This window comes from Rhodococcus sp. IC4_135 (genome assembly GCF_011602025.1).
In the GTDB taxonomy this organism is placed as follows: Bacteria; Actinomycetota; Actinomycetes; order Mycobacteriales; family Mycobacteriaceae; genus Rhodococcus_F; species Rhodococcus_F baikonurensis.
Genome location: NZ_JAAOLG010000030.1, coordinates 1 through 52513 on the forward strand (window position 1 = coordinate 1; position 52513 = coordinate 52513).

Here is a 52513-nt window from a genome sequence, read left to right on the forward strand (position 1 = left end):
GCGAAGACGGCAGCGCCCGCCGCGAAGGCCGCCCCGGCCAAGCCCGCAGCAACAAAGCCCGCGGCCGCTCCCGCAAAGCCCGCCCCCGCCGGCGGAGCTGAGGAAACCAAGGTTCTGCGCGGCGCCGCAGCCGCGGTCGTCAAGAACATGTCGCTCTCGCTCGAGATCCCGACGGCAACCAGCGTGCGTGCCATCCCCGCGAAGCTGATGTTCGACAACCGCATCGTCATCAACAACCACCTCGCACGTACTCGCGGCGGTAAGATCTCGTTCACCCATCTCCTGGGTTACGCGATCGTCCAAGCGGTCAACGCGTTCCCCAACATGAACCGGCACTTCGCCGAAATCGACGGCAAGCCGAACGCGGTCACACCCGAGCACACCAATCTCGGACTCGCGATCGACCTTCCCGGTAAGGACGGCAACCGCTCACTGGTGGTTGCCGCCATCCGGAACACCGAGTCGATGAACTTCGTCCAGTTCCACGCGGCATACGAGGACATCGTCCGCCGCGCTCGTGAGGGCAAGCTCACCGGTGAAGACTTCACCGGCGTCACCATCTCGCTGACCAACCCGGGCGGCATCGGTACGGTTCACTCCGTTCCGCGCCTGATGAAGGGCCAGGGCGCCATCATCGGTGCCGGCGCGATGGAATACCCCGCCGAGTTCCAGGGCGCCAGCGACGAGAAGCTGGCCGAGATGGGCGTCGGCAAGCTGATGACCCTCACCTCGACCTACGACCACCGCATCATCCAGGGTGCCGAGTCGGGCGATTTCCTGCGCACGATCCACAACCTGCTGATCAGTGACGAGTTCTACGACGAGATCTTCCACGCGCTCGGCAACCCGTACGAGCCGGTGCGTTGGCGCAAGGACGTGCCGGAAGGCGCCGTCGACAAGAACACCCGCGTTCTCGAACTGATCGCTGCCTACCGCGACCGCGGCCACCTCATGGCCGACACGGACCCGTTGCAGTTCGTCAAGGACAAGTTCCACAGCCACCCCGACCTCGACGTCATCAGCCACGGCCTGACGCTGTGGGATCTGGACCGCGAGTTCAAGGTCGGCGGCTTCCACGGCCAAGAGAAGATGAAGCTGCGCGACGTGTTGAGCGTGCTGCGCGACGCGTACTGCCGCCACGTCGGTGTCGAGTACACGCACATCCTCGAGACGGATCAGCGTCAGTGGATCCAGGACCGCGTGGAGGGCCATCACGCCAAGCCTTCGGTCGCTCAGCAGAAGTACATCCTGAGCAAGCTCAACGCCGCCGAGGCTTTCGAGACGTTCCTGCAGACCAAGTACGTCGGCCAGAAGCGCTTCTCGCTCGAGGGCGCCGAAGCCGTCATCCCGATGATGGACGCCGTGATCGACCAGGCCGCCGAGCACCAGCTCGACGAGGTCGTCATCGGCATGCCGCACCGTGGTCGACTCAACGTGCTGGCCAACATCGTCGGCAAGCCCTACTCCAAGATCTTCACGGAGTTCGAGGGCAACATGAACCCGGCGGCCGCTCACGGCTCCGGTGACGTGAAGTACCACTTGGGTGCCAGCGGCACGTACATCCAGATGTTCGGTGACAACGACATCGCTGTATCGCTGACCGCCAACCCGTCGCATCTCGAGGCCGTCGACCCGGTTCTCGAAGGCCTGGTTCGCGCCAAGCAGGACATCCTCGACAAGGGTGAAGAAGGCTTCACCGTCCTGCCGCTCATGCTGCACGGTGACGCTGCATTCGCCGGTCAGGGTGTTGTCGCCGAGACGCTCAACCTCTCGCTGCTTCGCGGTTACCGCACCGGTGGCACCGTGCACATCGTCGTGAACAACCAGGTCGGCTTCACCACCGCTCCGGAACATTCACGCTCGTCCGAGTACTGCACCGACGTCGCGAAGATGATCGCCGCACCGGTCTTCCACGTCAACGGCGACGACCCCGAGGCGTGCGTCTGGGTTGCTCAACTGGCCGTCGACTTCCGTGAGAAGTTCGGCAAGGACGTTGTCATCGACCTCATCTGCTACCGCCGTCGCGGTCACAACGAGGGCGACGACCCTTCGATGACCCAGCCGGCCATGTACGACGTCATCGACACCAAGCGCAGCGTTCGTAAGAGCTACACCGAGTCCCTCATCGGTCGCGGTGACATCTCGCTCAAGGAAGCCGAAGACGCACTTCGCGACTACCAGGGGCAGCTCGAGCGGGTCTTCAACGAGGTCCGTGAACTCGAGAAGTTCCAGCCCGAACCGTCCGAGTCCGTCGAACTCGACCAGACTCCCCCGGCTCGCCTGACCACGGCTGTGGCTCCCGAGGTTCTCGAGCGCATCGGTGATGCGTTCGTCAACGTCCCCGACGGTTTCACCGTGCACCCGCGCGTCAAGCCGGTTGCCGAGAAGCGTCGTGAGATGGCTCGTGACGGGCATGTCGACTGGGCGTTCGCCGAGTTGCTCGCTTTCGGTTCGCTGGCCGAGCAGGGTGCCTTGATCCGCCTCGCGGGTCAGGACTCCAAGCGCGGAACGTTCACCCAGCGTCACTCGGTTCTCATCGACCGCAAGACCGGCAACGAGTACAGCCCGATCGCCAAGATCGCAGCCGACGCCGAAAACGGCGGCAAGTTCATGGTCTACGACTCCGCACTCACCGAGTACGCGGGTCTGGGCTTCGAGTACGGCTACTCGGTCGGTAACCCCGACGCTCTGGTCCTGTGGGAAGCGCAGTTCGGTGACTTCGTCAACGGCGCGCAGACCATCATCGACGAGTTCATCTCTTCGGGCGAGGCCAAGTGGGGTCAGCTCTCCGACGTCGTGCTGCTCCTGCCGCACGGTCACGAGGGTCAGGGTCCGGACCACACCTCCGGTCGCATCGAGCGTTTCCTTCAGCTGTGCGCCGAAGGCTCGATGACCGTTGCGGTTCCGTCCACCCCGGCAAGCTACTTCCACTTGCTGCGTCGCCATCACCTCGACGGCATCCGCCGTCCGCTGGTGGTCTTCACGCCCAAGTCGATGCTGCGTAACAAGGCTGCAGTCAGCAACGTCGAGGACTTCACGACGGGCAAGTTCCGTTCGGTCTTCGAGGAGCCGGCATACGAGAGCGGCGAAAGCGCTCGCGAATCGGTCAAGCGGGTTCTGCTGGTCAGCGGCAAGCTGTACTGGGAGCTCCTGGCGAAGAAGCACAAGGACGAGCGTGACGACATCGCCATCGTGCGCATGGAGCAGCTCTACCCGGTGCCGAAGCGTCGCCTCAAGGAGACCCTGGACCGTTACCCGAATGCGGATCAGTTCCGTTGGGTCCAGGAAGAGCCCGCCAACCAGGGCGCGTGGCCGTTCCTCGGACTGGCACTGCCGGAGCTTCTGCCGGAGACCTTGACCGGCATCAAGCGCATCTCGCGTCGTCCGATGTCCGCTCCCTCTTCGGGATCGAGCAAGGTGCACGCGGTGGAGCAGCAGGAGATTCTGGACGAGGCGTTCCTGCCGACCAACTGAGCAGTGGCGTTCCTGCCGACCAATTGATCAGTGGCGTTCCTCGAGGCCGGGCCCCACATTCCGCAAGGAGTGTGGGGCCCGGCCTTTCTGCGTTCACGTCAATTCGATTGCAGCAGACCCAGATCCGGCCCGGCGTCGAAGCCGACGGCAGCCAGCGCCAACGCAGGCAACGACTGAACCGTCAGGTCGATCAGTTCCTCGCGGGTGATGGCCGGCGCACGGAGCCAACTGATGGTGGCTTCCTCGACGAACGCGATCCAACCGCGAACGGCCAGCTCCACCTGAGGCGTTCGAGTCAGGCCGATCTTCGGGAGCTGATCGAGGGTTCTCTTGGCCATGATGTCGCGGGTCTGCTCGAACACCTCACGCATCTGCGGATCTCCACTGGCGGTCCCTCGGAGCAGTGAGACGTAAGTATTGCGGTTCTCGGTCACGTAGTCGACGTACGACGCCAGCACCGAGCGGAGGGTGAGCATCGGGTCGTCCGATTCACTCGGTTCGGTGCGTTGGAGCATCTGTTCACTGCTGTGCCGGACGATGGCCAGGTGGAACTCGCTTTTCGACGCGAAGTAGTGGAACAGAAGCCCCCGCGAGACACCGGCCTGATCGGCGATGTCCTCGACGGAAATCTGTTCGAGCGGCCGTTCGGCCAGCATGCGCGCGCCGAGGTCGATGAGTTGCGCTCGGCGTTGCGCAGGGTCGAGTCGCGTTCGCTTCACTGCGTCCATGCCAATAGACTACTGAATATTCGTCAATAAGCTATTGACCGTGACTCAATAAAGGCATATCGTTCCCTACATGAGTCTTCCAGTTACAGATACCTCAGCACCTGCCGCGGATACTCGCCACGTCGGCACACTGATCATCGGCAGTGGTTTCGCCGGTCTCGGTGCGGCGATCAAACTGGCACAGGCCGGCATCACCGACTACGTCGTTCTCGAGCGCGGCAACGACGTCGGCGGAACCTGGCGTGACAACAGCTACCCGGGCGCCGCGTGTGACGTGCCGTCGCATTTGTACTCGTACTCTTTCGCACTCAATCCGGAGTGGACGCGCTCCTTCTCCACTCAGCCCGAGATCTACAAGTACATCCAGTCGGTGGCCAACCGCCACAAGGTGCTCGACAAGCACATCTTCGACTGCGACGTTCTCTCCGCCCGGTGGGACGAGGCGTCTGCTCGGTGGCACATCAGCACCAACAAGGGTGAATTCGTCGCAAAGATCGTCGTCTCGGCCGTCGGCGCACTGTGTGAGCCTTCACTTCCGGACATCAAGGGCATCGACGGATTCAAGGGCGAGATCTTCCACTCCTCGCGCTGGAACCACGACGCGGATCTGACCGGCAAGCGCGTGGCCGTCATCGGAACCGGCGCCTCCGCCATCCAGATCGTGCCGGCCATCGGCAAGAAGGTCTCGCATCTCGACGTGTACCAGCGCACGGCGCCGTGGATCCTGCCCCGCGCAGACCGCGAGTACACCAAGATCGAGCACCTCGCGTTCAAGTACCTTCCCGGCTTCCAGAAACTGTGCCGTACCGGCATCTACTGGATGCGAGAGACGCAGGTCGTAGGCCTGGCCAAGGCGCCGGTGTTCATGAAGCCGCTGCAGTTCGCCGCCGAGCGTCACCTGAAGGCTCAGATCAAGGACAAGGATCTTCGCAAGAAGGTCATGCCCAACTTCCAGATCGGCTGCAAGCGCATGCTGATCTCGAACAACTACTTCCCCACTCTCGCCCAGGACAATGTCGATCTGGTGACCGAAGGCATCGAGGAGGTCACCGCCAACGGGATCGTCTCGAAGACCGGCACCACGCGTGAGATCGATGCCATCGTCGTGGCGACCGGTTTCCACGTCACCGACTCCCCCACCTTCGCGGGAATCTTCGGCAAGGACGGGCGCTCGCTCGCCGAGGTCTTCGAAGTGACCGGCATGCAGGGGTACAAGGGCGCGGCAGTTGCCAACTTCCCCAACATGTTCTTCCTCGTCGGACCCAACACCGGCCTCGGACATTCGTCGATGGTCTTCATGATCGAGTCGCAGATCAATTACCTGGTCGACGCGATCGCCACCATCGACAAGTACGACATCGGCACCATCGAGGTGCGCAAGGACAAGCAGGACAAGTACAACAAGGACCTGCAGGCAGCTATGTCCAAGAGCGTCTGGAACAACGGCGGTTGCGCCAGCTGGTACATGGACAAGCACGGAAACAACACCACCCTGTGGCCGGGTTTCACCTTCCAGTTCCGCAATGCCACCAAGCATTTCGACCTCGCGGCATACCGCAGCGTCGCCACCTCGGATCTCGGCGCCGTCGGCACCGCGACCACTTCACAGATCGACCTCGACGACGAGAAGGCAGTAGCACAATGAGTGATTTTGCAGGCAAGGTCGTAGTCATCACCGGAGCAGGATCGGGCATCGGTCGCGCTCTCGCACTGAACCTGGCCGGCCAGGGCGCCAAGTTGGCGATCTCCGACGTGGACACCGTCGGTCTGGCCGAGACAACGCGTCTGGTGGAAGCCATCGGCGCCGAGGTGAAGTCGGACCATCTCGACGTCACCCAACGCGAAGCGGTTCTCGAGTACGCCGACGCAGTCGTCGCCCATTTCGGCAAGGTCAACCAGATCTACAACAACGCCGGAATCGCGTACCACGGCACCTTCGAGAAGTCCGAGTTCAAGGACTTCGAACGCGTCATGGACGTCGACTTCTGGGGAGTTGTCAACGGCACCAAGGCATTCCTCCCCCACGTCATCGCCTCCGGCGACGGGCACATCGTGAACGTGTCGAGCCTCTTCGGCCTGCTGTCGATGCCCGGTCAGAGCGCGTACAACTCGGCCAAGTTCGCCGTTCGCGGCTTCACCGAGTCGCTTCGCCAGGAAATGCTGATCGCCAAGCATCCGGTGAAGGTGACCTGTGTGCACCCGGGCGGAATCAAGACGGCCATCGCACGCAACGCCACCGCAGGACCGGGCGAAGATCTTGCCGTCTTCTCCGAGTTCTTCGACCGCAAGCTCGCGCGCACCACTCCGGAGGACGCGGCCAAGACGATCGTCAACGGTGTTCGCAAGAGCAAGCCGCGAGTTCTCATCGGGATGGACGCAATCGCACTCGATGCCTGGGTTCGCCTCGTAGGATCGGGCTACCAGCGCATCGTCGCGATCGTCGCCGGTCGAATGATGCCCAAGTCCAGCTGAGTTCGTTTACAGCGCAGTTCGTATACAAAGTCAGGAGCCCTGCCGGTGAGCACGTTCACCCTTCCGCTGCCCGTGGTCGCGTTCTTGTTGAAGCCGTACTTCCGTCTGGCTTTCAACTCGAGACTGCCGTATCGGATTCAACGTCTGCTGCTCGAGGCCGGGGCACCACTACAGCAGGTCCCAGCGGGCGCCGTCGTGCGCCCGCTGGAGCTGGCTTGCCGACCGGCGGAGAAGATCACCGTCGGCGCAACCGAGCGACCCACTGCAGTTCTCTACCTGCACGGCGGGGCATACACGCTGGGTTCGCTGGCCACACACCGTTCTCTCGCAGCGCATCTCGCACGTGAGTCGTCCAGTGCGGTCTTCACGCTGGACTACCGACTTGCGCCGGAGAACCCGTATCCCGCCGCGCTCGACGACGCGGTCTCTGCTTTCATGCAGTTGGTCACCGAGTTCGACTATTCGGAGGACCGCGTTGCCATCGCCGGCGATTCGGCCGGTGGCGGTTTGGCCGCCGCGACCGCCCTGCGTCTGATCGAGCGCCACGGCGTGACCCCCGGCGCGCTTGCGTTGATCTCGCCGTGGGTCGATCCGGGCGATCGGGGTGCCACCAAAAAGGCCGACCTCGTCGTCAACACCGCGTGGTCCTTCGATGCCGCCGACGCTTACCTTGCCGGCGGCGATCGCACCGATCCCGGCTACGCACCGATGCACGGCAAGCTCGACGGGTTGCCACCCACCAGGATTCACGTCGGGTCGGAGGAAGTTCTCTACCCGCAGATCATGACCTTCACCGACAAACTCGCCGCTGCCGGCGTCGACGTGTCCCTGGTCGAGTACGCACGACTGTGGCACGTGGCTCACGCCCAGGCGTCACTGGTCAAGGAAGCAGCAGACGCCGTTGCCGACCTCGGCCATTTCATCGCCTCGAAACTGATTCGCGCCAAGGATGATTCGAGTTCAGCGGTGGGATCGAGCGCTCACTGACGGGTGGCCGACTCCGTCTATGTCACTGACGGGTGTCCCACCAGGTGCGGGCGACCTCCGAGGCTGACGCGTTGCCGGCCCGCACCTGCTCGATCATCGTGGCGAGGTCGGTGGTGGACAGTTCACCGGCGACGACGCTGAGCGCCTTGACAGCCGAATCTCCCAGTGCACCCGTTCGGAAAAGCGGAACGACGTTCTGCGCAGCCAGAACGTGATTCGAATCAGCGAGCACTGTGACGGCATCGGATTGTGCCAGTGCTGACAGCGTCGTGGTTCCGAATACTTGTGCACCGGGCACGTCGACCGGAGTTACCAGATCGACCCCGGCGAAGACACACTCGGCACCCTCGGCCAACTGTTCCACTGCCCCGTCCTCGACGAATCTCGCGGAGACGAGGGGCGTTGCCGCGGCACACGAAGGGGCAAAGGCCTCTATCGTCTTCGCTCCCAACGACTGTGCGTATGCGGTGTCGAGTGCAACGACCGCACGGTCTTCGGCCATCGCATAGTCGGAGACCGAAAGACCCTCCGGCAGAGAGCGACTCAAGGCTTCGAAGACGTCGTCGGCCTTGCGGGCCGGGGATGACGGGTCGTAGTGATCGAGCAGCGCACCGGTGAACTCGGGTACCAGCGTGACTCGCGCTGCGTCCAGAGCCTCGAGTGATTGGTTTCGGCCACCACCCACCGATTCGACGCGAGCCGACAGACCGGACGAGGAGAGCACCGTCGAATACACTTCGGCCAACACCGAACTCTCCACTGATGCGTCAGCAGCCACCACGATCTGCTCGCGAGACTCCGCTCCGGCGCCCTCTACCACCGAATCACCGTTTGCGCATCCGCTGAGAATCGGCAGGACCATCAGTGCTGCAACAACAGTCGAATACTTCGTGCGTGTGCTCTTCACCGAAATCCTCACATCCAATCCCATGGATCGAAAACCGTGCCATGTCGGTACCTATCGTTACACTTGTCGGGCGATGCGCGGTAACCAGTCCTGACGCTGCCACTCGGTGGCGGCGCCGTCGAAGTCACCCAGGTGGCTTCGCCACAAGGGATGGTCACCGACGCCCGAAACACGGGACGCCCGAAAAACCGGAAGGACGCTCATGCGCACCTCACGATTTCGTTCCAACCGTTGGCTCGTAGCCGCGGCAACTGTCGTCTCTCTCACTGCACTGACAGCGTGCGGTAGCAGTGACGGTGACTCCAACAGCGATCCCAACGCGGTCGTCGTCGGCTCCGCCAACTTCACCGAATCCGAGACGATCGCCAACATCTACGCCGAAGCACTGCGTGTCAACGGGTTCGATGTCTCCACGTCGTTCAACGTCGGCAGCCGTGAGGCGTACATTCCGGCGCTCAAGGACGGGTCGATCAGCGTAATTCCGGATTACACGGGAAATCTCCTGCAGTACTTGGATCCCGACAGCACGGCCACCAGCTCCGCTGACGTCCTCGCCGCCCTTCCCGCAGCTCTCGGGTCGGAATTGGCAATTGCGACGCCTGCATCCGCCGAGGACAAGGACGCCGTCGTCGTCACGAAAGAAACCGCCGACAAGTGGAACCTGAAGACGATTGCCGATCTGGCTCCGCATTCCGCCGAAGTCAAGTTCGGTGCTCCGGCCGAGTTCCAGGAACGTCCAGCCGGATTGCCCGGTTTGAAGTCCAATTACGGGCTCGACATCTCGGCTGCCAACTTCGTTCCGATCGCCGACGGCGGTGGACCGGCAACCGTGAAGGCGCTCTCGTCCGGTGACATCACCGCAGCAAACATCTTCACGACGTCGGCCTCCATCCCGGCGAACAACTTCGTGGTTCTCGAAGACCCGAAGAACAATTTCCCGGCTCAGAACGTGGTGCCGGTGCTGCGTGCCTCGAAGTCTTCCGACAAGCTGAAGACGGTCCTCGATGCGGTGTCCGCCAAGCTCACCACCGAAGAATTGTTGGCTCTCAACGTCCAGGTGTCCGGCGACACCAAGACGGAGCCGGCAGCGGCGGCCAAGGCGTGGGTGACGGCGCAGGGCCTCGACAAGCCGGTCTCGTAGTCACGTGATCACCTTCGAGGGTGTCACCAAGCAGTACCCGGACGGCACCACCGCCGTCGACCGTCTCGATCTCACCATCGAGGCCGAGTCGTTCACGGTGTTCGTGGGGCCGTCCGGGTGCGGCAAGACGACGTCGATGCGCATGATCAACCGGATGATCACACCGACGTCGGGCAAGATCTTCGTCGACGGTCGTGACATCGCCCAGACCGACGCGGTGAAGCTGCGTCTCGGCATCGGGTACGTCATTCAGAATGCCGGCCTACTTCCCCACCGCACCGTGATCGACAACGTCGCAACGGTTCCGGTGCTGCGTGGTGAGTCCCGCCGCGCCGCACGTAAAGCCGCGTTGGGTGTTCTCGAACGAGTCGGTCTGGACATTTCACTTGCCACTCGCTATCCCGGGCAACTCTCGGGTGGGCAACAGCAACGGGTGGGAGTAGCCCGTGCGCTGGCAGCCGATCCGCCGATCCTGTTGATGGACGAGCCCTTCAGCGCCGTCGATCCCGTGGTGCGTGAGGATTTGCAGACCGAAATGCTCCGTCTGCAAAGCGAACTGAAGAAGACGATCGTCTTTGTCACCCACGACATCGACGAGGCAGTCAAACTCGGTGATCACATTGCCGTCTTCGGTCCCGGCGGACGGCTTCAGCAGGTGGCGGCGCCTCGCGACGTGTTGGCCGCACCGGCAACGGATTTTGTCGCCGGATTCGTCGGACGCGATCGCGGCTATCGGGGATTGTCGTTCCGTGCTGCCGACGAGGTTCCGCTTCACCCGGTCCGTACGGCCGTCGAGAACGAATTGAAGGCTCTGCGTCTCGAATTGGGCGAGTGGGTTCTCGTGGTCACGGACAACGGAAGTCCACAGGGATGGATCGACGTGACCGGCGTCGAAGGTCTGCGCTCGGGACGCACTCTTGCGCAGTCGACGTCGGCCGGAGGTTCGTTGTTCTCCCCCGGCGGCGATCTCCGCCAAGCACTCGATGCGGCAATCTCTTCCCCTTCCGGTATCGGTGTTGCCGTCGACGCAGAGGGCGCGGTGATCGGCGGGATCCTCGGTTCCGAAGTCGTGGCGAAATTGGCAGATCAGCGTCGACGCGAGGACGAGGAACGCAACCGAGTCGCCTTCACCGAGGGATTCGGGGCGTAGCGGCATGCGCTGGCTCATCGACAATTTCTCGACGGTCGTGGATTACTCGAAGACCCATCTGTATCTGGCGCTGCTCCCCTTGCTGATCGGTCTCCTGATTGCCGTTCCGGTCGGTACGGCGATCCGCAACGTCAGGTGGCTGCGCCGAATCACGTTGACCCTGGCGAGCATCGCGTTCACGATTCCGTCGCTCGCGCTGTTCGTCACGATTCCTCAGTTGTTCGGCCTCAAGACCCTTGATCCGCTCAACGTGGTGATCGCACTCAGTGTGTATGCGACGGCACTGCTCATCCGGGCTGTGCCCGAAGCACTCGACTCGGTGCCGGACAACGTCATCGACGCCTCCACCGCCGTCGGATTCACGCCACTACGACGCGCCCTGACGGTCGAGTTGCCGTTGGCGCTGCCGGTCATGATCGCGAACATCAGAGTTATTGCCGTTACCAATATTTCGCTGGTGTCGGTCGGATCACTGATCGGAATCGGCGGGCTGGGAGTTCTGTTCAAACAGGGCTACGACCGCGACTACCCGGACCAGATCGTTGCCGGCATCATCGCGATCGTCGTGCTGGCACTGGCGCTCGATCTGATCCTGTATCTGATCGGCCGATTCCTGACCCCGTGGACCAGGACCTCGACCTCGAACTCGTCGAAGGTTCCCGCCGTCCTGTCAGCCGAGGGGGAACCCGTATGAGCATCTTCACCGGAGCCTGGGACTTCATCGTCGATCCCGGAAATTGGAGCGGCGACACCGGAATCGGCACACGCATTCTCCAGCACCTGTGGTACAGCGTTCTGGCCGTGGCACTTTCGGCCGTGATCGCGGTGCCCATCGGATTGCTCATCGGCCATCTACGTCGCGGTGAGATCGTGGTCGTCAGTCTGGTCAACGCACTGCGGTCGTTGCCCACACTCGGCCTGCTGACGTTCCTCGTTCTTCTCATGGGACTCGGGGTGATGCCGCCGATTCTCGCGCTCGTGATCCTCGGCATTCCCCCACTCCTCGCCGGCACGTACGCCGGAATCGCCAGCGTCGACCGTGGCGTCGTCGAGGCCGCGCGGGCGATGGGTATGACCGAACTCCAAGTACTCTTCCGCGTCGAGATACCGAATGCGCTGCCATTGATTCTCGGCGGACTCCGCAACGCAACGCTTCAGGTGATTGCCACAGCGACGGTCGCTGCCTACGTCAACCTCGGCGGTCTCGGCCGGTACATCTTCGACGGTCTCGCTCTCTACAAGTACGACCGAGTTGTCGTCGGCGCAATCCTGGTCGCGGTGGTGGCTCTCGTCGTGGACGGCCTACTGGCACTGGTGGTCTGGGCATCGGTTCCCGGCACCGGCAGGCTGCGTCGAACACCCGACCTCGCTCGTCTGTAGCGCGAGAATCCCACGAAAAAGCCCCGATCGGAACCTTGTGTGCGGGTTCCGATCGGGGCTTTCGTAGTCCCTCTTAGCTGGTCACGCCCTCAGCATGCGCTGCGGCCGCGACGGCTTCCGCTACTGCGGGTGCCACGCGAGGGTCGAGTGGGCTGGGGACGATTTTGTCCGCTGCCAACTCGTCGCCGACCACCGACAGGATTGCCTCGGCGGCAGCGAGCTTCATACCTTCGGTGATGCGACGGGCGCCGGCGTCGAGCGCGCCCTTGAACACACCGGGGAAGGCGAGAACATTGTTGATCTGGTTCGGGAAATCACTGCGCCCCGTAGCCACGATCGCCGCGTACTTCGACGCGGTCTCGGGGTGAATCTCCGGGTCCGGGTTGGAAAGCGCGAACACGATCGACTCGGGAGCCATCGAAGCGATGAGCTCCTCGGGGATCTTGCCCGCCGAGACACCCAGGAACACGTCAGCACCTTCGAGTGCCTCGATGGCACCACCGTGCAGGTCGCGGGGATTGGTGCGGGCTGCGAGTTCTGCCTTCACGTCGTTGAGGTCGCTGCGCTCACCCGAGATGATGCCCTTCGAGTCCAGCACGATGACGTCGCTGATTCCGGCGGCGAGCAGGATGTTCGCGCAGGCAACACCCGCAGCGCCGGCGCCGGAGATGACGACCTTGAGTGTGGTGATGTCGCGGCTCTGGACCTTGACAGCGCCCTTGAGGGCAGCGAGGACCACGATGGCGGTTCCGTGCTGATCGTCGTGCATGACGGGGCAGTCGAGGGCTTCGATGACGCGCTTCTCGATCTCGAAGCAGCGCGGTGCCGAGATGTCCTCGAGGTTGACCGCGCCGAAGCTCGGGCGCAGACGGATGAGCGTCTCGACGATCTCGTCGGGATCCTTGGTGTCGAGAACCAGCGGAATGGAGTTCAGTCCGGCGAAGTTCTTGAACAGTGCCGACTTGCCCTCCATGACGGGCAGCGATGCGCGAGGGCCGATGTCGCCGAGCCCGAGAACCGCGGTGCCGTCGCTGACCACGACGACGAGTCGGTTGGTCCACGTGTATCGATCGGCGAGGGTTTCGTCTGCAGCGATGGCGCGGCTCACCTGAGCAACACCCGGCGTGTAGGCGATCGAGAGGGCCCGCTGCGTATCGAGCGGTGCTGTGGTCTCGACCGAGAGCTTGCCACCGACGTGAGCGGCAAAGATTTCTTCGTCGGTCAACTCGACCTTGGGTACGTTGATGGCTTCAGTCACGAGGGACACGATGACACTCCTGATTAGTCCAGCCTCAAGCGGGGCTGGGTTACTGGGAAGTAATCCTTCGGACCGCTGCGAAACCACGTTCACAACGGTCAGAGATCATTTCTTCCGCGAACGACTACTGAGAAGAAGAGCATTCGGCGTGCGCGAGAAAGTGGGCCGCAATACATCCGAAGCGTCATGGTGTGGGGCGGGTGAGCCCTGGCGTATCCATGCAATCTAGGTTTCGGGAGAAATTCTGACGAAACCTGCACTTCGGGGCCGGGCTGTGGCGCCGCCTCGAAGTAACTCCAGTTTGCCACCAGAGTCGGATCACAATCAAATCCTCCAAGCGGTCGGATTCCTCACCACACTCAAACCTGAGCCGTCAACCCCACCGTGTCATCCCCACCCAGTCATCCCCACCACTGCGTCACCAACAACAGCCCCGCCACCACGAGCACGACCACCGATCCGGCAACCGCCGCGATACCCCGCCTGCGGTCGCACCAGATCTGCGCTGCCAAAGCAACCACCGAGGCCGCAATGTGCGCGGCGATCGACGTTGTTCCCGGTCCCGGGAATCCGCGGTTGCCGCCCAGATAAGCCGAACCGATGATCACGAGTGTCAAGACCACGATTCCGGCCGCCACGGTGCCACTCAGGGCGCGTAGAGCGCGGACCAGCAGCCATTGCCGTTTGTCGGCGGGATAGTCGTAGTCGTCTTCGTACTGATAATCCTGATAATCCTGGTACTGGTAGTCGTCCTCGTACCTGTCGTTCCGGTCGTACCTGTCGTCGTATGTCATCTCTTACGCTCCCGCGACGAATCCGCGGACTGATTCCGCAATGAGTTGAACCGCGATGGCGGCGAGCAATAGACCGGCGATGCGCGCCAGCAGACTGATGCCACCCTCGCCCAGTATCCGGATCAGTGCCGTCGAGAAGCGCAGGACCACGAACAGCACGAGGTGGATGGACAAAATCGCCAACGCGATCGCCAGATACGACGCCGCTTCACCGTCGGCCTGGGCGACAAAGACGATGACGGCCGCAATCGCACCGGGACCAGCCATCATCGGCGTCCCCAAGGGAACGAGTGCGACGTTGACGTCGTCGGCTCCCTGCGGACGGTTCGAGGCCTTTCCGGTCAGCAGTTCGAGTGCGATGAGAAGCAGGAGTAGTCCGCCGGCGCCTTGCAATGCCGGAATACCGATGTGGAGGTAGTTGAGAATCGCCTGACCGCCGACGGCGAAGACCGAGATGACCGCAAGGGAGACGGCGGGGGCCTGCCATGCCGCTCGATTGCGATCTTCACGGCTCTTGCGGCCGACCAGTGACAGGAACACCGGGATGACTCCGGGCGGGTCCATGATCACGAACAGCGTGATGAACACGGTGAGGTAGAGCGTGGTGTCGAGCATCAGCGCCCAAGTACCTCCACGCCGGTGGCAGCCGAGACGAGTTTGTCGAACTCCGCCTCGTCCGTGAGCTCGTCGCCGAGTCCGATCGTCTTGTTCTCCCCGTGGTAGTCCGAGGATCCGGTGACTGCCAGACCGAGGTCGACGGCCAGGCGGCGCAGGACGTCGCGATCGTCGCTGCGATGGTCCGGGTGATCGACTTCGAGACCCCCGAGACCCAGCTCGGCCAGATCACGGATGTGGTCGAGCGCAAGCAATCCGCCGCGCGAACGCGCCCGTCCATGCGCAAGGACGGTCACTCCCCCGGCTGCTGCCACCAGTTCGACGGCGTACTCGAGCGGAGTGTCGTACTTGGGAACGTCGTATCGCCCGCGACTGGACAACAGGTCGGAGAAGGCCTCGCTGATGCTCGACACCACTCCCGCTCGCATCAGGGCCGCTGCGACGTGCGGGCGCCCGACAGACGGACCGGCGTCGGCCAGGATCTGATCGGGATCGACGGGCAGACCGTCACGAGCCATCATCGTCGTCATCACCCGGATACGTTCGACGCGTTCGGCGCGCAGTCGCTCACGTTCTTTTGCGAATTCGGGGTGTGTCGGATCGAAAAGGTATGCCAGCAGATGAACAGCCACCGGCCAACCACGTTCACCTCGCCCCTCACACGACATCTCCATCCCGCGAACCAGGCTGACCCCGCTCGGCAAGGCCTGCGCCGCCTCGGCCCAGCCCGAAGTCGTGTCGTGATCGGTGATGGCGACGACGTCGAGTCCGGCGTCGGCTGCGGCGCGCATGAGGGCAGCCGGGGTATCGGTGCCGTCCGATGCGTTGGAGTGGGTGTGAAGGTCTATTCGCACTGTTCCAGTGTGTCAGCAATCGGCAACTTCATCGCGCTCCGGTAGGCGAGCCGGAAGCTGACGTACGATTACGCCGCAGCGGCAGCGCAATTCGATCAGGTGTCGCTGTAGTGCCGTTACTGCATCACAGGTTCACTGCACTACAGACCGAGAAGGAGCGAGCGTGCCAACCATGCCGTCACTGCCGAATTGGTCGAACGGCAAATCGACGCAAGCGGATGCACCCAAGATCCCCGTCCCGGCAGCCCGCGCGATCGTCGACTGCGCGGTCTACGTGGACGGCGTGCGGTTGCCGGGCAAGTACACGCACCGCGCCGCGTTGGCCGAGGTCCGTAGTCGCGACAACGCATTCGTCTGGGTGGGCATGCATGCACCCGACGAAGGCCAGATGCAAGATGTCGCAGCAACTTTCGGACTCCACGAGCTGATGGTCGAGGATGCCGTCCATGCACACGAGCGCCCGAAACTCGAACGCTACGACGACGTCATGTTCCTGGTGCTGCGCACGGTCGTCTACGTACCGCACGAGTCCGTGGCGACGGCGAGCGAGATCGTCGAAACCGGCGAGATCATGGTGTTCGTCGGTCCCGACTTCGTGGTGACCGTCCGGCACGGGGATCACTCCGAACTGGCAAGCGTGCGCAAGTCGCTCGAACAGAATGCCGAGCGTCTCGCCATGGGCCCGTTCGCGGTGTTGCACGCGATCACCGACCACGTCGTCGACAGCTATCTCTCCGTCATTCAGCTGGTCGAACAGGACGTCGACAGCATGGAGGAGTTGGTGTTCAACCCGCGGAACACCGTTGCCGTCGAGCATATCTACCTACTCAAACGCGAAATCGTCGAACTACGACGCTCGGTCACTCCACTCGGATTGCCACTGCTCCAGCTCACTCAGCCCGCGGGCGGCCTCGTCCCGAAGGAGATCCGGCGATACTTCCGCGACGTACGAGATCACCACACGATCGTGGCCGAACGAATCTCGGAATACGACGAGGTGTTGAGTTCTCTGGTCGATGCCGCACTCGCGAAGATCGCGGTGCAGCAGAACACCGACATGCGCAAGATCTCGGCGTGGGTCGCTATCGCCGCCGTGCCAACCGGCGTTGCCGGTATCTACGGAATGAACTTCGAGAACATGCCGGAACTCGGTTACAAGTACGGCTATCAGTCCATCCTGTTCCTCATCGCGTCGGTGTGTGTCGGCTTGTTCTTTCTCTTCCGCCGCAACAACTGGCTGTGAATCGCTCACCCTGACTCCCTGTACTTGCCACCGTCGCAGGCGGACAATGGATATGGGTACGCATTTTCATTCCGTTCCCGAAATCCATTTTGCGACAAGCAAATTCAGATCCAAAGAGAAGTGGAGGAGCAACCATGCCTACAGTCGAGCAATCCGTAGAGATCGCGTTGCCGCCCAAGGACGTCTGGGAGTACATCGCCGTCGCCGAGAACTGGCCCAACTGGGAGAATTCGATGGTCGAGTGCACACAGATCACCGACGGCCCGATGGGTGTGGGAAGCCGTTGGCACGGTGTCTCGAGAATCCTGGGCAAGCGCCTCGAGTGGACATCCGAATTCACCGAGTACGACCCACCGAGATCGTCGAAATCGACGTCCGTCGAAAGTCCGGTCAGCTTCTCGCAGACCACGACCTGCGAAGAAGTCGGTGACGGGACTCGGGTCACCTACCGACTCGACAGCGAAAGCGGACTTGGAGGCGTATTCGGCAAGATGGCCGACCCGATCGTCACGAAAGCATTTTCACGGACGGTTCGGGTGAGTCTCGAGAACCTGGCAGACATACTCGTGCACGCCGAATGATCTGACCGACAAAGCGCCAGGGCAGCCGGAACCACAGGGACAGCCGGAACCCTAGAGCGAGGCGGCCGAACGGTGCGGATCGCGTATGTCGATCCCCGCCTCGGTCCACGCTTCCCTCAGTGCCTCCGCGCCGCGCAGGCGCACCCAGGCGGCTTCGGTACCGGTCAGTGGGACCACGCCGAGGAAGCGAACCGGATCGAACGGCTCCGGCAGCGTCAGGTCGGCGATCCCGCTCTCACCGAGAAGCACGGCCGTGAACGCGGTGTCCTTCCACAGCGGCTCGCCCAGGTCCAGCAGTGCGTCTTCGAGCAGCACGACCCCTTCGACGGACGGCGCCGCAGCCAGCACCGCGAGCGTCCTGGCCACACCTGACGCAACACCCGTGCCACCGCGCAGGGTGAGCACCAACTCGGCGCGAGGACCGCGTGTGGGGTCTGCGACCAGTTCGTTGGGGTCGCCCATCGGATGACGTGAGCACCCCAGCGTGGCGTAGCGAACCAGGCCGTCGGGCGACTCGAAACGCAGCACGTCCAGCGGTTCGACCCCGAGGAACGTCACTGAGGCCGCGGTGGGGTCCGGCCCCTCGATACTGCTGACGAGGTGGGCCCGGACGGAAGATACGACGCTGTCTGACACTCGTCCATCTAAACACCGTGCCCGCGAGGTTCGCAGCGCAGATACCTCGCGGTGGCGGTAGCGTCGTCGAAATGGTCTCCGTTCTCGCTGTCAGCGACGAGACCGTCGAATTCCTGTGGAGCAGTCAGGTTCGTTCACTCGAAGTCGACGTGATCCTCGGCGCAGGCGATCTGCCGTTTGCGTATCTGGAGTACCTGTCCGATCAACTGAATGCGCCCTGCGTGTTCGTTCCCGGGAACCACGACGTCGATCTGTCCGGATATTCGAACAAGAGATCGGGTTGGATGCGGGCCGGGATGCCGGCGCAGTGGCCCGGGCCGACCGGCGCGGTCAACGCCGACGGACGCATCGTTACCGTCGCCGGTCTGCGGATCGCCGGCCTCGGCGGTTCCATCCGATACAACACGGGCCCCAATCAGTGGACCGAGCGCCGGCAGAGTCGACGCGCCCGCTCGCTCACCTGGCGAAATGCCTGGCAATCGCGGCTTCCCGGCGGTCGGGCGGGCGTCGATGTGCTGCTCACACACAGCCCTGCCCGCGGTGTCGGCGACGCCGAGGATCGGCCACATCGTGGGTTCGAATGCTTCACCTCCTTGATCCGCACCCTCGATCCGACAGTCATGATCCACGGACACATCCACCCGCACGGGCGAACACCTCTCGATCTGGAGGTAGGCCGGACTATCGTGCTCAATACCGTCGGCTTCACGCTGATGGAGATTTCCCCAGGTACTCCGCCGACGATCGTGAGGCGCCGACATGGCTCGTGACACCGGATTTCCCACAGCCGACGCGGAAAACGATTTCGCTCGTCAGCGCCGACGTGCCGACGTTGCACGTCTGGTCAGTTGGCTACGACGCGAACCGGACGACGTCAACGCGATTCTGCCGTTCGACGAAGTTGTCGCAGCTCTCGGCAAGGTCGGCGAGAAGTCTCTGGGTCTGCAGGTCGTCACCATCGAATCGATAGTCGGAAGTGTCGACCGCACAGGTGATTTCGACAGGTACTTCCGTCCGACGTCCACTCACTCGCGCGCTCGTTGGGAGCGACTTGCGGTGGCGCAACGACGCGGCGAATCGGTGCCACCTGTTCAGTTGTATCGCGTCGGCTCCATGCACTTCGTGATCGACGGGCACCACCGAGTGTCCATTGCATGTGCGATGCACCAGAAGACTATCGACGCGTACGTCACCGAGATCATCACTCGTATCTCGCCGGAAGGCATCACTCAGCGCGCCGATCTGCTCATCAAGGACCATCGCCGACTCTTCCTCACCCGCGTTCCGCTGCAGGGTTCACAACGCGAAGCCGTCCAGGTCACCGACCCGTGGGAGTACGCCGAACTCAGTGAGTGTGTGGAGGCGTGGGGTTTTCGGCTCATGCAGGAGAAGGGCGAGTTCCTCGGCCGAGACACGGTCGCCCGACGCTGGTTCGGCGAGGAGTTTCTCCCCGTCGTGCGGATGCTGCGGGGCGCCGACATGTTGCCCGAGCACACCGACGCCGAGGCGTACTTGTGGATCGCCCGGGAGCGGTACCGGCTGGTGCGGCGTCACATGTGGAATGACGAGATCGTGGCCGAACTGCGCGATCGGGCACCACGAAAGCACAAGCCCGCTACGTAGCGACAGCGAACCGCACTTCGCGGTTCACGATATTCGGGTGCATGAACTTCAGCAACGAACGCGCTTCTTTCTCGATGGCCGCGAGCGCAGTCTTCGCTTCCTGCGCAAACAGAGTCGCACCCAACTCGACCGTCTCCTTGTCCGGCGTCACCGTCGCGAATCCCACCACCTTTCCGCGCACCAGGATGGCGGGCTTGATGATGCCGTTGACGGTGAAGACACGAGTTCGGTACTGCTCGTCCATGATTCGCGAGCGGTCGGCATGCGAGAGCAGGATGTTGTCGAACGGAGCAAGGATTCTGACCGGCGGTGTTCCGGAGGTCGGTCGTGGCGCGTCCGGTAGATCGAATACCTCGGTCCCATTCTCGTTGACAAAGGTGATCAAGCCGGGGCGTAGCCTCTCGAAGACCTCGGCGAGTCTCGTAAGCCCTGACCACGCTTGCGCATCTTTCACACTCGCGGGCCCGAACGCAGCCAGATAGCGCAGCACCAACGCGTCGGGATCGGGAGATGGACTCACTTCTGTGCCAAGCCAATTCTCCAAGGTCGTCAGTGCCGGCGCTCCGGATCGTCCCCACAGACCTCGCGGTGGGACCTGGACCATCGGCAGAAGCCCTCGAACGCCGTGCGCCAGGCCCTCGGCCGCGTGGCCGGGAAAGCGCTCTGCCAGTATCGGTCTCATCTGCATCTGGGTGAGCGGCCCGTCCGCTACCAGTTCGCGTCCCGCCTGCGCCAGCGCCTCGAGATCCAACCCGGTCAGCGCCGCACGCTGAGTGCTGTTGGTGTGGAGATCGCGTTCCATGATCGTCTGCACCGTGGCCCGGAAGGGACCCGCATCGGCGGCCGAGAGAGCAAAGACCGTACCCCGCATGGCCACCAGCCGCACCACCTGGCGATTCTCGACAAGGGTGGAGAGATCTTCTGCCGCAAAGTTCTTCAGCCGCGCCCACAGTGCCAGGTAGGGCGGATTCGGCGCCTGGGCCTGCAGTCCTGCCAGGTGCTCGATCGCATCCAACGCGCTTACCTCGGCGCGTCGAAGCAGGAACTGCCTCGCCAGAGTCGCCAGGTTGAGCTCGCGATCGGTGATCAGTGCAGCCATCGACAACTCCTCAACGATCACGGTCGGTGGCAGCGGCGATCTGGAACGGTATCTCGACTCGCGCGAGAGTTCCGGACTCTTCACCCGGTCCGACCGAGAACGAGCCACCCGCGGCAACCACACGCAGTTCGTGCGAGAGCAGTCCGATGTGACCGGCGGCTCGTCGTTCGGCAATCCGATCAGCGCTGATCCCCCGGCCGTCGTCCGAAACCATGAGCACCGCACGGTGGTCCAGCCGTGCAAGCTCGATCCGAACATTGTGCGCGCCGGCATGTTTGACGACGTTGCCCAGAAGCTCGCGAGCGGCGCCGAACAGGACGTCGTCCGCGGACGTACGTAGATCGTCGTTCCAGCCTGAAGTGTCGACGTCGACCACCACTCCGCCGCGTCCCTGTGCCGAGCGCGCGAGGTCTCCGATCGCGCGGGCCAGGCCCACGTGAACGAGAACTGTGGGATGCAGTTCCGAGACGGACGATCTCAGCAGCGTTGTTGCTTCACCGAGCGCTTTCCCCGCTCGCGCCAACGCGACGGGCTCCGCACTGCCTGCCAATTCGTCGAGATCCATCCGCGCCGCGAGAACGTACTGGAGCGCCCCGTCGTGCAATTGCTCGGACAGTTCTGTGCGCTCACGCTGCTCCAACCCCATGAGCTCGGCCAGAAGGCTCGTGCGATGCCCGACGAGGTGCCCGATGGTCAACACGCGCGATCGTTGGATCCGGGTCAGTCCGATTGCGCCCGCACCCACCCCGACCAAGGCCATGGTGCTCAACAGGATCGACGGCCACGGCTCGGAATTCGAAGTCATCGTTGCCCAACTGGAAACGAAGAACACACCGATCGTGCAGGCAACGACGCCGACACACACGTCCGTCCGAAGCTGAGTACACGCCAGGACCGGTATGACGAAGAGCCCGTTGCTCAAGATATCGGCGGTCCAACTCTGCTCGGCTGCGAGACCAGTCAGCAATGTCAGAGTTGCGAGAACGGCGAGGTCGACGAACAATCCGAGCCAGATCATGGTCACCGGGCCGGTGCCGCCCTTGCGGATCCACAGCGCCACGGCTGCCGACCAGAGCGCATACGCGCCCAGAATCGCGAAACACCATCCCGCATCGTTCATCGGCGGGACGAAGATCAGTGTCAGGGCGATGAACAGCACCAGAGCGCCGCGCACCGTCAGCTGCAGGTACGCACCGCGGTAGGCGTGTTCGCGCAGTATCCGTTCGAGGTCCGGGCCGCCGGGCAGGTGCTCGGTTCGTACCGAGGATCCGTTCATCTGTCCTCCTGTGCCGCCCATCCCAGTTCCCTGTGAATGAGCTTCGCACACGAGATTTCACAATCAACCCGCAATACCGTGAATGGCACAGCATTCACCGAACCTCGACACCACGCAGGAGTGCTCATGATCTCGACCCGAGCAAGCAAGCGCCGCATCGCCACTCGATTTGCCGTCGCCGGCGCCCTGGCAGCGGCGCCGATCGCCGTGGTGGCCGGGACAGCACAAGCTGCCCCGGCCTCCACCCATCACGAACAGTTCGGCCGGTTGATCCCCCTGCCCGAGCCGGCCGACGTCACACCCGGCCCCGAACAGGTACCGCTCCCCTGGGGCACGACGTATTCGGTCACCTTGCCCGGGTAGAGGTTCACAGCAGCAGATTGGCTCCCGTACCGCCGTCGAACACCGCGATCTTGGCGGGATCGAACCACAGATCGATCGACCTGCCCTGAGCCACCGTGGACTCGGACGAGAGCCTGGCGACCAGCTGGCCGCCACCAGCGACGGCGGTTCCCGAATCGGCGGCGAGTTCCTCGAGTTCACGAGAATTGACGGCGGGGCCGCCGGCGAGGAAATACGCGTACTTGTCGGAACCCATCGATTCCAGCACGTCGACGTCGACGGTGAACGTCCCGCCGTGCGGCTGCTGCGCTGCATCGACCAGCGCCACGTCCTCGAAATGCTCCGGCCTGATTCCGACCACCACGTCCTTCCCCGAGCCGCTGCCCGCGATCTTCGACTGCGCCGCCGCGGGCAGTCGAACTTCGCCGATCGGCGTGCTGACTCCGTCGGCCGTCAACTGTCCGGGGAAGAAGTTCATGGACGGGGATCCGATGAATCCCGCCACGAACAGATTGTTCGGACGATCGTAAAGCTCCTGCGGCGCACCGATCTGTTGCACGATTCCGCCGCGAAGCACGACCACCCGATCGCCGAGTGTCATCGCCTCGGTCTGGTCATGGGTCACGTAGATCGTTGTCGTACCGAGCCGCTGCTGCAGACGGGCGATCTCCGTCCTCATCTGCACACGCAGTTTGGCGTCCAGGTTCGAGAGCGGCTCGTCCATGAGAAACGCCTTGGGGCTGCGCACGATGGCGCGTCCCATCGCGACACGCTGACGCTGACCACCCGACAGGTTCGCCGGTTTGCGATCGAGATGCTGGGTGAGGTCGAGCACCCGCGCCGCGTCGTCGACCTTGGCGTTGATCTCGTCCTTGGACATCTTCGCCAATGTCAAAGGGAACGCGATGTTCTGGCGCACCGTCATATGCGGATACAGCGCATACGACTGGAACACCATCGCGATGTCGCGGTCCTTGGGGGCGCGTTCGTTGACGCGTTCACCAGCAATCCTCAGCTCGCCGGTCGAAATGTCTTCGAGCCCGGCAATCATGTTGAGCGTCGTGGATTTTCCACAACCGGACGGGCCCACGAGAATGATGAATTCTCCGTCGGCGATGGTGATGTCGACATCACTGACCGCCTTGGCTCCGTCCGGGTACAGCTTGGTCACCTTGTCCAGCACGATCTCGGCCACAGGTTTATCCCTTCACTGCGCCGGAAGTAAGCCCGGCCACGATACGACGTTGGAAGAACAGAACAAAGATGATGATCGGAATGGTGATGACCATGGCGGCCGCGGCGATCGACCCGGTGGGCTCCTCGAATTGTGAAGCGCCGGTGAAGTTCGCGATGGCAGCAGGGGCGGTGATGGAGCGTTCGGTCGACGTCAACGAGATCGCGAACAACAGATCGTTCCAGCAGAAGATGAAAACCAAGATGCCCGCAGTGACGATGCCGGGCGCGGCAAGTGGAGCCACCACCTTCCGGAACGCCTGACCCGGCGTCGCGCCGTCCATCTGCGCCGCCTTCTCGAGTTCCCACGGAATCTCCTTGAAGAACGCCGAGAGCGTGTAGATCGCCAACGGCAACGCAAAGGTGATGTACGGCAGGATGAGCCCGGCCCAGGTGTCGAAGAGTCCGAGTCGTCGTTCGATGTCGAAGAGCGGGCTCACCAACGAAATCTGCGGGAACATCGCGATCAACAGGGCGACACCCACCAACAGTTTCTTGCCCGGAAAATCCAGGCGTGCAATGGCGTACGCCGCCATGGTCCCGATCACCACGGCGATGACCGTCGAGATGAGTCCGATGCCGATGGAGTTGATCAGGGCACTGGTGAAGGCGCTGGTGTCGAAGATTCCTCGGTAGTTGTCCAGCGTCCACTTCTCCGGAATGAACTTGCCGTCCTTGATGGTTCCGGCAGGCTTGAAGGACAGGCTGGCAATCCACAGGACGGGAACCAACGCGTACAACAAGACCAGAAGGTTGACGACGGACCAGCTGATCTTGAGTCTGGGAGTCACGGTCATGTCAGCGTCCTTCCGTATCGGATCCGGGAGCCGAGGCACCGAAGAGTTTGATGAAGACGAAGGCGATCAACGCCACACACACGAAGATCAGCACACTGATCGCCGATCCGATGCCCAGGTTGAATGCCTTGAACAGGTTGTCGTACCCCAGGATCGACACCGATCCGGTGTCGTTCGCTCCCTTCGTCAGCACGTAGATGTTGTCGAAGATGCGGAACGCGTCGAGTGTGCGGAACAGCAGTGCTACGAGGATGGCGGGTTTCATCAGCGGAAGGATGATGCGTACCAAACGAGTCCACGCGCCGGCGCCGTCCACCTGAGCCGCCTTGAGGAGGTCGTCCGGAACCAACGCCAAACCGGCGAGCAGGAGCAGCGCCATGAACGGCGTCGTCTTCCACACCTCGGCAAGGACGATGATCGCGAGCGACGGGATCTGGTCGGTGAGCGGCGCACTGCCGTCGGGCAGGAGATTGGCGAGGTAGCCGGTGCCCGGCGTCCACGCGTAGTACCAGCTGTAGGCCGCGGCGACGGTGACAATGCCGTACGGGATGAGCACAACGGTGCGGACGAGGCCTTTACCCACGATCGTTCTGTGCATCACCAGCGCGATGGTCAGTCCGAGAACGAACTCGATGACGACTGAGACGACGGTGATGGACGTCGTCACCGCGAACGCTTGCCACCAGTATCCGTCGGTCAGCACCGACACGTAGTTGTCGAACCAGACGAACTTTCGTTGATCCGGGAAGCGTAGGTCGTAGCGCTGCAAACTCAGCCAGACGGCGTAGACCACCGGATATGCGGTCACCGCGATCATGAGAATCGCGGCCGGGGCCACCAGCCACAGGCCGAGTCGACGCTCGGCGGCCTTTCCGTCCGACATCTTCGACTTCGCGGAGTGCTTCGGCTCCGGCGAAGGCGTCGCGACTGTTGGTGCAGCTCCCGAATTTTCGCTGTCGATCGTCACGGAATCAGCCCCTCGGAATTGACTGCCTTGCGTACCTGCTCGGCAAGATCGTTCACGGTCGATTCCGGATCGATGTTTCCCACAGGGTTCAGCGTGGCAGTGATGAGCGTCGAAATACTCTGATAGGCAGGAGAAACGGGGCGGACCGAGGCGGTGTCCAGGCTGTCGCGAACCTCACGCCACGCCGGGTACGCCTCCTGGAACGCCGGGTCGTCGTAGAGGCTCTCGAGTGTCGGCGGGACACCACCGGCGACTGCATTGTTGCGCTGATTCTCCTCGTTACGCAGGCAGGTGAGTGCCTCGAAAGCGAGATCCGGATGCTGACTGGTCTTTGCCACCGCGACGTTGAAGCCACCGATCGTGACTTCCGCCGGTTTGCCCTCGATGACCGAAGGATAAGGAGCGGCAAGGAAATTCCGTTCACCGTTTACCGTGAGAACCGTATTTCCGGTGTTCTGGCTGGTGACGTTTCCCTTGTCGTCGATGTAGGGAAGATCGCCTTTTTCGGCGTTCTCCAGGATGCCCGGCAGCACGAACGGCCAGTTGACTTGGAAGGCAGATTTGCCGCTCTCCATACCCAGGCGTGACGACGCTTCGTCCCCCTGCGAGATCGAGGGGTCCGCACCCTTCGCGGTAGCCACACGCTTCATGACGGTCAGCGCCTGCTGGGCAGCATCACCGTGGGCGACTGTCACCGTGGTTCCGTCCGGCCCGACCACCGAACCTCCCGCACTGGCGAGAAGGGTGTTGAACCAGACCATCAGTCCTTCGTACTGCTTGCCCTGCACACCGATCCAGCTGGGGCGCCCCTCCGCGGCCAGTCCTTCGGAGATGTCGATCATCTGATCCCAGGTTTGGGGTGGTTGCCCGTCCGGCATCAAATCCTTGCGATACCAGAGCAATTGGGTGTTGGTGTTCAATGGCGCCGCGTAGAGCTGGTCCTGCCACTTCGCCGACTCCAGCGGCCCCTCGAGAGTCCCGTTGCTCACCTCGGCCGCCACGTCGTCAGGAAGCGGCAATGCCCAACCGGCTTCGGCGAATTCGGCGGTCCACACCACGTCGAGCGTCATCAGGTCGAGTGACTTGTCGTTGCCGGTCAGCCGCCGCGCCAACTGAAGCCGCTGATCGTCGGCACCCTTGGGCAGAGTTTTCTGCTCGACCCGGTACGCGCCGTTCGACGCCGCCGAACAGTTGGCGGCGGCCTCTGCATACTGCTCGGCGCCGTCCGCGGCGGTGTAGAAGGACAGCACCACCCCGTCCTCGTTGTCCGATCCACACGCACTGAGCAAGGGCGCCAACAACAATGTCGCCGCGCCGAGCAGCCCCACCCGCAATTTCTTCTTCTGCCCCGCCCGCAATCTCTTGTTCTGCACAGCCGTCCTCCTCGGGCGGCGAGACGGCGCAGTCGTTACGGCTGGCCGACGCACCACACATCGGCACTTCTGCCGGAGAAGGGACCTATTTCCTTGTCCGGCAAACGGTCACGGGGAAGTGAGTGTCACCTCGCCCGCGTGTACACAAAGTAACCGAGATCACACGAATTGGCAGCCCGAGCAAGAATGTCAGATGGCGAGCTTGGCAAGTAGGTCGCGCGCCGACTCCGCCGTCTTGGGCTCACACAGAACGTCGTATCGTCCGGCGACCAACTGCATCGTCGAGGCGAAGTCCCGCTGCCCACGCGTCGCGGCATACGGAATGGTCGTCGAGATGACGCCGAAGATGATGCCGCCCACGATGCCCGCGATCAACGGCGCGAGGAAACCACCGGTGACGATCCCGAGCACCAGACCGAAGAAGACACCGAGCCAGGCGCCGGAGACGATGCCGCCGCCGATCACCTTGGCCCAGGTCAACCGACCGAGAACTCGCTCGACCTGCATCAGGTTCACGCCGACGATCGTGACGTCCTGAACCGGGAATTCCTGGTCGGAGAGGTAGTCGACTGCGCGCTGCGCCTCGGCGTAGGTGGGGTACGACCCGATGGGCCATCCCGAAGGCGGTGTCGGCAACGCTCCACGGCGCGACCCATTCGACGATTGACCGAGCGGATTGGACATGGCTGGCTGCGCTCCTCTTTTCGGGCACGTCATCCACATGGACGACGCAAGTACATCTACCCCTATTGTGCCCTTTACAGACCTGATTCGTTCGGCTATGCGAGCGTCAGGCGTGTTCGGGTGGGGTGAATTCCGACGTACGCGTCATCCCCGCGGCACGCCCCTTGGCCGAAATCACCAGCGCCATTTTGCGACTCGCCTCGTCGATCATCTCGTCGCCGAGCATGACGGCGCCCCGTCCTCCCCCGGCGGCCGAGGTGTGGAATGCGTACGCGTCCAAGATGAGTTCCGCACGGTCGTAATCGGATTGGCGCGGACTGAACACCTCGTTGGCTGCCTCGATCTGCGTGGGATGCAGAACCCACTTGCCGTCGAAGCCGAGCGCTGCCGTTCGCGCCGCCGAGCGAGTGAAAGCGTCGACGTCACGGATCTGCAGGTACGGACCGTCGATCGCCTGGACGCCATGCGCACGCGCGGCCATCAAGATGGTCATCAGAATGTGGTGATACGCGTCACCGCGGTCGTAGCCGTCCGGTTGCTCGCCGACGACCAGAGTTCGCATGTTCAGACTCGCCATGAAATCGGCCGGGCCGAACACGAGCGCCTCGACGCGGGGGCTCGCGGTGGCGATCGCGTCGATGTTGGTCAATCCGATCGCGTTCTCGATCTGCGGTTCGATTCCGATCTTGCCGACCTCGAGACCGTTGGCCTTCTCGACCTGCGTCAACAACAAATCGAGCGCCTGGACGTGGCTCGCGTCGGGCACCTTGGGCAGCAATATGGCGTCCAGATGCGCTCCGGCGCGGCCGACCACCTCCACGACGTCGGCATACGTCCATTCGGTGGTCCAGTCGTTGACCCGGACGACCTTGACCTGTGTGCCCCACCCATCCTCGGCCAACGCGTCGCCGATCGACTCCCTGGCCGCTTGCTTCGCCAACGGCGCCACCGCATCTTCGAGGTCGAGAAAGATCTCGTCGGCGGGCAATCCCTTCGCCTTGTCGATCATCTTCCGACTGCTGCCGGGAACTGCCAACACCGATCGACGGGAACGGTTGCGTGAAGTCATTGCGGACTGCCCTTCTCGATTTTCGGTGGCGCCGTTGCAGATTTTGACGCTGGACGAATTAGCCTTGCAATCATGGCAGCAGCAGGCAAGGTATTTGCAGCCAGGCTTGCCGGCCTGGTTGTACTCGGCCCGGACGGCGAATCGATCGGTCGTGTGCGCGACGTCGTCATCACGGTCCGTATCGGACGCCAGCAACCCCGCGTTCTCGGTCTGGTGATCGAAATGTTCACGCGCAAACGTATTTTCGTTCCGATGCTCCGCGTGACGGCCATCGAACCGAGTGCGGTCACCCTCACCACGGGCAACGTCAGTCTGCGGCGTTTCAACCAGCGCCCGGGCGAAGTGCTCGCTCTGGCGCAGGTACTCGATTCGCATGTGCGCGTGGACGACCCGGAACTCGAGGAGCTTCACGGCGTCGACACGATTGTGGTCGACCTCGGGATCGAATCGACTCGAACCCGCGACTGGGTCGTCTCGAAGGTCGCGGTTCGCGGCCATCGTGGACGCCTCGGTCGACGCGCGGCGATTCACATCGTCGACTGGCAGCACGTCGCGGGCCTCACGCAGAGCGATCTCTCACTCCCCGGTCAGGGCGTCGCTCACCTCCTTCTGCAGTACGAAGGCATGCGACCCGCCGATGTGGCCAACGCCATGCGCGAACTGCCGGAGAAGCGCCGTCACGAACTGGCCGTGGCCCTCGACGACGAACGCCTTGCCGACGTCGTCCAGGAACTGCCGGCGGACGACCAGACCGATCTGCTGATGCACTTGGAAGTCGAACGTGCCGCCGATCTACTCGAGGCCATGGATCCCGACGACGCCGCCGACCTGTTGGGCGAGCTGCCCGAGACCGAAGCCGAATCACTGCTGCAGTTGATGGACCCTCAGGATTCCGAACCTGTTCGACGCCTGCTCGAGCACTCCCCGGACACTGCCGGTGGTCTGATGACGCCCGAACCGGTAGTACTGACGGCCTCGACGACCGTCGCCGAGGCCCTTGCCCGCGCCCGCAACTACGACGTGACCCCGGCGCTGTCGAGCATGGTCTTCGTCGTACGTCCGCCGACCGCGACTCCGACCGGGCGGTATCTCGGATGCGTCCACTTGCAGAAGCTTCTCCGCGAGCCTCCCGCGAGCCTGGTCGGCGGAATACTCGACACCGATATGCCCAGGTTGGCTCCGGATGACTCGTTGGCGTCGGTCACCCGATATTTCGCTACCTACAACTTGGTGTGCGGGCCGGTCGTGGACGACGAGAATCACCTGATCGGGGCCGTCACGGTCGACGACGTGCTCGATCACCTCCTGCCGGAAGACTGGCGCGAGGATTACTCCGACGACGAGGAACTACTCCGATGAGCGAACGGGCGTCGAGCACGACCGCACGGCAACGACTGGAAACGCCTCGCGGAAGCCGCCGGTTCAATCTCGATTTCGACGTCGAAGCTGTCGGACGCGTCAGTGAACGCATCGCCCGCTTCCTCGGTACCGGGCGTTATCTCGCGATCCAGACGATCATCGTGATCGTCTGGATCCTGATCAACGTGTTCGCGGTGGCTCTGCAGTGGGACCCGTACCCGTTCATTCTTCTGAACCTGGCCTTCTCCACCCAGGCCGCCTACGCGGCGCCGCTGATCCTGCTGGCACAGAACCGTCAGGAGAATCGCGACCGGGTCTCGCTCGAGGAGGACCGCTCGCGCGCCGAGCAAACCAAGGCGGATACCGAATTCCTCGCCCGTGAACTCGCAGCTCTGCGTATTGCCGTCGGCGAGGTCGCCACCCGCGACTACCTGCGGCGCGAGCTCGAAGAGATCAAGTCGATCCTTGCTGCCGACGGCGAACCGACCCCGAAGAAGAAGCACCGTGACTCGAATACTGCGAAACAAAGTCACAACTAGCTGAGCGTTCGCTGAGTTTTGCTGCACGCACCGTGACCGATATGTAACGTAAGTCACAGCAATATGGATATCACGGTGGGTACTCCGGAGCGGGAGCGCCAGCAAAGGGGAATCGTGCGAGTACGCGGAATGATTGCAGCATCCACACTGGTGGGGGGACTGCTTGTCGTAACAGGTCCAGCGGCCCTCACGGCCGGAAGCGCACCGTCCGGTGGGTCGCAGGTCCCCATCGCCCTCGCAGGCTCCGCCTCCGCTGCGCAGCCGGACTCTGTCGACTTCCTCCCGACGCCCCGCACCGTCCGAACGCAACGATCGGCCCCACCCAGCGATACGGTCGCCGGCGCTCCGGCAGCGCCCAACGCCGCGGCCGTCGTCCTCACCTCTCTGGGCATCCCCGAGATCGTTCTGAACGCGTACCGCTCCGCCGAACTGGTGATGATGACCGAGGCGCCGGGTTGCGGCATCCCCTGGCATCTCCTGGCCGGGATCGGACGCATCGAATCCGGTCACGCCAACGGCGGCAAGACGACCTCGGTGGGAACGACGGTCACCCCGATCCTCGGCCCCGTCCTCGACGGCCGTCTGGCGGGCAACGAAGTCATTCGAGACACGGACAAGGGCGCGATCGACGGCGACCCCACTCACGACCGCGCCGTCGGGCCGATGCAGTTCATTCCGGCCACCTGGGCCGGATATGCCAGCGACGGTAACGGGGACGGAATCAAGGACCCCAACAACGTCTTCGACGCGGCGCTCTCGGCAGCGAAGTACCTCTGCAGCGGCGGACTCAACCTGCGCGACGTCGCCCAGGAGACCAAAGCTGTTCTGCGATACAACAACTCGGCCGCTTACGCAGCGAACGTGATCATGTGGTCGACGGCCTACAAGAACGGCGTCATCCCTTCCGGTCAGCTGCCGTACACCTCCGGCATCAACACCGGCAGCTCGGCGATCAACGCCGCCGCCTCGGCGGACTCCGCAGCTTCGGCCGTTCTCGCTGCTGCTGCCGCTACCGACCCGGCGGCCGGTGACAAGGAATCTGCGTCGACGACGCCGACCCCGACCACCACTCCTCTCTTCCCCGGCCTGCCCGACATGCCGGCGCTCTCACCCGAAATCCAGGCACTGATCCCACCTGGAGTCATGCCGACCAGCCCCACTCCGGGACCCGACGCCGCCCGGAACGCAGCTCCCGGTCCGATCATCCCGCTCCCCGTCCTCACCTCACGGGGTCTCGTCTGGCCGATTCTGACGGCTGAGGGATGGCGCTGGCCCGACGACATGTGTGTGATCCTTCCGGACCCCGCAGCACTGGACGCCTTGCAGGACGGCATCCTTCTGCCGTGCACCGTCCCGGGCATGGCAGTGGCCGCCACGGCACCCGTCACCACCGACGCAGCCCCCGCGGAATCTTCGCCGCCCGCCGCGCCCGCGCCTGAGCCGGCTCCGGCACCCGCCCCGGCTCCCGCGCCGGAGCCCGCCCCGGCGCCTGCGCCGGCATTCGTTCCGTTCTTCCCGGGCCTGCCCGGCATGCCCGCTCTGTAACCGAAAAATCACGAAAGAACAGTGCATATGCCCCAAACTGCCCTTCTAGATCACGGTTGAATAACGGAAACGCAACAAATCAGGTAGCCTCGACTCCGTCAGTTGAACGGAAAACCTCCTCGCGGAGGTTCAGGAGGCATACACAGTGGGTCGGCACAGCAAGAAGACAGATTCGCACATCCGTCGAAATTCGGTCATCGCGCTCACCGGACTCATCCCTATCGGACTCGTCACCGCAGCCAACACGGCCGGCGCCGCTCCCAAGGTTCCGTTCTTCAACACCAGCTCCGCAGAAACGGTGGACACTGCCGCGCAAGCCACGCAGGAACCGCAAGCCCAGATTCTGCCCGCCGTCGAAGCAATCGCCGAACCGGCACCCGCCCCCGCGCCGGAGCCCGCACCGTTGGCTCCCGTGCAGGCGACTCCCCCGCTCCCCGCCTCCATGGCCGAGGGCGCACTCGGAATCCCGAGCGTGAGCGTCGCCGCGTACCAGAACGCCGAGCGAATCCTCGCCGTCGAGAAGCCCAACTGCAACATGCACTGGACACTCCTCGCCGGAATCGGTCGCGTCGAATCGGGCCACGCGAACGACGGCAAGGACGCCGACGCGAACGGCAACCTCTACAAGCCCGTGATCGGCCTGCCGCTCAACGGCAGCCTGCCCGGCCAGGCCGTCATCATGGACACCGACGGCGGCGCCCTCGACGGCGACACCGTCTACGACCGCGCCGTCGGCCCCATGCAGTTCATTCCGTCCACCTGGAACCAGTACGCCGGCGACGGCAACGGTGACGGAATCGCCGACCCCCAGAACCTTTTCGACTCCGCACTGACCACCGGCAAGTACCTGTGCGACGGCGGACTCGACATGCAGGACGTCACCCAGGTTGCCTCCGCGATCCACCGCTACAACAACTCGGCCGCCTACGTCGCCAACGTTCTGGCCTGGTCGCTCGGGTACTCCACCGGCATCGTGCCCGCCGCATCGGACCTGCCGCGCATCCACTGACCTACCTGGACTTACCATGGAGTCATGTCTGTACTGACCGAGTCCGACGTTCGCTCCGCGCTCGCGCGAGTTCTGGACCCAGAGATCCGCAAACCCATCACCGAACTGGGGATGGTCAAGGGGATCACTCTCTCCAGTGACAACAGCGTCGACATCGGCATCTATCTCACGACCGCCGGTTGCCCGATGCGCACCGAGATCACCGAACGCGTCACCAAGGCCGTCGCCGACGTCGCCGGTGTCGGCGCGATCCGCGTCGAACTCGACGTCATGGACGACGCTCAGCGAACCGAGCTCCGCAAGTCGCTTCGCGGCGATTCCGCCGAGCCCGTCATCCCGTTCGCCCAGCCGGGTTCACTCACCCGCGTCTACGCCGTGGCCTCCGGCAAGGGTGGCGTCGGAAAGTCCAGTGTGACAGTCAATCTCGCGGCAGCCATGGCAGCTCGCGGATTGTCCGTCGGTGTCCTCGACGCGGATATCTACGGTCACTCCATCCCCCGCATGCTCGGTACCGACGCCAAGCCGACTCAGGTCGAGCGCATGATCATGCCGCCCGTCGCACACGACGTGAAGATGATCTCCATCGCGCAGTTCACCCAGGGCAACACTCCCGTCGTCTGGCGCGGCCCCATGCTGCACCGCGCGCTCCAGCAGTTCCTCGCCGACGTGTTCTGGGGCGATCTGGACGTGCTGCTGCTCGATCTGCCGCCCGGCACCGGTGACATCGCCATCTCGGTGGCTCAGCTCATCCCGAGTGCGGAAATCCTCGTCGTCACCACACCGCAGCAGGCTGCCGCCGAGGTCGCCGAGCGCGCCGGCGCCATCGCCCTGCAGACCCGTCAGCGCGTCGCCGGCGTCGTCGAGAACATGTCGTGGCTCGAACTTCCCGACGGCACCCGCATGGACGTCTTCGGTGAAGGCGGCGGGCAGACCGTCTCCGATCGCCTCACGAAGGCCGTCGGAGCCAAGGTTCCGCTTCTCGGACAGATTCCGCTGGATCCGTCCGTCCGCGAGGCAGGCGACGCCGGGACGCCGATCGTTCTCAGCGCTCCCGATTCACCTGCAGCGATCGCACTCAAGGACATCGCCGACAAGTTGGCTGTCCGTCAGCGTGGGCTGGCCGGGATGTCGCTCGGTATCAATACGGTTCGCAACCTGTAGAACCCCCTCATACGAAAGGGCGCCTGTCACCGATCGGTGACAGGCGCCCTTTCGTATGTCGAATCTAGGTTGCGTCGAAGTCCACAGGAGGACGTTCGCCCGCGGTGAGTGGCTTGTCCTTCGACAGCGTCTTCGGCTCCTGCACTCCGCTCTGCGGCTTCTTGTCGAAGTTGCCCGTGAAGATGGAGTCATCGCCGTCGAGAAGGTGTTGGGTGATCACGGCGCGCGGCGTCATCCCGCGCAGCTTGTTCAGATCTGCGAGTGGTTTACGCAGATCCTCGAAATCGGTGCCCAGTTCTTCCTTGAGCTGATTGGAAGCGCCCGAAGCATATTCGCGCACCTGCCTCAGGGATTTCGTGACCCAGGAGACCGCACCAGGAAGCCGCTCAGGTCCCAAGATGACCAGAGCCGCTACGAGGAGGATCATGAACTCGCCCCAACCGATGTTGCCAAACACAGGGTCAGCCTACTGTGTGCTCGCTCGGTGCGCGCATGTCCGGATCAACCTCACAGGAAGATCGCAGGGTCCGATCAGTCGGACACCGGCGTGACCGAAATGTCGACCTGCCGTCCGTCGCGGATCAACTGGACGTTGACCGGCTGATCGACAGTCGTCGCGTTGACGGCAACCACCAATTCGTCGGCACTGGTGACCGGGCGGTCACCGACCTTGACGATGACGTCACCCTCGACGATCCCCGCACGTTGCGCTGGGCTGCCATCGCGGACGTTGGCCACGGCAGCGCCGCTGGTCGCGTCGTTGACCGCGGTACGGGCATTCACGCCGATGTCGGGATGATGAACCTTGCCGTCGCGGATGATGGTCTGCGCCACCTCGGTGACCGTGTCGATCGGAATCGCGAAGCCGAGCCCGACCGAACCACCGGACTCGCTGAGCATTGCGGTGTTGATGCCGATGACGCGGGCTTCGTCGTCGACGAGCGCACCGCCGGAGTTGCCGTGGTTGATCGCCGCGTCGGTCTGAACGGCGTCGATGACGGCGTTGGTGTCGGTGCCTTCACCCGACAACCGCAGCGGCCGGTTCAACGCACTGACGATTCCGCGAGTGACGGTCTTGCTCAACCCGAGCGGTGAGCCGACGGCGACGACGTCGTCGCCTACCTGGACGTCTTCGGATTTTCCGAGCTGGGCGACCGTCAGATTGTTGGCCGAGACTTTGAGCACCGCGAGGTCTGTCTTGACGTCTCGGCCGACGATCTGGGCGTCGGTCTTGGTTCCGTCGGAGAAGATCACCTGGATCTTCGCGTCTTGTGTCGGCGGTACGGCCGAGGAGATCACGTGGTTGTTGGTGACGATGTATCCCTCACCCGAGATGACAACACCGGATCCGGTACTTCCCTGGTCACCGACGGCGACCTGAATCGACACCACGGAAGGCAGCACCGCGTCGGCGACCTTCGCCACCTGCGACTCCGGCTGTTCGCCGCCGCCGGATTGAACGAGCGTGACACGTGAGCTGGTTAGCGAACTGCGATCGGCAGTGATGACCGTGGCGAGTAGGCCGCCGACGAGCGCGATGACCAGCGCCATGCCTGCAAGCGCTGCCAGTGCCGAAGGGGCGACCTTGCGACCGAACAACAACTCACGCACATCGAGTTTCTGGGCGGGAGGCAACTGCACCGGCGCCTCGGACGCTGCTGGATTTCCCAGTGAGACCGCGGATTCAGGATCGCGCCACGGATCACGCGGCGGTTCTTCCTCGGGAGTGTTGTCGGCCGACGCCTCGGGATCGCGACCGATCGACTCGGTTGCGTCTGCGGGTCGACCGAACGCTTCGGCCAGAACCGGATCCGGAGTCCCGATCACGACGTCGGAAGACGGGGTCGATCGCGCGGCAACCGGAGTGAACGAGCCCTCGACTCCGCTCGGCCGACCGAACACCTGGCGCGAGGCCGGATCGATCTGAGGTCGGTACACCGGGCGGGGGTCGAGTACCGGCGCATCTGCCGGTCGATCCACCGAACCGTTTGCCGAAGAATCCGAGCTCACTCCGGAGTGCCCCCTTTTTCCGTCAGTCACGTCGTCCAGTATCACTGATCCGCGCCGGGAAGCAGGCGCGCGGCGTCATTTGCGCCAGCGACGGGACAACCGCTTGCTGATGGTGGAGAAGCCCGCAGGCTGATTACCGACGGAACTGTCGGCGTTTTCCGAATTGGGTCCGGTACTCGGACTGTTGCACGAGGGAATCTGACTGAGAAGTCCCACCAGGGACAACGGCATCGTCATCTCGCCGCTTCGACGCAGTGCACCACGTGCCTGCTGCTGAGCATCGACGGCCGCAGCGCACTCGGCGCAGATCGAGATGTGATGCGAGGCCCGCAAGTAGGCCTGCATTCGGAGTTCTCCGTCGACGTAGGCAGCGATTGCCTCGCTGGCCAGATGTTCGGTCGAACCGAACTGGCGATGTGCCCGCGCCTCCGTCATTCGTCCCTCCAGGTGATTGACCACGTCCCGCTCTGTAGCTCGAACCCGACCGTCAGAAACCGACGAGTTCGGATTCGGCTGCGCGCTGCGCTGCCAGATGATCACGAATCGCCTGTCGCCCACGATGGATACGGCTACGAACCGTTCCGAGCTTCACTCCCAGTGTGGCACCGATTTCCTCGTATGACAGACCTTCGATGTCACAGAGCACGACAGCAGCGCGAAATTCAGGTGCGAGTGAGTCGAGCGCGGCCTGCAGACCTGCGTCGAGGCGCGCGTCGTGGTAGATCTGCTCGGGGTCCGGGCCGGGTGATGGAACGCGGTCGTAGTCCTCGGGCAGTGCTTCCATACGGATGCGGTTGCGTCGGCGAACCATATCGAGGAACAGATTTGTCGTGATGCGGTGCAGCCAGCCCTCGAACGTTCCGGGCTGATAATCGGAGAGCGAGCGGAACACCCGAATGAAGGTGTCCTGCGTCAAGTCCTCGGCGTCCTGGGCATCGCCTGACAACCGGTAAGCCAGGCGGTACACCCGGTCACCGTGCTGACGCACGAGTTCGTCCCAAGACGGCATGGAGGACTTCTCACCAGTTGCATCGAACACAGCTGTGCCGATCAATTCGGAATCCACAGCCGATTCCGTCGTCAAAACTTCCGACTCTCGAGGGCGAGGCTCGTCGTTGACCTGGTAAATAAGTTGATCCTCCTGCTCGGGATCGCGTAGTTCGATCACCGCGTTGTCCGAATCACGTGATGCGCGATATTCGGGAGAACCAGCCGATGCTGTGATTTGTTCCCGATCACCGAGCTGCGAAAGACCAACTTGGTAGAAATCGATACCGCCGTGCGATCTTCGATCCGGCGATGTATACACCTTTTCTCATCGCGGTGTGCACGCCATATGAGGAGCCTGAGGGATTCCTGAGAATCCTGGTGACTGCGCGCCTTGCAGCGACAATCCGAACCGCCCGATAACCTCATGAGCGTGACCCACGCCGAACAGATACTCCGCCACGTCGAGGACGTAGTTTCCGAGGACGAGATTTTGACCGCGGCGCGAGATCGAGCGCTGGATCTCGGAGCCCATCCGGTGACGCCTGCCGTCGGCGCGACTCTCGCCATGTTCGCGAGAATGCTCGACGCGAAGACAGCCGTCGAGGTGGGTACCGGAGCCGGCGTGAGCAGCCTGTGGCTTCTGCACGGAATGCGTGACGACGGCGTTCTGACCACGATCGACAGCGAACCCGAACATCAGCGGGCAGCCAAGCTGACCTTTCGCGAAAGCGGCATCGCTCCGGCACGCACTCGCCTGATCAACGGACGGGCTCTCGACGTCCTTCCCCGTCTCGCCGACGGTGGCTACGACCTGGTCTTCGTCGACTGCGCCGCAATCGACCACCCGCATTACGTCCGCGAAGGTGTCCGGTTGCTGCGCTCCGGCGGTGTCATCGTTCTGCACAACGCCCTCGCCGACGGCCGCGTTGCCGACAGCTCCGCCCGCGACGCGACAACTGTCGCGGTCCGAGAAGCGGCAAAGGCCGTAACCGAGGACGAGCGACTCATTCGAGTCCTGCTCCCCCTCGGCGACGGCCTCCTCTGCGCGAGCAAGCTCTAGATCCAGACGCCCTTACCGATGGCGACGACGCCGCCCTGACTGACGGCGAATCGTTCGCGGTCACGTTCAAGGTCGACACCGATGATTTCGCCGTCACCGACGACGACGTTCTTGTCGAGGATGGCGCGCCGCACGACGGCGCCCTTGCCGATGCGCACACCCGGCATCAGCACACTGCCCTCGACCGTCGCGCCGTCTTCGATCATGACGTTGGAACTGAGCACCGAATTGCGCACGGTCGCGGCAGAGAGGATCGACCCCGCACCGACCACCGATTCCTGTGCGAGTCCGCCCTTCACGAACTTGGCGGGCGCGAGATTCTCGGTGGCGCCGCGGATGGGCCAGCGGCGGTTGTAGAGGTTGAAGATCGGGTGCACCGACACGAGGTCCATGTGAGCGTCGTAGAAGGCGTCGAGGGTACCGACGTCACGCCAGTAACCACGGTCGCGATCGGTGGCACCGGGAACGACGTTGTCCTTGAAGTCGTAGACCGACGCCTCACCCGCAGCGACCAAGGCGGGAATGATGTCGCCGCCCATGTCGTGATCGGAATCGGAGTTCTCCGAATCGGCGCGGATGGCGTCCACGAGCACCTTGGTGGTGAACACATAGTTACCCATGGACGCGAACGTCGAATTGGGGTCGTCCGGTGTCCCGGGAGGATGGGCGGGCTTCTCGAGGAACTGGGTGATGCGTCCGGACTCGTCGCTGTCGATGCAGCCGAAAGCAAAAGCCTCGCTTCGCGGTACACGAATACCGGCGACCGTCACCCCTGCCCCGGATTCGATGTGGTGCTGCACCATCTGTTCCGGATCCATCCGGTACACGTGGTCGGCACCGAAAACCACGATGTACTCGGGGTCCTCGTCGTAAACGAGATTGAGCGACTGCAGGATTGCGTCGGCGCTGCCGGTGTACCAGCGCGGCCCGAGCCGCTGCTGGGCCGGGACCGGAGTGATGTACTCACCCGCGAACCCGGACAATCGCCACGTCTGCGAAATGTGGCGGTCGAGTGAATGTGACTTGTATTGCGTCAACACACAAATACGCAGATATCCCGCGTTGACAAGGTTGCTCAACACGAAGTCGATAAGTCGATATGCACCTCCGAAGGGCACTGCGGGCTTCGCTCTGTCCGCGGTCAGCGGATACAAGCGTTTGCCCTCGCCCCCGGCGAGCACGATTCCAAGCACATGCGGCTGGCTTCTCACACCGCTAACCTATCCGCACTGGTGAACTCCCGCTAGCGAAGCAGTCCGAGAGGTCCGATCGTGTCCCCTCCAGGCGGACGGGGTTACGTTCGATCGGTAGCCGGATCGACCACGGGCGGTTAGGTTTAGCGCGTGCGAGTCGCGATGATGACCAAGGAATACCCGCCGGAGATCTACGGCGGCGCAGGAGTACACGTAACCGAGCTTGTCGCTCAGATGAAGCGGTTGTGCGAGGTCGACGTGCACTGCATGGGCGCCCCGCGCGAAGGCGCGATCGTCCACTCACCCGACCCCGCTCTCGCCGGATCCAACCCCGCCTTGACGACGCTCTCCACCGAGCTGCGGATGGCGGATGCCGCAGCCGGCGTCGACATCGTCCACTCCCACACCTGGTACACCGGACTGGCCGGGCATCTCGCCTCGGCGCTCTACGACGTACCGCACATCCTCACTGCCCACTCACTCGAGCCCAGACGCCCGTGGAAGGCCGAACAGCTAGGTGGTGGCTATCGGATCTCGTCGTGGTCCGAACGCAACGCCGTCGAGCACGCAGACGCGATCATCGCCGTCAGTTCCGGTATGCGACTCGACGTCCTCGACGCGTACCCCGCTGTCGATCCGAGTCGCGTGCACGTCGTACGCAACGGAATCGACACCGAGGTTTGGCATCCCGGTGGAGCGGCACCGGGAGCGCAGTCCGCACTCGCGTCGATCGGCGTCGACCCGACGAAACCCGTGGTGGCCTTTGTCGGACGGATCACGAGACAAAAGGGCGTCGGGCACCTCGTCGCAGCAGCACACCACTTCGATCCGGAGATTCAACTCGTGCTGTGCGCCGGTGCGCCCGATACACCGGAGATCGCCGCCGAGACCGAGAAGGCGGTGGCCGAACTCGCCAGGCACCGGGGCAATGTCTTCTGGGTGCGCGAAATGCTACCCACGGAGCAGATCAGGGAAATACTCTCGGCAGCAACGGTATTCGTCTGCCCTTCGGTCTACGAGCCCCTCGGGATCGTCAATCTCGAAGCCATGGCGTGCGAGACCGCCGTGGTCGCTTCCGATGTCGGCGGCATCCCCGAGGTGGTCGCCGACGGCGTGACCGGACGACTCGTGCACTACAACGCCTACGAGCCGAACGCATTCGAGGAGTCACTCGCGGCCACCGTCAATGCCGTTGTCGCCGACCGAGAAGGCGCAGACGCGATGGGTCGTGCAGGCAGAATCCGTGCGATCGACGAGTTCTCCTGGGCCGAAATAGCCAAGCAGACGCTCGAGGTCTACGCGGACGCCGTCACGAGACGCTGATCCGCATCAGATCTTGCGATAGGTCGAGACCGTCGCAGATGCGGTGACGGTGCTCGGCTGCGGCAGTTTCGCGACGGCGGCAGCCAGATCGGCGGGCGTCAGGTGTCTCGCCGACGGTCCCATCCCCACCAGGTCGAGAACATCCTGGTGCGAGAGCGACATCGTGAACTCGACCTCGTCGCTACTCACGCGCTCGAAATAGCCGGCCATCGACGATTCGAGACGTTCCACCTTGCGATCGTCGACCTTGACCATTGCGAGAATGTCGATCAGTTCACGCAGATGCCTGTCGGTGGGCGTCAAGACCACCAGGACGCCGTCATCGGCGAGAACTCGATGGGACTGCGGACCGTTGCGTGGTGCGAACACACAGAGCACGTGAGAGAGCGCTCCGTCCCGAATCGGCAGTGGTTGCCAGACGTCCGCGACGATCGAGCCGATCCTTTCGTGGACCTTCGCTGCTCGCCGTGCCGCAAATTTGGACACGTCCAAGGCTATCGCCCGAGAATCGGCAAGCGAATCCACGACGTGTGCGAGGTATTGTCCTGTGCCTGCACCGATTTCGACAATCCGCGCCGGTTCCGACCCTGCCGTCGTCACGCAGGCCCGCGAGACGGCATCCATCAGCGGACCGAAGTGGCCGGCGCCGAGCAACCGTGCACGCGCGGCGATCATCTCGGCACTGTCGCCGGTGAACTTCGTGGCACCGCCACTGATCAGGCTCACGTAGCCCTGGCGAGCGACGTCGAATCGATGTCCGCGGTCGCACTCGACGGCGCCGTCCACCAATTCCAACTCGGCAGCACACTGCGGGCAGGACAGGAGATCGATCACGGTGGCAAGCATTGATCCGTCCTTTCGGCTACCGGTGGTGCGCACACACTTCAGGCCCCGTACCGAATCGGATACGGAGCCTGCGTGCAATCACGTGCTGTTGTTCGTACTGCTACAACCTGGACCCGACTAGCTGGTGACGTTCGTGAGTTCCACACCGAGCGCTGCAGCTTCATCCGGGGTCAGCTCGACGACGAGGCGTCCGCCACCCTCGAGTGGAACCCGCATGACGATTCCTCGTCCCTCTTTGGTTGCTTCGAGGGGACCGTCCCCGGTCCGGGGCTTCATGGCCGCCATCCTCTGCTCCCTCCAGATCTGCGCTGCATTGCTCTGCGCCTCGACTAACGGTGCGCCCCGCCAACAATCAGCGAGGCTCGTACCCTCCATTGTTCCCTATGGATGCGGGAACCGGGAATCTGAGTCACATTTAGGGGTGTTCAGTCGACCGTCACACCTGCGCCGGAACCCAGCAATCAGCCACGTGATCATCGACCATTCCGGTAGCCTGCATGAGCGCATAAGCAGTGGTAGGACCCACAAACTTGAACCCGCGCCGCTTGAGTTCCTTGGCCATGGCAGTCGACTCGGGAGTGACCGCCGGAACCTCTGCAATTGATGTCAGTCTTCTGGTGCGTCGAGGCGGCGAGAACGACCAGAGTAACGAATCGAGGTCCAGATCGGGTGAATTCACGAGCACTCGGGCGTTGGAAATCGTCGCCTCGATCTTCGCGCGATTGCGGACGATCGCGGCATCGGAGAGCAGTCTCTCCACGTCCGCAACTCCGTACGCTGCGACCTTGTCCGGATCGAACCCGTCGAAGGCTTCGCGGAACGCCTCGCGTTTACGCAGAATCGTGATCCACGACAGTCCTGATTGGAATGCTTCGAGGGCGAGCCGCTCGAACAGTTCGTCGCGCCCGTGCAGCGGACGCCCCCACTCCTCGTCGTGATAGTCGCGGTACAGCGTGTCACCGGGCGTCTCGACCACCCAGCCGCACCGAACCAGTCCGTCTGTCATCAGCCCTGGGAATCCTTCGATTCGGATTCGGTCGCAGGTGCCTCCTGCGATGCTTCGGCCTTGGCCGGAGCATCCGCCTTCACCAGGACCTCAGACCGCTCGTCACGGCCCAGTTGTGCACGCAGAGAATCGATTTCCAACCCGAGGCGATGCAAGGCCCAATCCACTTCACTCGCCTTGTAGCCGCGCAGCACCTGCTGAAAACGCAGAGCGTCGACATCCGCACCGGTGACATCCTCTGCCGGGAGTACGGTCGCCGTCGTGCCAGGAGGCAGCGGCGGCAGCTCTTCCGAGCGCCCGAACACAGCACTGGCGGCGAGGAAGATCATCGCGCCGACCAGTGCCATGACAATCAGGTACAGGAGGATCGTCATCATGGACCGATACTCCCATACCCGAGTGTGAGCGGTCAGACCCCCGCGGTGCGCACTATCGAATTCATCGGGGGTCGATCGAGCAGCGATACCTCCGTGGTCTCGGGCACGAAAGAATCACCGTCGACCAGGAATTGGGTCAACCCCGCGCCCGAATCCTCGATCCCGCACCGCCTGAGCATCGTTCCGATGATCTGCCGACTCATCACGCCGAGATCGGCGAGCGGCCGGTTGCGATGCTTGCGCACACCGAGATTGACCTGACCGATCGCCGCCAGTCCCAACGTGTCGTACGTGTCGAGCAGCAAGCCGATCTCGACGCCGTAGCCGGGGGCGAACGGGACAGCCGAGAGCAACTCACGGGTGCCGGCGTATTCACCGCCGAGTGGTTGCAGTACGGACGTGAGTTCGGGCCGCAGCGCAGCCAACATGGGCCGCGCAACCAATTCCGTGACTCGTCCGCCGCCATTGGCGTCTTCCGTGCCGCTCACGCGCAGCGGGCGGCGGTAGTAACCCTTCACCAGATGGATGCCGTCCACCGTGAGCAACGGGCCCAGCAGTTTGGGCACGAACGCCGGATCGGGATTGATGAGGTCGGAATCGACGAATGCGATCAGATCGCCCGTCGTTGCGGCGACCGAACGCCAGAGCACCTCACCTTTGCCTGCGGTCGGCGGGATGGACGGAACTGCGCTCTCACGACTGATCACCGTCGCTCCGGCCGCGCGCGCACGCTCGGCAGTACGGTCGGTGGAACCGGAATCGAGAACGATCAATTCGTCGACCAAGCCCCCGAGCAAGGGATGAATGGTGTCGACCACCGCAGCAACGGTGTCTTCTTCGTTGAGCGCGGGCAACACCACCGAGACGGTTCGGCCGCCCTTCGCCCGTTCGAGTTCGGCGACCGTCCAACTCGGATGGTCCCAACTGTTGGCTTCTGCCCATACGCGGGTCGGGCCCGCACCGGTGATACTCATGCCAGACCTCGAACCGTACGTACCGGGGCGCGGCGTCCCTGGATCGCGGCCACCATGTCGACTACTCGACGGGTGGACGCCACCTCGTGAACACGGAACACCCGGGCGCCGCCCGCCGCGGCCATTGCTGTCGCTGCCAATGTTCCCTCCAACCTCTCGGAAAGCTCCACACCAAGAGTCTCCCCGATGAAGTCCTTATTACTCAGCGCCATCAGCACTGGCCACCCGGTGTTTACAAGAACGTCCACTTTCCGCAACAACTCGAGCCCGTGGAAGGTGTTCTTACCGAAATCGTGGGTGGGATCGATCAGAATCGCATCGCGCGGAACTCCGAGCGCCAAGGCGCGTTCTGCTGCCGACACCACCTCGGTGACCACATCTGCGACGACGTCGTCGTAGCGGACACGGTGGGGGCGCGTGCGCGGAACTGCGCCGCCGGTGTGCGAGCAGACGATTCCGGCACCCGTCTCGGCGGCGACCACGACGAGTTCGGGATCCGCACCAGCCCACGTGTCGTTGATCAGGTCGGCACCTTCGTCGCGTGCCAGCCGTGCGACGCCACTTCGCCAGGTGTCGACGCTGATGATCAACTCGGGGTACTTGGCTCTGATCGCGGCGACGAACGGAACGACTCGCCTGACCTCTTCGTCGGCGTCGACGAGGTCACCGGGCCCGGCTTTCACTCCCCCGATGTCCACCAGATCGGCGCCTTCGTCGACGGCCCGATCGACGGCAGCCATCGCTGCCGAGTCCGAGAACGTCGCGCCCTGGTCGTAGAAGGAATCGGGAGTGCGGTTGACGATCGCCATCACCAATGCACGGTCGACCGCGACCGGACGCCCACACAGGGTGGGCGCCGGGCCTGGCTGCGCGGTCGAACCGGAGAGTGAAGACATGCCACTCATACTGGCATGACGGAACTCGGTCTAGCCCTTGGGTACCGAGCCTGCCGCGACCTTTCCGACGTATTCGTCGTACGAGTCCACATAACCACCCTCGCGGCCTTCGAGAACGTGCAGAGTGTCGGCGCCGACGTCGTAACCTTCGTTGCGCAATTCCACCTTGCGCGACTTGAAAGTGCTGGTGTGTTCGAGTGAGTCGACGATGCGGATGAACAGCGGGACCGCGTAGTTGGGGAGCTTGCCGTAGAGGTGAGCCGCGACTTCGGTGCCCTCGAAACTCCCGCCGTCCCGCAGCTTGACCGCTGCCATGCCCGCGCGACCGTCGGTGCCCGGAATCTCGACGCCGTAGACAACTGCTTCCTCGACGGCCGGGTGCGAACTCAGCGCGCCCTCGACCTCCGTGGTGGCTACGTTCTCACCCTTCCACCGGAAGGTGTCACCGAGGCGGTCGACGAAGGCGACGTGGCCCCATCCCTGCTTGCGCACCAGGTCTCCGGTGTCGAACCAGGTGTCGTCGTCCTTGAATCCGCCACGTACCAGCTTGCTGTTGCTCGCCGCTTCGTCGGTGTAGCCGTCGAAAGGTGCTCGGTCGGTGACTTTGGACAGTAGGAGCCCGACCTGACCCGTGGAAACCTTGCGCAGTCGACCATCGGCTCCCCGCAACGCTTTTCCGGTGTTCTCGTCGAACTCCACCACGGCGTGCGGCAACGGGCAGATACCTGCTGTCTTGTCCACGTTGAGTGCGTTGACGAACGCGATGTTGCATTCGCTCGCACCGTAGAACTCGGCGACGCGGGGAATGCCGAACCGCGCAGTGAACTCGGCCCAGATCTCCGGGCGCAGACCGTTACCCACCATCAGCCGAACTGCGTTGTCGCTGTCGGTCGGCTTGGCCGGCTGGTTGAGCAGATAGCGGCACAGTTCACCGATGTAGGTGAATGCGGTCGCCTTGTTGAGTGCGATGTCGTCCCAGAACCGCGAGGCGGAGAACTGACGTCCGATCGCGATGGTCGCACCGGACGCGAGCACCGACGACAGCGATACCGTCAACGCGTTGTTGTGATAGAGCGGCAGGCAGCAGTACAGAGTGTCCGAGCCCCGCAAGCGCACGCCCATCAACCCGAGACCGGACATCGACTTCAACCAGCGGAAGTGAGTCATCAAGCTCGCCTTGGGCATTCCGGTGGTGCCCGAGGTGAAGATGTAGAACGCCTTCTCCTCCGCCAGCACCTCGGCGGTGACCGCCGGGTTGGCCGGATCAGCCGTCTTCGCCAGATCGGAGAGTTCGCTGACAAGAAGTTGATCGGGCCCGGTAAATCCGGCGGGCAACGATTCGAGGGCTTCCTCGCACTCGTCGGCGACCACCAGGACGCGAGCGTCGAGCAGCGTAAGGCTGTGTGCCAGAACGTCGTCGCGCTGGTTGTAGTTCAGCATTCCTGCCGCGGCACCGAGCTTGACGGCAGCGAGTGCAACCAACAGGGCTTCAGGAGTGTTCTTTGCCAGAACGCCGACGACGTCTCCGCGGTCGACGCCTCGGCCACGAAGAACATCCGCGTAGCGATTGACCAGTTCGTTGGCCTCCGCGTAACTGGTCGCGTGGCCCTCGAACCGGATGAACGGGCGCGACGGGTGCGCGTGCGCGGCCTTCTGGAAGATCAACCCGATCGATTCCTTGGCCGAAGGCTTGCGTGTGAGCCCGGCGGCCCCCCGCGCCAGGATCGGCACCTCGGTGATCATCGACGGCAGTTTTGCCGCCAGATCCAGCAGGCCGACGGTCGAACGGGCTTCCGAACTCATGGCTCCCCTAACACGTATCCGGCGCCCATTCGGCCGCCCAGTCTGCGGCCACCTTACTGCACGGTAATAAAGCCCGCCATGCCCCAGGTCAGCCTTTCACGCACGCGTCGAGCGCGGCCTCCACATCCGTTCTCACCAGCAGGGTGTCCAGCGCCTGACGCCCGACGAAGCCGGTCCCGTCGAGCTTGTTCAACCACTCGAGCAGGCCGGTGAAGTGTCCGACGGGATCGAGCATCACCACCGGCTTCTCGTGCATCCCCAGGTAACCCGCGGTCCACGTCTCGAACAGCTCCTCCAGCGTCCCGATCCCGCCGGGCAGCGTGATGAACGCGTCGGCGTGATCTTCCATCAGCTTCTTGCGCTCGCGCATGGTGTCAGTGACGATCAGCTCGTCGGCATCGACGTCGGCAACTTCCTTGTGTACCAAGGCCTTCGGAATGACGCCGACGGTCCAAGCGCCCGCCGCGCGAGCGGACTCGGCGACAGCGCCCATCATCGAGACATTGCCGCCGCCCGAGACCAACTGCCATCCGCGTCGACCGATCGCGGTGCCCACCTCCGACGCCAACGCCAGGAACGATTCGTCCACCGGACCTGACGCGCAGTAGACGCAGATCGAGTACTTCTTGTCGGAATCGGTCACCATTCTTCTTCTTTCCCCAGATCTGCGGCCTCGTCGACGCCCTTGTCGGCGTTGAGGACGATTCGTACTGCTTCTTCCACGCTGTCGGTGACGTGCAGCAAGTTCACGTCGCCTTCGGAAATCTTGCCGTCACGCTCGAGGGTGCCGCGAATCCAGTCGACGAGTCCGGACCAGTACTCGGTACCGAACAGGACGATCGGGAAGCGCGTGACCTTGTGGGTCTGCACCAGAGTCAGTGCCTCGAACAGCTCGTCGAGTGTGCCGAAGCCGCCCGGCAGGCAGATGAATGCCTGGGAGTACTTCACGAACATCGTCTTGCGTGCGAAGAAGTAACGGAAGTTGATTCCGAGATCCACCCACTCGTTGAGTCCCTGCTCGAACGGCAGCTCGATGCCGAGGCCGATCGAGTATCCACCGGCCTCGCTGCAACCGCGGTTGGCAGCCTCCATGACTCCTGGTCCACCGCCGGTGATGACGGCGTACCCGGCTTCGGCCAACGCGGTTCCCAGCTCACGGCCGGATTGGTACTCGGGATGATCGACCGTGGTGCGTGCCGAACCGAACACCGTCACCGCACGCGGAACCTCGGCGAGCGCGCCGAAACCTTCGATGAATTCGCTCTGGATACGCAACACACGCCACGGATCGGTGTGGACCCAGTCCGTGGGTCCGCGCTTGTCGAGCAAGCGCTGATCGGTCGTGGTCTTCTCGTCCTTGCGCTTGCGGCGAAGCTGTACGGGCCCGCGGTGCTTGATCGACGAGCTCTGCTTCTTCGAAGCCGAATTCTTCTCTGGTGCCATGCGGCAAGGCTAACGGTCAGGCCGACAGATATTTCCTCAGCACGGCCGCGACGTCGGTGATCTGTTGCACCGGAACATGCTCGTCGCGCTTGTGCGCGAGGTTCGGATCCCCTGGTCCGTAGTTCACCGCGGGAATGCCGAGTGCCGAGAATCTGGACACATCGGTCCACCCGTACTTCGCGCGGAACTGACCACCTGCCGCCTCGATCAAGGCGGCAGCAGACGGGTTCGCCAAACCGGGGAGTGCGCCGGGCGAGGAGTCGGTGACCTCGAATCCGAGGCCCAGGCCGTCGAACACTTCGCGCACGTGCGCCTCGGCTTGCGCCTCGTTGCGATCGGGCGCGAATCGGAAGTTGACGTCCATCTCGGCTTCGTCCGGGACAACGTTTCCGGCGACACCGCCGGATATCCGCACCGCCGACAAACCCTCGCGGTAACCACAACCGTCGATGTCGACCGAACGCGGCTGGTACGCCGACAACCGCTCCAACGCTCCGCCGAACTTGTGAATGGCGTTGTCCCCCAGCCAGGACCTGGCCGAATGAGCGCGTGTTCCCGAAGCCGTCAACCGAACCCGCATCGTGCCCTGGCACCCGGCCTCGATGAAACCGGCCGTCGGCTCACCGAGAATTGCGACGTCGGCGGTGAGCCATTCCGGGATCTCGCGTTCGATCCGACCGAGGCCGTTGAACGTCGCGGCGATCTCTTCGCAGTCGTAGAAGACGAGAGTCAGATCGTGAGCCAAGTTCTCGATGGTGGCCGCCAGGTGCAGGAACACCGCATCGCCTGACTTCATGTCCACGGTCCCGCAGCCGTGCAGGATGTCGCCGTCGCGTCGCGAAGGAACGTTGTCGGCGATCGGCACCGTGTCCAGATGTCCGGCGAGCATGACGCGGCTCGGCAGCCCACGCGACGTACGCGCCAACACGGCGTTGCCGTTTCGGATGATCTCGAAGCCCGAAGTCTGCTCACGCAGCGCATCCTCGACGGCCTGCGCGATGACGGATTCGTCGTGCGAGACGCTGGGGATGTCGACCAGGGCGGCCGTCAAGTCGATGGGGTCCGAAGCAAGATCGAGGATGCTCACACACACCAGCCTAGGCCGGTGCACCCACCACCCAGTAATCTCTAGTCCCGTGAGCGCACAGGGAGCAACAGCAGTAGGTATCGCCAACGTGACCGCGGACGGAACCGTCCTCGACACCTGGTTCCCGGCACCGGAGCTGGGAACATTCGACAAGACCGGTACCGAGAACGTCGAGGGAACAGACATTCCTTCCGATCTTGCACTGCTGGCAGGCACCGACGACGCTCGCGAGGTCTCGCAGGTCGTCGTCCGCACCACCATCGCCGATCTCTCCAAGGCGCCCGTCGACGCACATGACGTCTACCTGCGCCTCCATCTGCTCTCGCACCGCCTCGTCGCGCCCCACGGCGTTAACCTCGACGGTCAGTTCGGCCTGCTCAGCAACGTCGTGTGGACCAACTTCGGTCCGTGCGCCGTCGAAGGCTTCGAGCAGGTTCGCTCGCGTCTGCGCATCCGCGGAGTCGTCACCGTGTTCAGCGTCGACAAGTTCCCGCGCATGGTCGACTACGTCGTGCCGTCCGGAGTTCGCATCGGTGACGCGGACCGAGTCCGTCTCGGTGCACACCTCGCCAGCGGAACAACCGTCATGCACGAAGGCTTCGTCAACTTCAACGCCGGCACCCTCGGCAACTCGATGGTCGAAGGCCGCATCTCCGCGGGCGTCGTCGTCGACGACGGATCCGATGTGGGCGGCGGCGCCTCGATCATGGGCACCCTCTCCGGCGGCGGCAAGGAAACCATCTCCCTCGGCAAGCGCTGCCTCCTCGGCGCCAACGCCGGCCTCGGCATTTCACTCGGCGACGACTGCGTCCTCGAAGCGGGCCTCTACGTCACCGCGGGCACCAAGGTCACCGGCCCGGACGGCACCGTCGTCAAGGCCAAGGAACTCAGCGGCAAGTCGAACCTTCTCTTCCGTCGTAACTCGGTCTCTGGTGCCGTCGAGGTCGTGCCGTGGAAGGGCACCGGCGTCGAACTGAACGCTGCTTTGCACGCCAACGACTGATGAGCAGCACCGACGTCTCCGACGGAACAACCACTGCTCTCGGCCACGGTCTCAAGGTCCGACATCTGACGATGATGGGCCTGGGCTCGGCCATCGGCGCCGGCCTGTTCCTCGGAACCGGCGTCGGTATCGCCAAGGCCGGCCCGGCCGTCCTTATCTCCTACATCCTTGCGGGCGCCGTCGTGGTGTTCGTGATGCGCATGCTCGGCGAAATGGGCGCAGCGATTCCGGCCAGCGGTTCCTTCTCGCACTACGCGCGCCTGGGGATCGGCGAGTGGGCCGGCTTCGTGATGGGCTGGCTCTACTGGTTCATGCTGATCATGGTGCTGGGCGCCGAGATCACCGGGGCCTCGGCGATCGTGAACGACTGGGTGCCGTCGATCCCGCAATGGGTCGTCGCCCTGGTCTTCGTGGTGTTCTTCGCCGTGGTGAACCTGGCGAAGGTCAGCAATTTCGGCGAGTTCGAGTTCTGGTTCGCCGCAATCAAAGTCACCGTCATCATCGCCTTCCTCGTCATCGGCGTCCTGCTGGTGTTCGGCATCCTCCCCGATACCGATCCGGTCGGTACGAGCAATCTGTTCGGGCAGGGCGGCTTCATGCCCAATGGGTTGTCCGGCATCGCCGCAGGGCTTCTCGTCGTGGCGTTCGCTTTCGGTGGGATCGAGATCGTCACGATCGCCGCCGCTGAATCCGAGAATCCGGAACGCTCCATCGCCGTCGCTGTCCGAAGCGTCGTGTGGCGCATCAGTGTCTTCTACATCGGCGCCATCTCGATCATGGTTCTGGTGCTGCCCTGGAACGATCCCGAACTCGAGAGCGGACCGTTCGTGGCCGTCTTGAACAAGGCGAACATTCCGGGCGTTGCCGGGTTCATGGAACTCGTCGTCGTGGTGGCCTTGCTTTCCGCGTTCAACGCCAACATCTACGGCACCTCACGGATGGCGTTCTCACTGTCGCGCCGCGGCGACGGACCCGCTTTCATGGCGAAACTGTCGAGCACCGGAGTTCCGACCAATGCCGTTCTGCTGTCGGTGTTCTTCGGCTTCGTCAGCGTCCTGCTCAACTGGCTGCTCCCCGACGACCTGCTCGGCATCCTGCTCAACGCAGTCGGCGCTGCGCTGCTGGTCATCTGGATCTTCATCGTCGTCTCGCATCTGCGACTGCGTAAACAACTCGAAGCGTCGGGCAAGCTGACAGTTCGTATGTGGCTGTTCCCGTACCTGAGCTACGCGACACTCGCGATGCTCGGCGTCTTCGTCGTCCTCATGCTCTTCGACGCCGATGCCCGTGCACAGTTGATCTCGACCACAGTGTTGTTCCTCGTGATCGCGGCATTGGGTTTCCTGAACGCTCGCTGGCGTAAGCAGAATCAGCCCGCGTGATCTTCGCGCCTATGCATCTCGTCGGTTCACGACGAGGATGCTGAGACCGAAGACGACGAGCACGAAGAGGGCGAAGTAGATCAGGCTGCCCCAGGGTCCCCAGTGGAAGTCGACGCTACCGCCGGAACCGAGAAAGTTATTGGCGTTCATGAACGGCAGGAACGGCATGATCTTCTCGCCGATACTGCCGAACAGGTTGAACAGATTCTCGATGAGCAAGGGCCACAACAGTAGTAGCGCGATCGCACCGGCGGACTGCCGCAGCAACGCTCCCACTCCTACAGCTAGAACTACGCAGCAGAACGCGTAGATCGGCGTTCCGTAGACGATCCGCCAGTTCTCGTCGCCGGACAGAGTGAGGAATCTTCCCGCGTCACCTGACGTCGCCTTCGTGAGAGCGAAGGCGCCGAACGACAATACGAGAGTCAGTACAGCTCCGAACCCGCCGATGAGACCTGCTTTGGCGATCAGAACCGAGGCACGGTTCGGAACTGCCTGGAATGTGGTTCGGATTGTCCCGAAGCGATACTCGCTGGTGATCGCGAGGGCAGCCATGATCATCAGAACCAACACACCGAAGCCGGTGACTCCACTGAGCGCCCCCGACACGGTCGGCATCATTACACCGTCCGGTCTGTTGAGCGACGACTTGGCGCTCAGTCCGAAAACTGTGGCGAGCCCCAACCCGAGCACGATAATGATGACCGTGCACCACAGCGGGGACTTGGTCGTGGTGATCTTGATACGTTCAGCACTGAGAACAGCCATTACAGTGCACCTCCCATAGCCTGCTGTGTGTTTGCGTGGTGGGCTCCGGCACCCGG

General features: G+C 63.3%; 54 protein-coding genes. 22 read left to right on the forward strand and 32 right to left on the reverse strand.

From position 1 onward, the window contains the following. On the forward strand, positions 1 to 3474 hold a 3474-nt coding region (locus tag G8767_RS29620), incomplete at its 5' end, for a multifunctional oxoglutarate decarboxylase/oxoglutarate dehydrogenase thiamine pyrophosphate-binding subunit/dihydrolipoyllysine-residue succinyltransferase subunit (protein WP_166813447.1). 98 nt (positions 3475 to 3572) lie between these two features. Here G8767_RS29620 and G8767_RS29625 read toward each other — a convergent pair. Continuing rightward, on the reverse strand, positions 3573 to 4202 hold the full coding sequence (locus tag G8767_RS29625; protein ID WP_007736130.1) for a TetR/AcrR family transcriptional regulator: 630 nt from the start codon (positions 4200 to 4202) through the stop codon (positions 3573 to 3575). A gap of 70 nt (positions 4203 to 4272) precedes the next feature. On the opposite strand from G8767_RS29625, the gene G8767_RS29630 reads away from it, so the two are divergent. The 3 genes from G8767_RS29630 to G8767_RS29640 are packed head-to-tail and all read left to right on the forward strand — an operon-like array spanning position 4273 to position 7661. Continuing rightward, on the forward strand, positions 4273 to 5847 hold the full coding sequence (locus tag G8767_RS29630; protein ID WP_166813449.1) for an NAD(P)/FAD-dependent oxidoreductase: 1575 nt from the start codon (positions 4273 to 4275) through the stop codon (positions 5845 to 5847). Continuing rightward, positions 5844 to 6674: an SDR family NAD(P)-dependent oxidoreductase gene (locus tag G8767_RS29635; protein WP_095972887.1), complete on the forward strand. Its 831-nt coding sequence runs from the start codon at positions 5844 to 5846 to the stop codon at positions 6672 to 6674. Before G8767_RS29630 ends, G8767_RS29635 begins: the two co-directional genes overlap by 4 nt. A gap of 45 nt (positions 6675 to 6719) precedes the next feature. Beyond that, on the forward strand, positions 6720 to 7661 hold the full coding sequence (locus G8767_RS29640) for an alpha/beta hydrolase fold domain-containing protein (protein ID WP_095972888.1): 942 nt from the start codon (positions 6720 to 6722) through the stop codon (positions 7659 to 7661). Positions 7662 to 7683: 22 nt separating this feature from the next. Here G8767_RS29640 and G8767_RS29645 read toward each other — a convergent pair whose 3' ends face one another. Continuing rightward, on the reverse strand, positions 7684 to 8568 hold the full coding sequence (locus G8767_RS29645) for an ABC transporter substrate-binding protein (protein ID WP_124569908.1): 885 nt from the start codon (positions 8566 to 8568) through the stop codon (positions 7684 to 7686). A gap of 57 nt (positions 8569 to 8625) precedes the next feature. Then, positions 8626 to 8772 (reverse strand): hypothetical protein, encoded by a 147-nt coding sequence (locus G8767_RS29650; RefSeq protein ID WP_166813451.1) that lies wholly within the window; start codon positions 8770 to 8772, stop codon positions 8626 to 8628. Here G8767_RS29650 and G8767_RS29655 point away from each other — a divergent pair. From G8767_RS29655 to G8767_RS29670, 4 genes are read left to right on the forward strand one after another with little or no spacing between them, the layout of a single operon-like run. Then, a complete protein-coding gene (locus G8767_RS29655; protein ID WP_019749336.1) occupies positions 8771 to 9709 on the forward strand; it encodes an ABC transporter substrate-binding protein in 939 nt (312 codons plus the stop codon). The two genes, G8767_RS29650 and G8767_RS29655, sit on opposite strands and share 2 nt — an antisense overlap. Before the next feature lie 4 nt (positions 9710 to 9713). Beyond that, positions 9714 to 10859 carry an ATP-binding cassette domain-containing protein gene (locus tag G8767_RS29660; protein WP_124569910.1) on the forward strand — a complete coding sequence of 382 codons (1146 nt, stop codon included), beginning with the start codon at positions 9714 to 9716 and terminating at the stop codon, positions 10857 to 10859. A gap of 4 nt (positions 10860 to 10863) precedes the next feature. Beyond that, the gene (locus G8767_RS29665; protein ID WP_095972890.1) at positions 10864 to 11553 is read left to right on the forward strand and encodes an ABC transporter permease subunit; all 690 of its coding nucleotides are present in this window, start codon (positions 10864 to 10866) and stop codon (positions 11551 to 11553) included. Beyond that, a complete protein-coding gene (locus tag G8767_RS29670) occupies positions 11550 to 12239 on the forward strand; it encodes an ABC transporter permease (RefSeq protein ID WP_095972891.1) in 690 nt (229 codons plus the stop codon). Before G8767_RS29665 ends, G8767_RS29670 begins: the two co-directional genes overlap by 4 nt. A gap of 73 nt (positions 12240 to 12312) precedes the next feature. Here the strand turns inward: G8767_RS29670 and G8767_RS29675 are convergent, their stop codons facing one another. From G8767_RS29675 to G8767_RS29690, 4 genes are all read right to left on the reverse strand, one after another. Next, on the reverse strand, positions 12313 to 13506 hold the full coding sequence (locus G8767_RS29675; RefSeq protein WP_003945072.1) for an NADP-dependent malic enzyme: 1194 nt from the start codon (positions 13504 to 13506) through the stop codon (positions 12313 to 12315). A gap of 392 nt (positions 13507 to 13898) precedes the next feature. Further along, positions 13899 to 14291: a hypothetical protein gene (locus G8767_RS29680; RefSeq protein ID WP_166813453.1), complete on the reverse strand. Its 393-nt coding sequence runs from the start codon at positions 14289 to 14291 to the stop codon at positions 13899 to 13901. 3 nt (positions 14292 to 14294) lie between these two features. Beyond that, positions 14295 to 14906, reverse strand: coding sequence for a MarC family protein (locus tag G8767_RS29685; RefSeq protein ID WP_124569912.1), 612 nt, complete (start codon positions 14904 to 14906; stop codon positions 14295 to 14297). Then, positions 14906 to 15760 carry a PHP domain-containing protein gene (locus G8767_RS29690; RefSeq protein WP_095972893.1) on the reverse strand — a complete coding sequence of 285 codons (855 nt, stop codon included), beginning with the start codon at positions 15758 to 15760 and terminating at the stop codon, positions 14906 to 14908. The genes G8767_RS29685 and G8767_RS29690 overlap by 1 nt, the downstream gene beginning before the upstream one ends. Positions 15761 to 15932: 172 nt before the next feature. On the opposite strand from G8767_RS29690, the gene G8767_RS29695 reads away from it, so the two are divergent. Then, positions 15933 to 17003: a magnesium and cobalt transport protein CorA gene (locus G8767_RS29695; protein WP_124569929.1), complete on the forward strand. Its 1071-nt coding sequence runs from the start codon at positions 15933 to 15935 to the stop codon at positions 17001 to 17003. A gap of 134 nt (positions 17004 to 17137) precedes the next feature. Then, on the forward strand, positions 17138 to 17584 hold the full coding sequence (locus G8767_RS29700; RefSeq protein WP_054187353.1) for an SRPBCC family protein: 447 nt from the start codon (positions 17138 to 17140) through the stop codon (positions 17582 to 17584). 51 nt (positions 17585 to 17635) lie between these two features. Here G8767_RS29700 and G8767_RS29705 read toward each other — a convergent pair whose 3' ends face one another. Continuing rightward, positions 17636 to 18220, reverse strand: a complete 585-nt coding sequence (locus G8767_RS29705) for a suppressor of fused domain protein (protein ID WP_095972896.1) — start codon at positions 18218 to 18220, stop codon at positions 17636 to 17638. Positions 18221 to 18291: 71 nt separating this feature from the next. Between G8767_RS29705 and G8767_RS29710 the strand changes: the two genes are divergently transcribed. Together G8767_RS29710 and G8767_RS29715 are read left to right on the forward strand one after the other, a co-directional pair. Next, on the forward strand, positions 18292 to 18990 hold the full coding sequence (locus G8767_RS29710) for a metallophosphoesterase (protein WP_095972897.1): 699 nt from the start codon (positions 18292 to 18294) through the stop codon (positions 18988 to 18990). Next, positions 18980 to 19843, forward strand: coding sequence for a hypothetical protein (locus tag G8767_RS29715; protein ID WP_003945080.1), 864 nt, complete (start codon positions 18980 to 18982; stop codon positions 19841 to 19843). Before G8767_RS29710 ends, G8767_RS29715 begins: the two co-directional genes overlap by 11 nt. On the opposite strand, the gene G8767_RS29720 is transcribed toward G8767_RS29715, so the two are convergent. After that, positions 19836 to 20942 (reverse strand): winged helix DNA-binding domain-containing protein, encoded by a 1107-nt coding sequence (locus G8767_RS29720; RefSeq protein WP_166813455.1) that lies wholly within the window; start codon positions 20940 to 20942, stop codon positions 19836 to 19838. The genes G8767_RS29715 and G8767_RS29720 overlap by 8 nt on opposite strands. Positions 20943 to 20952: 10 nt before the next feature. After that, entirely contained in the window at positions 20953 to 22218 is a 1266-nt protein-coding gene (locus G8767_RS29725; protein WP_166813457.1) for an ATP-binding protein, read from the reverse strand. 126 nt (positions 22219 to 22344) lie between these two features. On the opposite strand from G8767_RS29725, the gene G8767_RS29730 reads away from it, so the two are divergent. After that, complete coding sequence (locus G8767_RS29730) at positions 22345 to 22581, forward strand: hypothetical protein (protein WP_206029912.1); 237 nt, start codon at positions 22345 to 22347, stop codon at positions 22579 to 22581. Between the two features lie 4 nt (positions 22582 to 22585). On the opposite strand, the gene ugpC is transcribed toward G8767_RS29730, so the two are convergent. The 6 genes from ugpC to G8767_RS29760 form a co-directional block, all read right to left on the reverse strand. Next, positions 22586 to 23755 (reverse strand): sn-glycerol-3-phosphate ABC transporter ATP-binding protein UgpC, encoded by a 1170-nt coding sequence (gene ugpC, locus G8767_RS29735; RefSeq protein ID WP_124569915.1) that lies wholly within the window; start codon positions 23753 to 23755, stop codon positions 22586 to 22588. A 4-nt stretch (positions 23756 to 23759) separates the two neighbouring features. Next, a complete protein-coding gene (locus G8767_RS29740; protein WP_019749348.1) occupies positions 23760 to 24590 on the reverse strand; it encodes a carbohydrate ABC transporter permease in 831 nt (276 codons plus the stop codon). A gap of 1 nt (position 24591) precedes the next feature. Beyond that, positions 24592 to 25473 carry a sugar ABC transporter permease gene (locus G8767_RS29745; protein ID WP_172436712.1) on the reverse strand — a complete coding sequence of 294 codons (882 nt, stop codon included), beginning with the start codon at positions 25471 to 25473 and terminating at the stop codon, positions 24592 to 24594. An 80-nt stretch (positions 25474 to 25553) separates the two neighbouring features. After that, positions 25554 to 26891 carry an ABC transporter substrate-binding protein gene (locus G8767_RS29750; RefSeq protein WP_166813467.1) on the reverse strand — a complete coding sequence of 446 codons (1338 nt, stop codon included), beginning with the start codon at positions 26889 to 26891 and terminating at the stop codon, positions 25554 to 25556. A 228-nt stretch (positions 26892 to 27119) separates the two neighbouring features. Continuing rightward, positions 27120 to 27614: a general stress protein gene (locus G8767_RS29755; RefSeq protein ID WP_003945065.1), complete on the reverse strand. Its 495-nt coding sequence runs from the start codon at positions 27612 to 27614 to the stop codon at positions 27120 to 27122. 106 nt (positions 27615 to 27720) lie between these two features. Then, positions 27721 to 28683 carry a CoA ester lyase gene (locus G8767_RS29760; RefSeq protein WP_124569916.1) on the reverse strand — a complete coding sequence of 321 codons (963 nt, stop codon included), beginning with the start codon at positions 28681 to 28683 and terminating at the stop codon, positions 27721 to 27723. A gap of 72 nt (positions 28684 to 28755) precedes the next feature. Between G8767_RS29760 and G8767_RS29765 the strand changes: the two genes are divergently transcribed. The 5 genes from G8767_RS29765 (at position 28756) to G8767_RS29785 (ending at position 34296) form a co-directional block, all read left to right on the forward strand. Further along, positions 28756 to 30042 (forward strand): CBS domain-containing protein, encoded by a 1287-nt coding sequence (locus G8767_RS29765; protein WP_019749352.1) that lies wholly within the window; start codon positions 28756 to 28758, stop codon positions 30040 to 30042. After that, entirely contained in the window at positions 30039 to 30581 is a 543-nt protein-coding gene (locus G8767_RS29770) for a DUF1003 domain-containing protein (protein WP_003945067.1), read from the forward strand. The genes G8767_RS29765 and G8767_RS29770 overlap by 4 nt, the downstream gene beginning before the upstream one ends. A gap of 75 nt (positions 30582 to 30656) precedes the next feature. Continuing rightward, positions 30657 to 32126, forward strand: a complete 1470-nt coding sequence (locus G8767_RS29775; protein ID WP_234036751.1) for a lytic murein transglycosylase — start codon at positions 30657 to 30659, stop codon at positions 32124 to 32126. Between the two features lie 145 nt (positions 32127 to 32271). After that, positions 32272 to 33135: a lytic murein transglycosylase gene (locus tag G8767_RS29780; protein ID WP_095972903.1), complete on the forward strand. Its 864-nt coding sequence runs from the start codon at positions 32272 to 32274 to the stop codon at positions 33133 to 33135. Positions 33136 to 33159: 24 nt separating this feature from the next. After that, a complete protein-coding gene (locus G8767_RS29785) occupies positions 33160 to 34296 on the forward strand; it encodes an Mrp/NBP35 family ATP-binding protein (protein WP_095972904.1) in 1137 nt (378 codons plus the stop codon). A 64-nt stretch (positions 34297 to 34360) separates the two neighbouring features. Here G8767_RS29785 and tatB read toward each other — a convergent pair whose 3' ends face one another. From tatB to sigE, 4 genes are all read right to left on the reverse strand, one after another. Continuing rightward, positions 34361 to 34753, reverse strand: coding sequence for a Sec-independent protein translocase protein TatB (gene tatB / locus G8767_RS29790; protein ID WP_003945177.1), 393 nt, complete (start codon positions 34751 to 34753; stop codon positions 34361 to 34363). A gap of 74 nt (positions 34754 to 34827) precedes the next feature. Then, positions 34828 to 36306 (reverse strand): trypsin-like peptidase domain-containing protein, encoded by a 1479-nt coding sequence (locus tag G8767_RS29795; RefSeq protein ID WP_166813470.1) that lies wholly within the window; start codon positions 36304 to 36306, stop codon positions 34828 to 34830. Positions 36307 to 36381: 75 nt separating this feature from the next. After that, a complete protein-coding gene (locus tag G8767_RS29800) occupies positions 36382 to 36741 on the reverse strand; it encodes an RNA polymerase subunit sigma-70 (protein WP_095972923.1) in 360 nt (119 codons plus the stop codon). A gap of 52 nt (positions 36742 to 36793) precedes the next feature. Continuing rightward, positions 36794 to 37390: an RNA polymerase sigma factor SigE gene (gene sigE / locus G8767_RS29805; RefSeq protein ID WP_029255812.1), complete on the reverse strand. Its 597-nt coding sequence runs from the start codon at positions 37388 to 37390 to the stop codon at positions 36794 to 36796. Between the two features lie 330 nt (positions 37391 to 37720). Between sigE and G8767_RS29810 the strand changes: the two genes are divergently transcribed. Next, positions 37721 to 38356: an O-methyltransferase gene (locus G8767_RS29810; RefSeq protein WP_007736091.1), complete on the forward strand. Its 636-nt coding sequence runs from the start codon at positions 37721 to 37723 to the stop codon at positions 38354 to 38356. Here G8767_RS29810 and glgC read toward each other — a convergent pair. Then, the gene (gene glgC / locus G8767_RS29815; protein ID WP_003945185.1) at positions 38353 to 39567 is read right to left on the reverse strand and encodes a glucose-1-phosphate adenylyltransferase; all 1215 of its coding nucleotides are present in this window, start codon (positions 39565 to 39567) and stop codon (positions 38353 to 38355) included. The genes G8767_RS29810 and glgC overlap by 4 nt on opposite strands. Before the next feature lie 132 nt (positions 39568 to 39699). On the opposite strand from glgC, the gene glgA reads away from it, so the two are divergent. After that, a complete protein-coding gene (gene glgA / locus G8767_RS29820) occupies positions 39700 to 40872 on the forward strand; it encodes a glycogen synthase (RefSeq protein WP_095972906.1) in 1173 nt (390 codons plus the stop codon). 6 nt (positions 40873 to 40878) lie between these two features. Here the strand turns inward: glgA and G8767_RS29825 are convergent, their stop codons facing one another. The 10 genes from G8767_RS29825 to dapE form a co-directional block, all read right to left on the reverse strand. Beyond that, positions 40879 to 41718: a putative RNA methyltransferase gene (locus G8767_RS29825; protein ID WP_095972924.1), complete on the reverse strand. Its 840-nt coding sequence runs from the start codon at positions 41716 to 41718 to the stop codon at positions 40879 to 40881. Positions 41719 to 41835: 117 nt separating this feature from the next. Beyond that, entirely contained in the window at positions 41836 to 42003 is a 168-nt protein-coding gene (locus G8767_RS29830) for a DUF3117 domain-containing protein (RefSeq protein ID WP_003945169.1), read from the reverse strand. Between the two features lie 151 nt (positions 42004 to 42154). Beyond that, positions 42155 to 42724, reverse strand: coding sequence for a DNA-3-methyladenine glycosylase I (locus G8767_RS29835; RefSeq protein WP_166813459.1), 570 nt, complete (start codon positions 42722 to 42724; stop codon positions 42155 to 42157). Then, positions 42724 to 43101, reverse strand: coding sequence for a DivIVA domain-containing protein (locus G8767_RS29840; RefSeq protein WP_124569919.1), 378 nt, complete (start codon positions 43099 to 43101; stop codon positions 42724 to 42726). The genes G8767_RS29835 and G8767_RS29840 overlap by 1 nt, the downstream gene beginning before the upstream one ends. Positions 43102 to 43133: 32 nt before the next feature. Beyond that, positions 43134 to 44075: a glucosyl-3-phosphoglycerate synthase gene (locus G8767_RS29845; protein ID WP_019749363.1), complete on the reverse strand. Its 942-nt coding sequence runs from the start codon at positions 44073 to 44075 to the stop codon at positions 43134 to 43136. Next, complete coding sequence (gene folP / locus G8767_RS29850; protein WP_095972909.1) at positions 44072 to 44971, reverse strand: dihydropteroate synthase; 900 nt, start codon at positions 44969 to 44971, stop codon at positions 44072 to 44074. The genes G8767_RS29845 and folP overlap by 4 nt, the downstream gene beginning before the upstream one ends. A 30-nt stretch (positions 44972 to 45001) precedes the next feature. Further along, positions 45002 to 46774 (reverse strand): long-chain-acyl-CoA synthetase, encoded by a 1773-nt coding sequence (locus G8767_RS29855; protein WP_166813461.1) that lies wholly within the window; start codon positions 46772 to 46774, stop codon positions 45002 to 45004. Between the two features lie 88 nt (positions 46775 to 46862). Then, positions 46863 to 47420 carry a TIGR00730 family Rossman fold protein gene (locus G8767_RS29860; protein WP_095972911.1) on the reverse strand — a complete coding sequence of 186 codons (558 nt, stop codon included), beginning with the start codon at positions 47418 to 47420 and terminating at the stop codon, positions 46863 to 46865. Continuing rightward, on the reverse strand, positions 47414 to 48217 hold the full coding sequence (locus G8767_RS29865) for a TIGR00730 family Rossman fold protein (RefSeq protein ID WP_003945176.1): 804 nt from the start codon (positions 48215 to 48217) through the stop codon (positions 47414 to 47416). Before G8767_RS29865 ends, G8767_RS29860 begins: the two co-directional genes overlap by 7 nt. A 16-nt stretch (positions 48218 to 48233) precedes the next feature. After that, positions 48234 to 49304 (reverse strand): succinyl-diaminopimelate desuccinylase, encoded by a 1071-nt coding sequence (gene dapE / locus G8767_RS29870; protein WP_172436710.1) that lies wholly within the window; start codon positions 49302 to 49304, stop codon positions 48234 to 48236. Between the two features lie 49 nt (positions 49305 to 49353). On the opposite strand from dapE, the gene dapD reads away from it, so the two are divergent. Next, complete coding sequence (gene dapD, locus G8767_RS29875) at positions 49354 to 50307, forward strand: 2,3,4,5-tetrahydropyridine-2,6-dicarboxylate N-succinyltransferase (RefSeq protein WP_019749368.1); 954 nt, start codon at positions 49354 to 49356, stop codon at positions 50305 to 50307. After that, a complete protein-coding gene (locus G8767_RS29880; RefSeq protein WP_073513025.1) occupies positions 50307 to 51689 on the forward strand; it encodes an amino acid permease in 1383 nt (460 codons plus the stop codon). The genes dapD and G8767_RS29880 overlap by 1 nt, the downstream gene beginning before the upstream one ends. A gap of 9 nt (positions 51690 to 51698) precedes the next feature. On the opposite strand, the gene G8767_RS29885 is transcribed toward G8767_RS29880, so the two are convergent. Further along, positions 51699 to 52457 carry an ABC transporter permease gene (locus G8767_RS29885; RefSeq protein WP_124569923.1) on the reverse strand — a complete coding sequence of 253 codons (759 nt, stop codon included), beginning with the start codon at positions 52455 to 52457 and terminating at the stop codon, positions 51699 to 51701. Between the last annotated feature and the right edge of the window lie 56 nt (positions 52458 to 52513).

What these genes read in the sequence shown, in the direction of transcription:
- G8767_RS29625 (WP_007736130.1), bottom strand. Translation starts at nt 4,202, where the DNA reads ATGGACGCAGTGAAGCGAACGCGACTCGACCCTGCGCAACGCCGAGCG.
- G8767_RS29630 (WP_166813449.1), top strand. Translation starts at nt 4,273, where the DNA reads ATGAGTCTTCCAGTTACAGATACCTCAGCACCTGCCGCGGATACTCGC.
- G8767_RS29635 (WP_095972887.1), top strand. Translation starts at nt 5,844, where the DNA reads ATGAGTGATTTTGCAGGCAAGGTCGTAGTCATCACCGGAGCAGGATCG.
- G8767_RS29655 (WP_019749336.1), top strand. Translation starts at nt 8,771, where the DNA reads ATGCGCACCTCACGATTTCGTTCCAACCGTTGGCTCGTAGCCGCGGCA.
- G8767_RS29650 (WP_166813451.1), bottom strand. Translation starts at nt 8,772, where the DNA reads ATGAGCGTCCTTCCGGTTTTTCGGGCGTCCCGTGTTTCGGGCGTCGGT.
- G8767_RS29665 (WP_095972890.1), top strand. Translation starts at nt 10,864, where the DNA reads ATGCGCTGGCTCATCGACAATTTCTCGACGGTCGTGGATTACTCGAAG.
- G8767_RS29670 (WP_095972891.1), top strand. Translation starts at nt 11,550, where the DNA reads ATGAGCATCTTCACCGGAGCCTGGGACTTCATCGTCGATCCCGGAAAT.
- G8767_RS29680 (WP_166813453.1), bottom strand. Translation starts at nt 14,291, where the DNA reads ATGACATACGACGACAGGTACGACCGGAACGACAGGTACGAGGACGAC.
- G8767_RS29685 (WP_124569912.1), bottom strand. Translation starts at nt 14,906, where the DNA reads ATGCTCGACACCACGCTCTACCTCACCGTGTTCATCACGCTGTTCGTG.
- G8767_RS29695 (WP_124569929.1), top strand. Translation starts at nt 15,933, where the DNA reads ATGCCGTCACTGCCGAATTGGTCGAACGGCAAATCGACGCAAGCGGAT.
- G8767_RS29700 (WP_054187353.1), top strand. Translation starts at nt 17,138, where the DNA reads ATGCCTACAGTCGAGCAATCCGTAGAGATCGCGTTGCCGCCCAAGGAC.
- G8767_RS29710 (WP_095972897.1), top strand. Translation starts at nt 18,292, where the DNA reads ATGGTCTCCGTTCTCGCTGTCAGCGACGAGACCGTCGAATTCCTGTGG.
- G8767_RS29715 (WP_003945080.1), top strand. Translation starts at nt 18,980, where the DNA reads ATGGCTCGTGACACCGGATTTCCCACAGCCGACGCGGAAAACGATTTC.
- G8767_RS29720 (WP_166813455.1), bottom strand. Translation starts at nt 20,942, where the DNA reads ATGGCTGCACTGATCACCGATCGCGAGCTCAACCTGGCGACTCTGGCG.
- G8767_RS29725 (WP_166813457.1), bottom strand. Translation starts at nt 22,218, where the DNA reads ATGAACGGATCCTCGGTACGAACCGAGCACCTGCCCGGCGGCCCGGAC.
- G8767_RS29730 (WP_206029912.1), top strand. Translation starts at nt 22,345, where the DNA reads ATGATCTCGACCCGAGCAAGCAAGCGCCGCATCGCCACTCGATTTGCC.
- G8767_RS29740 (WP_019749348.1), bottom strand. Translation starts at nt 24,590, where the DNA reads ATGACCGTGACTCCCAGACTCAAGATCAGCTGGTCCGTCGTCAACCTT.
- G8767_RS29745 (WP_172436712.1), bottom strand. Translation starts at nt 25,473, where the DNA reads ATGTCGGACGGAAAGGCCGCCGAGCGTCGACTCGGCCTGTGGCTGGTG.
- G8767_RS29755 (WP_003945065.1), bottom strand. Translation starts at nt 27,614, where the DNA reads ATGTCCAATCCGCTCGGTCAATCGTCGAATGGGTCGCGCCGTGGAGCG.
- G8767_RS29760 (WP_124569916.1), bottom strand. Translation starts at nt 28,683, where the DNA reads ATGACTTCACGCAACCGTTCCCGTCGATCGGTGTTGGCAGTTCCCGGC.
- G8767_RS29765 (WP_019749352.1), top strand. Translation starts at nt 28,756, where the DNA reads ATGGCAGCAGCAGGCAAGGTATTTGCAGCCAGGCTTGCCGGCCTGGTT.
- G8767_RS29770 (WP_003945067.1), top strand. Translation starts at nt 30,039, where the DNA reads ATGAGCGAACGGGCGTCGAGCACGACCGCACGGCAACGACTGGAAACG.
- G8767_RS29785 (WP_095972904.1), top strand. Translation starts at nt 33,160, where the DNA reads ATGTCTGTACTGACCGAGTCCGACGTTCGCTCCGCGCTCGCGCGAGTT.
- G8767_RS29800 (WP_095972923.1), bottom strand. Translation starts at nt 36,741, where the DNA reads ATGACGGAGGCGCGGGCACATCGCCAGTTCGGTTCGACCGAACATCTG.
- G8767_RS29810 (WP_007736091.1), top strand. Translation starts at nt 37,721, where the DNA reads ATGAGCGTGACCCACGCCGAACAGATACTCCGCCACGTCGAGGACGTA.
- G8767_RS29825 (WP_095972924.1), bottom strand. Translation starts at nt 41,718, where the DNA reads ATGCTTGCCACCGTGATCGATCTCCTGTCCTGCCCGCAGTGTGCTGCC.
- G8767_RS29830 (WP_003945169.1), bottom strand. Translation starts at nt 42,003, where the DNA reads ATGGCGGCCATGAAGCCCCGGACCGGGGACGGTCCCCTCGAAGCAACC.
- G8767_RS29835 (WP_166813459.1), bottom strand. Translation starts at nt 42,724, where the DNA reads ATGACAGACGGACTGGTTCGGTGCGGCTGGGTGGTCGAGACGCCCGGT.
- G8767_RS29840 (WP_124569919.1), bottom strand. Translation starts at nt 43,101, where the DNA reads ATGATGACGATCCTCCTGTACCTGATTGTCATGGCACTGGTCGGCGCG.
- G8767_RS29845 (WP_019749363.1), bottom strand. Translation starts at nt 44,075, where the DNA reads ATGAGTATCACCGGTGCGGGCCCGACCCGCGTATGGGCAGAAGCCAAC.
- folP (WP_095972909.1), bottom strand. Translation starts at nt 44,971, where the DNA reads ATGTCTTCACTCTCCGGTTCGACCGCGCAGCCAGGCCCGGCGCCCACC.
- G8767_RS29855 (WP_166813461.1), bottom strand. Translation starts at nt 46,774, where the DNA reads ATGAGTTCGGAAGCCCGTTCGACCGTCGGCCTGCTGGATCTGGCGGCA.
- G8767_RS29860 (WP_095972911.1), bottom strand. Translation starts at nt 47,420, where the DNA reads ATGGTGACCGATTCCGACAAGAAGTACTCGATCTGCGTCTACTGCGCG.
- G8767_RS29865 (WP_003945176.1), bottom strand. Translation starts at nt 48,217, where the DNA reads ATGGCACCAGAGAAGAATTCGGCTTCGAAGAAGCAGAGCTCGTCGATC.
- G8767_RS29880 (WP_073513025.1), top strand. Translation starts at nt 50,307, where the DNA reads ATGAGCAGCACCGACGTCTCCGACGGAACAACCACTGCTCTCGGCCAC.
- G8767_RS29885 (WP_124569923.1), bottom strand. Translation starts at nt 52,457, where the DNA reads ATGGCTGTTCTCAGTGCTGAACGTATCAAGATCACCACGACCAAGTCC.